The sequence below is a fragment of the Shouchella rhizosphaerae genome (genome assembly GCF_900142675.1).
GTDB classification, from domain to species: domain Bacteria; phylum Bacillota; class Bacilli; order Bacillales; family Bacillaceae_D; genus Shouchella; species Shouchella rhizosphaerae.
In genome coordinates this window covers 1,134-58,804 of the sequence record NZ_FRBS01000005.1, presented here as the reverse complement: position 1 = coordinate 58,804, position 57,671 = coordinate 1,134, and the positions used below count along the sequence as shown (strand labels likewise).

The window sequence follows — 57,671 nt, the reverse complement described above, 5'->3', positions numbered from 1 at the left end:
GTCCGTACGGAATTGCACAAAGTGCGTTCCAGACTGCAAGCTGGAATGCTGTTCCATCGTAATCAAATGAAACCGTAAAGGTTTTCCGTTTTCCTTCTAAATACTCGGTGATTTCAACCGCATAGGGCTCAAGCTTTTCAGCTGCTTCCACCAAAGGACTTCTGCTAAAGCGCTTCTTAGCCCATTCGGACAATTCCTCGAATGGTTTGTTCGGTGAGCCAACAAACGCAAGTCCCTTAGATGTGGAAGCAATATAAAAATTCAAATCCTTAAACGTTAGCAAAGACCAATAAAGGATTGGTTTGTTCTTTGATTCCATTTTACCGTTCCTCCATTTTACTCATTTGACGAAATTGTGCTGGTGTATGTCCTATTTTCTTTCTAAATAAAGTAATAAAATAGGACGTGTTAGGCATACCTACACTTATGGCGATATCCGCAATCGCTTTATTTGTGTGAATCAAATACTCTTTAGCAGCGTTTAATCGAACCTGTTGGATATATTCGACTGGTGTGATGCCTTTCATTTTTTTAAACGTTCGATGCAAATGATAGGGACTCCCGTGAGCAATATCTGCTAACGTTTCTAGAGTTAACTTTTCAATGAAGTTTTTATCGATGTATTCCGTTATAAGAGCTACCCATTCACGATCAGGCAAGTTCTCATTCGTAGGCTTGCAACGTTTACAAGGGCGGAAATTTGCTTGGAGCGCTTGTTTTGCGTTTGAAAAAATACGTACATTTTCTTTTTTAGGAACGCGGGATTTGCATGACGGTTTACAGAAGATCCTGGTGGTTTTTACGGCATAGAAAAATTGATTATTGTACGAGGCATCATTGTCTATAATTGCTTGCCACTTTTCCTTTGTCATCAGGTTCTCGTCAGTCAAAACGCCGTGACCATGACTCTGTTGTAATGGATGATTGATACGATCCGGCATTCCTCTCACCTCTCCTTACAATATCCCCCCTTAATGGCGGCTCTGTATGACTCTTCCTCACTATAAAGTTTGTTAATATTGCTGAAAGCTTTGCAAAATCCTTATAAATTGAATCCAATTTAAGCATTTTACATTTTATATCTTGGCTTGAACCATTTTTATTTCCTTCTTTTTAGCATCTTTAATACCTAACACTATAACCTTATAAATAAAAAAATATAAGGTGTTTAGAATGTAATAGCAAGATAACAAAATCAGTACTGATTATTATGTGATAAAGTGAACTTCAATCAGTGTGAGTTTTCTTGGTAATAGTCATAAAGAGAGGAGATGAAAAAGTGACATGGCATGAAATCAACGATGAGATGATTATTGCATTACCTGAAGAGTTTGACATGAATGCTAACCTAGGCTATCTAAAAAGAGAAAAAAATGAATGTATGTATGAAACTGAGAACGATCACATTACAAGAATGATAGCCATTGGGGAAATTCGGTCCTTGATACAGATAAGCGTCATTGATAATAAACAAATGGTTGTCCAGTTTTTAAATGATTCTAGACCTAGCGAAGAGTGGCAACGAGAAAAAATTGTAAAATATATTCATGAATGGTTTGATCTTAATACCGATTTAACCCCATTTTAGAAATGGCAAAAGCAGATCCATTACTTAAAAAGACGGTTGAAACATTTTATGGATTGCGAGTCGTCGGCATTCCCGATTTATTTGAGGCTTTATGTTGGGGTGTTCTAGGGCAGCAAATTAACTTAGCGTTTGCATACTCATTAAAGAAGCAATTTGTAGAAGGATTTGGCGATTCCATCGAATGGAATGGTAAAAAGTATTGGTATTCCCACCGTACGAACGAATTGCACAGTTAACACCTACCGACCTAGCAGGTATTAAAATGACGGTAAAAAAAAGTGAATATATCATTGGAATTGCCAAGCTTATGGCGAGGGGAGAATTGTCGAAGAAAAAAATAATAAAAATGGACTTTAAAGATGCTGAAAAAAACTTAATTCAAATACGAGGCATCGGTCCTTGGACAGCCAATTATGTTCTAATGCGCTGTTTGCGATTTCCTACCGCTTTTCCAATCGATGATGTCGGTTTGCATAATGTAATTAAGCTACTCACAGGATCCGAAACAAAACCAACAAAAAAAGAAATCAAACAGTATGCTGCCGCTTGGACAAATTGGGAAGCCTATGCAACGTTTTATTTATGGAGAACCCTATATTGATGTATTGTTAAAATGGAGAATACAACACAATTTACAAGGGAGTAGGCTATACAGCCCATGAACTGGTTTGAAGGTTCATACGATACGATAGAAGATCAACAAATTTCTACCAGCAAAATATTTCAGGGTACATTAGATCGTTAGCTAAACAGAGGAGTTTTATGGATTTCCTCTTTATTCAATTCACGGTAAGGACTAGGCGGGTTTAAAACCGCCACAACCCATCCAGCTGATGCTTGTCCATTTGCCTTAATCGCAACGAAATCTGAAATAGAATCTGAAATAGGTTGCTATTTTTCATTTACGAAATAGAATGAAAGCGCTATAATGTGGTGGACTGAAGGGAGAGTGGTGACATGAAAGCGTTAAAGGCAGGCATTGTCGGTTGTGGGAATATTAGTGATATTTATTTTCAAATGAATAACCGATTTGATGCAATTGAGATTATTGCTTGTACTGACTTGAATTTTGCGCAAGCAATGAAGCAGGCGGACCGCTATAGTGGCGTGGAAGCAATGGAAATGGATGATTTTTTTGCCAATCAAGACATTGACATCGTTATTAATTTAACTACGCCGTCTGCCCACTATGTCGTCCATAAACGGGCGCTTGAAGCGGGCAAACATTCATATGGCGAAAAACCATTAGCGCTAACGCTTGAGGAAGCAGATGAACTGCAAGCGCTTGCCGACGAAAAAGGGCTGCTGTTAGGGGCTGCTCCTGATACATTTCTTGGCGGCGGTTTGCAAACGTGTAAAAAACTAATTGATGACGGCTGGATTGGAAAACCGGTTTCGGCAAACGGATTTATGATGAGCCATGGCCCAGAAAACTGGCACCCAAATCCGGACTTCTTTTATAAAGTCGGGGCTGGTCCAATGTTTGACATGGGCCCGTACTATTTAACTGCGCTGATCTCTTTGCTTGGCCCAATTAAGCGTCTGACAGCTTCGGCTGGCAAGGCATATACAGAAAGAATGATCACGTCTGCGCCAAAATTTGGCGATACGATATCAGTGGAGACGCCAACCCATTTAGCCAGTGTGCTTGATTTTGAAAATGGGGCAATCGCCACGCTCGTTACAAGCTTTGATGTATGGGGCTCAAAGACGCCGAACTTAGAAGTACACGGCACAACAGGGTCGTTGCTTTTGCCTGACCCGAATACATTTGGCGGGCCCGTTTATGTGAAGAGGCAAGGAGAACAAGAGTTTCAAGAAGTTCCGCTCCTTTATGGCTTCCAAGACAACAGCCGTGGCCTCGGCGTGCTTGATATGGTTCATGCCATTCAAGAACGTCGTCCGCACCGCGCAAATGGGCGCATGGCTTACCATGTCCTTGAAGCTATGCATGGCGTCCTTGCCTCATCAGAAAATGAGCGCTCTTATTATATGAAGAGTAGTTGTGCACAGCCAGAGGCGTTGCCACTAACAATGACCACAAGAGGGTTTTAAGAACCATACTTGCCGACCTTCCCTTATGTAGGGAGAGGTCGGCAGTTTTTTTCGTTCCTTGGTTTCGCTGTCTTTCGCCGCATAAAAATGACGCCACATTGTGCTTCGCGGCAAAGTACGCTAAAATCGAATGTGAGACACAGTGCGGAGGGATGCATGTGGGTTATTCTATTGACAAAAAGAAGTTTAAGCTGTTCACCGTTCACTCCAATCCATTGCTGACAAATGAAATCGCTTCTTTGCTCGGTTGTGCAGTTGGAAAAAGTTCGGTTAAACGCTTTAGCGACGGCGAGGTGCAAATCAATATCGAGGAAAGTGTCCGCGGTTCAAAAGTGTTTGTCGTTCAATCAACATCACAACCTGGCAATGAACACGTAATGGAACTATTGATTATGATCGATGCGCTAAAGCGGGCGTCTGCAAAAGAAATCAATGTGGTTATTCCCTATTTTGGCTATGCTCGCCAAGACCGCAAAGCTCGGGCACGTGAGCCGATTGCAGCCAAACTGGTTGCCAACTTGCTAGAGACGGCAGGGGCAGACCGGATTTTAACGGTTGATCTGCATGCCCCGCAAATTCAAGGGTTCTTTAATATCCCTGTTGACCCACTTCAAGGGCTGCCACTTTTAGCGCGTTATTTTCTAAACAAAGCGCTTAAGCAACCTGTAATTGTGGCGCCAAATCATTCTGGGCTTGGCCGTGCGCGGCGATTAGCAGAATATTTGGATGCGCCAATTGCCTTTATCGATAAACGCCACCCAGAACCAGGGTTTCCACAAGCTGTGAACGTTGTCGGCGACACAGAGGGAAGGGAAGCGATTATTGTAGATGATTTAATTGATACGGCGGCCACTGTGACATTAGCGGCCAATGCGTTGCAAGAAAACAAAGTGAGTGCGATTTATGCCTGTTGTACCCATCCTGTTTTGACAGGGCCGGCAATTGAACGGTTGCAAATGGCGCCAATTAAAGAGATTGTCGTCACCAACACGATTGAATTAGACGACGATAAAAAGGTTGGGAACTTGACTGTGCTTTCAATTGCCCCGCTATTGGCGGAAGCAATTTACCGAGTTCATCGGGAGCAATCGGTGAGTACGCTGTTCCAGTAACCCCTTGCTTGGGAAAGGGAATTTCTCAAGGAGGCATATCGAAAAAGAGAGAAGCGTAGGAGTGGAAAATATGTACAAATTGATTGCGATTGATATGGATGGGACGTTGTTGAATGACCATCATGAAGTGACACCGGAAGTGAAAAAGGCGCTTTTAGAAGCACGCCAAGCGGGAGCGACAATCGTTCTTTGTACAGGGCGTCCTTTAGGTGGCGTCACCCGCTATTTGCACGAGTTGGAATTGAACCAAAAGGGCGACTATGTGATCGCCTACAATGGGGCGCTTGTACAAGATACGCATACCAATCAAGTCGTTGTTTCACATACGCTCCGCTATAATGATTTAGTCGAGTTAGACGAACTGGCAAAAACGTTAAATACGCCTATGCATTATTTTGACGATAAGCGGCTTTACACTGGAGACCGAGACATTAGCTCTTATACGGTGTATGAGTCGTTTCTGACAAAAGTTCCGTTGCGTTATTGTCCAGTAAAGGAAGCGGATCCTTCGATACTCGTGCCAAAAGTGATGTATATAGATGAACCTGAAAAACTGGATCAGGCGATTGCCGCAATTCCAGCTGCTGTAAAGGAACGTTATTCCATGGTCAAGAGCGCGCCGTTTTTTTATGAAATTCTCCATCCACTTGTCAGCAAAGGCAATGCGGTCAAACATCTTGCTGAAAAGCTTGGATTTGAGCGTGAAGAAGTGATGTGCATCGGCGACAACGGCAATGACTTGTCGATGATCGAATATGCTGGCTGCGGCATAGCGATGGAAAATAGTATACCAGAGCTAAAAGCCGCTGCAGATATCGTCACAACTTCCAATAATGAGGACGGCGTCGCCCACGCGATCCGTACGCAATTTTTGCAATATGCTCATTAACAAAAAAAGGGTTGGCGGCGTTTCGCTGCCAACCTTTTTTTGTGCCTAGCTTTGGTACCAATACAAGGAGAAGTCAGTCATTGTCGAAGCATACCCTTGTTGCCTTAACATGGTTGTGATGTTGCCTCGATGATACGTGCCATGATTGGCAACATGGAGTAAAATTTCTGCGTAAGCCGTTTCTCTAGCGCCAGACCATGGATTATTCACTTGTATTTTTTGTTCTAAGTCTTTTTGGCGATTCATCCACTCGTCATACTGTGAAGCTAGTTGTTCAAAAGACTGAATAAATTCGTCTATAGAGTATCGATTCGTTTTTTCGACAAGGGCGATCGATTCTTCCAGTGCTTCTTGCATATCGATTCCTTTTAGGACGGCGAGCCACATTGCATCTACGACATAAATGTGGCTAAACGTTTGGGCAATCGTCGGATACGAACTGCGCACCTCATCGTATAGGACATTGCTTGGCAATTCGTTCATTTTTTCCAGTAATACGTGATTCGCCCAAATATGATAGTGGTACATCTTTTTTGCATGGTTCATTTTTCAGATCGACTCCTTAACGGTTGATAGCTGTAGTATAAAAAAAGATGTATGACAACAGCCTGTCATACATCTCGATAAACATTTATTATTTTTTTTGCCTCATCTACTAAAACCGTTTGTAATTCCACAGGTTTGACAATTTTAACGCCGCTGCCAAAGCTTAAAAGAATCGATTTTAACCATCGAGCATGCAAAGGTTGATACACAGAAATGGTAAACGTCATACTTCCATCACTGTTCTTAACTTTTGAAGCATGCTGGAATTGGTCCAACACTTCTACTAAGGAATCGCGACTTACCCAAATGACAACATCCTCAAATCGTTCTAGATTTTTAGCTGAAAAAGATGTATCCCTTTTCACGTCGTGATTTTTGGCAAATGTTTTTTCTGTCAGCGTAATATTCATCATACGTGATACTCTAAATTCTCTATAGTTGCCCCGTTCTTTGCAGTAGCCATATAAATACCAGTTGCGAAACTTATATTGAATGTGAATAGGCTCTATTTCCCGTGATGTCCATTCGTTTTTACTACTTACATAATCAAAGCGAATGATCCTTTTTTCTTGTATCGCATTTCGCAGACCGATTAATGAATGTGCTTCTGTTCGATGGCTTTCTAAGTCAACTGATAAAATTCCATTGTTTCCACTTGGATCGAGTGATTTTAGCCTTTCAATCGTATGGTCAATTGTTTTATCTTCAAAAATACCCGATAAACTACGAAGCACCGTAATGAGATTCGATAGGTCATAGGAACCGATTAAACTTTTATCAAATTTATACCCTTTGATGATACCGAACCCACCGTTCGTGCCTTGGTATGAAACGACTGGTATCCCAGCCGCACAAATGGCTTCAATGTCTCTATAAATCGTTCGCGATGATACTTGAAATTCATCAGCTAAACGAGAAGCGGACAAAATCTCATTGTTTAGGAGCTTGAATATGATCGATATCAAACGTTCTAATTTCAATTGTACGTTCCTTTCCTCAATAATCGATTAAGCGACCGTTGTCATTCCATTGACCGTACATGTTATTTTCTCTTGTATGTTCAATAAACTTTTTCAATCGCTTATTGAACGTGTCCGGTTCATTTCGATAACTTTGTATCGTATCGATTCGAATCCTTCTGTATAGTTCAGGAAAATGAATAAAGTTCTGATATAATTGCTCCTCTTCTTTCAAACGAGATTCTATATCTTTATCAATTGTAAAAGATTCAGGTCGCATATCGGGGAGTGCTTTCATTCCTTCTTCTCTCATCAAACCTAATTTGTCTAATCTCCGTACTCTTTCTTTGTTTAATTCTGTCCAATGACTGTTCTTTTTTCTCGGGGAAAGCCTTTGAGCTAGTTCAGTATCTGATATTTTCTTTTTTAGGCCATCAATCCAACCAACACATAATGCTTCTTCCACAGCATCTACATACTGGATAACATTTGGTTGTTCCGCCATGCTTACAATTATCCAACAACATTTTTCTGTAGTTGAATGTTCCTCAAGCCAATCTCTTAATTCTTGCCTTGTCTTAACGCGAAGTAAATTCTCCATTTGTGAACGTACCTTTCTTTAATTAGTATTTGTACTGAGTATCACTCACACAAAGGGTTTTAAAATTATACCATTTATCCGATTACTTCCAATAGGACTAAACCTTGATTAATACCTCTCCATATTCAGGCGGATAGAAACGCTTGTCAGCCGAGACGAACAATAGAACTTAGGCGAACCTATTTTTTATACACCAAAAGATGTATGCGCGACAGAACGAAAGGTGGAACCACATTTACACCTGCCTGCTGAAGCAGGAGGAGGCCCGTTTTCTTAAGATGAGAGTATACATCTTAGGGAGGGATAGCAATGGCAACGATTGTAATGATTACGGGAGCAACAAAAGGGCTGGGCCGTGCTTTAGCTTGGCATTACGGAAGAAAGGGGTACGCTCTTGCTGTGACAGCACGGACGGAGGATGACTTAGTGCAGCTCGCCTCGGCGCTGCAGGCTGAAAACATACCGGTCGTCGCGGTAGCAGGTGATATGGCGGAGGCTGAAGATGCGGAGCGTTTTGCTGCCCTTACGCTGGCACGGTATAAAAAAGTGGATGTGTTGATTAACAATGCGTCGATTTTCGGGCCTGGACCAAGCTTGTTGCTTGATTATCCAGATGCCGCTTTTCAAGAGGTATTGTTAACAAATACACTTATTCCGTATTTCCTTACAAAGCAAATTTTGCCGACAATGCTTGCCCGTGATAGTGGCATTGTCATTACGCTCACTTCAGAAGCAGGAAAGACAGGGTTTGCTGAGTGGGGCGCCTACGGCATTTCCAAGTTTGCAGTCGAGGGCATGGTACAAACGTGGGCCGATGAAGTTGCTGACAGCAACGTTCGTTTCCATCTCGTCGATCCTGGCGAAATGGATACAGATATGCACGCCCAAGCGCTGCCTGATTGCGATTACTTCCTTGATCCACCACAAAAGCGTTTGGCTGTCTTTGACTATTTAATTGAGGAAGGAGCCGCAAACGGCAGCCGTGAAGAAGCGATCGTCCACCAACAGAAAGAGGGGGAGCGATGATGTTGATTCCGACAGAAAAGCGGCTAGATGCAGACACGCCTCCTGAGAAACGGGGGCAAATGCGGGACGGCGTTCGTTTGCTGACGTATTGGAGTGACAGTGGACGAATCGTACACGGGGGATTTTTCCAATTAGCTCATCAGCTGGAAGCGGGCGACGTGCTCGTGTTTAATAATAGTCGCACAATCCCGGCTGAACTAAAAACAGTTGATGGCATCCGTGTCCGTTTGTCCCGTGAAGTTGAAGACGGCACTTGGGATGGGCTTATTCTAGGGGAAAGCAGCAAGAAGCTTGAGTTTATGCATGGGCTAAAGGCACTTGTAACAGGCCCTGGGACAGAGCCGCCGTTAGTCAGGCTTGTTTTTTCCTGTAGTTCCAGCCGGCTCCTCCGCGAGCTTTATAGGCAAGGGGATGTGATTCGCTATGAGCATGTGGCCCGCTCTTGGCCATTGCAAGATTACCAAACGGTCTACGCTAGCATTCCTGGTTCGGTCGAAATGCCTTCTGCTGGACGGGCATTTACGTGGCGGATGCTTGCCCATTTACAAAAACACGGCATTCGCCTTGCTTTTGTAACCCTTCATGCCGGTTTAAGCTATTATGGCGACGACAAATGGCCGAATCCAGCACTCCATCCGGAAGCATTCTCCATTGAAGATGAGCAGGCGGCAATCATAAACGACGCCAAAGCGAATGGAGGACGGGTGATCGCTGTTGGAACGACAGTCGTCCGTGCTCTAGAAACAGCAAGCGATGGCAATACTATCATTCCGCAAGCTGGGGTAACGTCACTCTATCTTTCCCGTACAAGCAAGCTGACCGCTGTCGATGGGTTGTTGACAGGTTTTCACGAACAAGAAGCAAGTCATATTGATTTGTTGCAAACTTTTGCTGGTGAAGAAGGGGTAAAAGCCATTTATAAGGAAGCGGTTGCAAAGCGTTATTTGTGGCATGAGTTCGGCGACATGAATTTATTAATGAGGCAGGAGCGGTCGTGAAGATCCATCATCTAGGCCTGGCTGTCGCTGATTTACAGGCAGCCTGGCCTTATTATGTAGCAACGCTAGGCTTCAGGTGGGAATGGTGTATAAGTACGGGCGAGGAGCGCTTTGCCTTTTTCCGAAAAGGGCCGTTCACACTGGAACTCGTGGAAACAGAACTGGAAGGGCAAACGCTCCATCTCGCTTTTTCTTTAGCCGATCATGAAGCGTTTGCTGTGCTGGAAAATACCAAAAAACGCGGCTTTGCGCTTACCGAGCGGTTTCTCCTTAATCGAGACGAAGAGTCGCTTTATTTTGTCCATCCAAATGGGGAAGAAGTGGAATTTATTGTTCATCCAAAAATGAAATGGGCTTAGCAATCCCTGCTTGGATCGCAAACAACGCAGCTTGCGTCCGATCCTGAAGCTCCAATTTGCCAAGGAGATTGGAAACATGGGTCTTTACCGTTTTCTCGGAAATAAACAGCGCAGCTGCGATTTCTTTATTGCTCTTGCCAGTGCTGATTTCTTTCAGCACGTCGACTTCCCTGTCTGTCAAACGGTTCACTTTGTCAGCGACAGAATTGGCCGAGCGCGCGACATGGGTGAGCACATGCTTCATAATCCGGGGGTCAAGAGGAAGTTCCCCGCTATTAGCAGCCTGAATCGTGTGGATCAACACATCAGGTTCCACATCTTTTAGCTGATAGCCACAAGCTCCTGCTTGCAGTGCTTGGATCACAAAGTCTTTTTCTCCATAGCCTGACAACATAAACACTTTTGCCTGTGGATGATTGCGTAATATGACGTGTGTCGCCTGAATACCATCCATGACTGGCATGTCAATGTCCATTAATAGAATGTCGGGGCGGTGGCGCTCATACAATGCTACCGCTTCTTCGCCATTGCTTGCTTCAGCAACAATCTCAATGTCGGGATGGGCTTCTAAGAAATAGGCAAGCCCTTTACGGACAACATGGTGGTCGTCAGCTAGCAAAATTCTCATTCCTTTTCCCCCTTTTTATCAGGAAAGCGAATTTCCCACGTCGTGCCACTCCCTGGTGCAGATATCAATAACGCCTGCCCGCCTAGTTCTTTTGCCCGTTTGCGGATTGAATCAAGTCCTTGTCTGCGGCTAACGTGGTTTGTTTCAAAGCCTTCGCCTTGATCAGAAATGGTTAAAAGCCATTCCCCTTGTGCTTTTGTTAAAGAAATCGTTGCTTCTTTCACGCCAGCATGTTTTTTACAATTGTTTAATGCTTCTTGGATGATTCGGTAAGTAGCTAACTCTGTTTTTGCTGGCCAGTCAACCTCAGTAGGAAGGAGGAGGCGTACAGAAATGCCGATTAAGCGGCTGTACTGTTCGACTGCTTGTGCCAGTCCAGCCTCTAATTCCTCTCCTGAATGGCCTCGTATAATGGCCCGAAGCTCACCTAATGCGGCGCTAACTAATTTGGAAACGTCAGACATTTTCTCTTTCATTTCCTCGTCTTTTGTCCGAATAGCCATCCCTTGCAACGTCATGTTAACGGAAAAAAGCAATTGGTTGACTGAATCATGGAGATCCTGGGATAGGCGTTGCCGTTCATTTAATTCAGCCTGTTCCGCTTCAAAGGCAACAAGCTCCACACGTTTGATCGCTGTTCCGATTTGCAAAGCAATGAGTTCTAACAACTCCAGTTCATCTTGTGCATAATGGTGTTTTTGGGGATGGGCCACGTTTAAGATGCCAAGTGGCTCTTCACCTGCATAGATGGGAACTGTAGCGTGATGGGTAATGCCGTTTGTTTCGCCCCAGCCTCGTTCAATCGCCCGTTCCAAACGTTGGCATTCAATCATATTAACAGCCCGTTCCAATGTCCCATGTAGGAATTGGTTTTTGCACCAGCAACCGCCCTCTTTTAACGGGGTGCAATTTTTTCGTGAAAGTCCTGGCGGAATGCCGCTTGCAGCATAAAGGGTATGGTTTCCCATTTGGTCAATTAAAAAAATCCAGCCACTCGAAAAATCGAGCTCCGCAAGCAATGTGTGCAACACGTTATCAAGCATACGTTTTAAGTCATTCTCGGCATTTAATGTCTGGGAAATTTGTTTTAGCGTGTGGAGATGGCTCATTATATAAACTCCTTTGGTGAAAAGGTACAGTGTGAATTCCTCTTTCTAGTTTAGCATAGGAGTTCTTTGCCGTGCGTTTATGATGTTTAAACAAACAGCAAACGTGAAATAGCAAGGTAACACCTTTAGTTAGAAAGGAAACGAACATGAAACGACACACATTGTTGATTATTGCTGGATTTTTGCTTTTTGGGGCTCTTGTTGGCGGCGGAGCTGGCGCCGGTTTACGCTACCTTTTCCACTATTTTTGGGCCGATGGTCAGCTGCGAGGAGGCGATTTATGGGGAGCGGCAGCGATTGCTGCTGTACCGGGAATGGTGGCTAGCGTCTATTGGGGTTATTTTTACCGCAAAAAAGAACGGAACGAAACCAAGCATTTGCATTAAGTGGGACTCAACAACAAAACGTAAACGATTTGTAAAGACTCTGTGTGAAAGCATGGATTCTATTGCAGCCAACACAAGGATATCGTATAGTTAAACAAAATCTATAGGAAATTCCCAAAGGGGAGTAGCATAAAAGCAGCTGTCGTCATTACAGGAGCAATCCTCGGCACTGCTGGCAGCTCAAGCTTCATGCGCTGCTTGCGAGACCTTTGTCCATGCTGTGGGCAAAGGTCTTTTTTGCGTGCTTTTGCCTGCGGCGTCCACTAGAAAACTAAGGGAGAGATCGGTTATGTCGAAATTAACAAAGCTACTAAAATCGAAAGCGGTACGGGAAGGGGTCAAACAAGCACAAAAACATCTTTTGCCGGGTATCAAAAAAGAGTTGGCAAAGCGAATGTCAAAAAAGCGATGAATGCGGAGACGTCTACAATCTATAGAGATGAATTGGCCAACCTTGTATTTGTCAAACAAGGCGGGAAGATAGCGCTAAAAAACACTCCTGCCAATTGGGAACTCATCGGCAAGGGCAGGAGTGCTTACGTTTTCAAAATAATAGGGGAACAGCGGGCGATCAAAGTGTTCTATCCGCCGTTTGAGCATTTGGCGATGGAAGAGGCACGCAACTATGAGAAAGCAGCGGGTATTTCTTTTTTTCCTCGCCTTTACGAAGCCGGTGAAGGATACTTAGTGATGGATTTCATTCGTGGAAAAACGTTTTTTGACTGCTTAGCAGAAGGTGTGGCGATTACAAGGGACCACGTTGCCCAAGTCGACAAGGCCCTTGAATTGGCAAGAAGGGCCGGCTTAAATCCGTCTGACATCCACTTGCATAACCTGCTGCTGACAGAAACAGGCGCTGTCCGCTTAATTGATATTGCTCGTTTTTCTCAAAAAAAGCAATGCACACAATGGCAAGACTTAAAGAGAGGGTATGAGCGCCATTATGGCCAATATTATTTTCCGAAACGAGTGCCCAAGTGGTTGATGCGGATTGTCGCCTATTTCTATCAGTTACGAAAACGTTTGAACGGCAAACAGTAAGCTGGCCCGAAAAATAGCAACGCTCCTGTCCGTCTAGTGATTTCGCTGTTCTTTTAATTGGGCAATATCAGGAGAACCGAGGGCGCGGTTCCAGTCAACGAGCTCGATCTTTTCTCGGTTTAACGTCTGATGAATCGCTTCTGCCAATGTGGTCTTGGCCAAGCTAGCCATGTATTGTTCTTGCGCTTCCAGAAAAATGGCTTCAAGCCGTTTTGAACCGGCTTCTGCCGCTGGAATCTCAGGGAAAACATATTGAATTAAGCCTTCCGTCTGGAAGAACGGGCTTGTTCCTTCAATGGCTTCAAGAATATCAAGCATGGTGATCGCTTCAGGCGATTTGGCAAGGGCAAAGCCACCGCTATTGCCAGGGACGCTCGTAATGAGCTTGCTGATGACAAGTTTGCGCATAATTTTCTTTAAATAAGAAGGAGACACGCGGAGACGGGCGGAAATGGTATCGCTTTTGACATGTTGCTGCCCCGTTTGCGTTGCTAAAATGACAAGGATGCAAACAGCTTGTTCAACCCCGCTTTTAATTTTCATTCGCTTGCACACCTTTCTATATAAAAGGTTGTTCGTTTTCCACTATACGGCTAGTTGGTGAGAAAATGCAATCCTGTTTTTAGATGGGCAAGTTATGGTATTTTATTAGAAAGAAAGGAAGGTGCATTCGTGTTTACTTTTATTGGTTGTGGCAGCGCGTTTCATACAAAACTAGGCAATAACGGCATCATGGCAAAAGAGAGTGGCCAGCTTTTTTTGATTGATTGCGGCAGCTCTACGTTTCATCGTTTGCAATCATTTCATGTATTAGACGGGGTTAAGACGATCCACGTCGCCATGACCCACACTCACCCTGACCATATAGGCTCCCTGGGCGATTTGATTTTTTATTCCTATTTTAAAATGGAACCAGCATTTCAAGCAAAAGTAACAGTGCTAGCGCCTCAAGCATTGCTGCCGGCGATAAAGGCAGTGTTGAAAGGAAATGGAGTAGACGATACCCATGTCTTTTGGCAAGAAATAAAAGATGCCTATATGTACGAAGGCTGCGGCGGGATCGAGCTTGTACCTGTACAAGTGCAGCATGCTGAAAATCTGCTTTGCTTTGGCTACGAAATCAACACGAAAGGCAACCATATTTACTATAGCGGCGATGCCAATGCAATCAGCGCCGACGTGTTGCAAAAATTAAAAGCAGGACAATATGACGTCTTTTACCAAGACACATGCACGGCCGATTATCCAGGAAATGTCCACTTGTCATTACGTAAGCTGATCGAACTTGTCCCCGAAGAGAACCGGTCTGTTGTGTGCTGCATGCATGTAGATGAGGAATTCGATTTAGCCTACGCAAAAAAACAAGGATTTCAAACGGCAACCGATTATTTGATTTCGTGATCGCATTTTTGTTGATTGACAACGTTTGCATTAAGCTCCTATACTAATGAAGATCCAAGTACAAAGACAACTGTGGAGGGTTTCCATATGAGTTTAGACAAGCTTTTGTCTTCTGGGGTAGTGGCTGTTATGAGAAAGCTGCCTGTCGAAGACATTGAAAACATTGCCAGTGCTCTTATTGAGGGTGGCATTAGTGGTTTAGAGATTACGCTCGATTCAGACGATGCTTTAGGTGTGATCGAGCGCTTAAGCAAGCTCGTTGGCGATCGTGCTGTCGTCGGTGCCGGTACAGTGCTAAGTTCAGAACAAGCTGAAGCGGCCATTGACGCTGGGGCTAAGTTTGTATTTGCCCCTATTCTCGACAAAGGTACGATTGAAGTGGCGAAACGGAGGGAGACGATTGTCATTCCTGGCGTATTTACGCCTACAGAAGCGTACCAGGCTATAAAATGGGGCGCCGATGTCGTGAAAGTGTTTCCTGCTGATTGCGTTGGGCCTTCTTTTATCAAATCAGTGAAAGGGCCGCTGCCGATGGTGCGGATGATGCCGACAGGGGGCGTTGATTTAACCAACTTAGCCTCGTTTATAAAAGCTGGTGCAGTCGCAGTCGGTGCAGGAGGCTCTTTGCTCGATAAAAACATCATTGCTGCCCGCGATTGGCCACGTTTGACGGCACTCGCTAAACAATACGTCGATTGTGCGCAAACGGCAAGGGGCAACTAAAACAGCGACTGTCCCTATTAAGCAACGAAGCGTAAAATTGAAAACAAGAACAATGATTCATAGATAAAAGAATTTGTCCAAGAGTGGCGGGAATTAATGAGTAAGAGCGTCTAAAAAGATGCTCTTTTTTTGTTTTTTACTAGTTCTCTCAAAGCTTGCCTGTGTGGGGAAAGCGATTTCATAACGCCACATACAAAGCTTCTTGCCATCCCAGGTGCCGTTGTATTGGTAAAAAGTGGGAAAAATAGGGGGTGCCTTGGTCAGAGAGGAAAAGGTAGACAGTTGAGAAATCGAAATTTCCCAACTGCCTAACCATTTGTCGTTTTATAGCGGCCTTTCGTAGTACACGTCCAGCCAATTAAATGAGATGAAGGAATCGCTTGTATTGACGAATTGCCCTTCGTAGACGACTTCGTTGGAGCTTAAGTGAATGGCTTTAACATAGGCAAGGGTGTCTTGGTGGCTTTGATCCACAGTAAACACATACAACACGCCGTCTTTACAGGCAACGGTAGCAATTTCCCCGTCGATTTCAAAAGTGGTTGCTTCAGGAAGCGGACCATCATGTTTTTCTAAATCGATAAGATGATAGGATAAATAGCTTCCATCCTGCTGTAAAAGAATAAGCTCATTCCCGACTTGAAAATGTTCATACTTGCCCATGTTTTCCATCGCCAATGCTTGCTGTACTTCCTCGCTGTTATTATTGTCTTCAGACAAGACATCAAGCTCTTCGCTATCATAGCTATACGAATAAACTTGTTCAATTTCTGTGTCGCCTTCTGGAGATACGTGTTCAACTGCCCAAGTTAAATAGCTGTTCGGCGAGAAAAAGCTAAAAGGGTATGAATCTAGATAAATATCGGCTTTGCTTATCGTACTTACATATTCTTCAGACCCACTGAAATGGGCAAGTTCCTGGCGTTCTTCGATTTCTTTGCTTCCCGGATCAATTTTATAAAGAGAAACCACTTCGCTGTTGCCAACGGACTCGAGCAATGCAATATGCAAGAGCGAATCGCGGATCTGAATATCAACCAAGTCAACTTGCTTCGAAGGCGTGGTTTCTATGCGAAAGTCCAACGACTGCCCTTCCGAGCGATCAAGCCAGCTAATTTGAAGTGACTGTGGTTTTTCGATCGGATGAAACTGAGAGGGAACGTCAATATGGACAATAAAATCTTGATCTACGTATAGGGAGTTCCATGTATCTTTTCCTCTAAAAAAGGAGCGGAACTGTTTTTGCAATTCATTAATAGCCGGATTTGGGTGAGCATCAAGCGATTCAAGAAAGGAAGGCTTATTTAGCTTTCCATACAAAGGGACAGCATAATACCTTTCGTTTTGCCCTCTTATGCCAAAACCATCAATGACGTCTTCAGAGCCAGATATCGTTTTAAGCTCGATGCCATCGGCGATTTCCTTTATATCTTGCTGCTTTAGCGTGGAGCTAATAGCCAACCAACTAAAGACGACCATACTAAACACAACTAATGTCATGCTATACCAATATCGTTTCATCATAAGCCTCCTACACCGTCACATATTTGGCGATGAGCCGTCTGGACAGCAGAAGATTAATGGCAATTAACAGAGTGACTAGCGCAATCCCCACAAAGAAACGCTCTGAATCATAAATTTGCCCTGACAGCATTCCGAGAGGGACGGTCGCCGCACATAGGACGGCTCCACCATAAGAAAGCGCAAAGGCAATCCCTATTAAACGAAAAGACCGCTCAATTAAAACCATAGTAAAAATCGTTGTTAATGCGAATAGCCCGCAGCCAAACATGATAAACAGATCCACCAAGTAGTTTTCAGTGTCAAACACATGGATAAAGACAAAATCAAGTGTTGCATTCAAATTGCCTGTTTCTAAAATTTCATTTGGTAGGCGCAGTGATAAAAACAAGTCTTGGAGTGGATACAAACACAATTGGAATGCATAAACGACGACCGCCATGAAAGCAATGGCTGATAGTTTAGCAAAATAAACGTGCATCCGGCTGTTTGGCAACATGAGCAGCCTGTGTATGAAAGGGTGGCTGCCATACCACTCCTTATACCAAATCAACAACGCGTAACAAAATAGTGCGCCAAATAGGAAGAGCAGCGGACCTACATAAAGGGGGCTGAACAAAAACAAACTAATCGAAATAGGGCCGTTTTCCATTAAGAACTCGGCAGCAGTTCGGCCAGATGCCAAATGAGCGTTATATTCGTTTAATGTAGTTTGCGTGTAGATGAAGACGACGGCAAACTGCATGAGTGCAAACAAGCCGAGTGCTCCGAGAAACAAAGGCATGACGCGCCTCAGTTCAAAATCAAACAATTTTAAAAAGCTTTTCATGACTGGTATACCTCACGCATTACATCTTCAATCGACTTCCCTTCAGCTAGGCGCATTTCTTCTGTATCGAACTGCTTAAGGACACGCCCTTCATCAAGAAAAACGACTTTGTCTATTAAATGTTCAATATCATTGATTTCATGAGTCGTAATAATGACGCCGCGATCTTCGAGAAAGCCACTGGAAAACAAATCGGTAATTTGTTCGCGACTGAAAATATCAATGCCCGAAAACGGCTCATCCATTAGCACGTAGTGTGTATCTAACGATAGGCCAAGGAGAAGGTTTACTTTGGCTGTATTCCCCTTTGATAAATCAGCAATTTTTGCCGCACGATCAAGCTTAAAGAATTTAACGAGTTCATTGGCGCGCTCATCGTTCCAGCTTTTATAAAAGTCGCGCATAAAAACAATTGCTTTGTCAATCGTCATTGAGGGCGGCATCGGGATGACGTCAGGAATGAATGTCAATGTTTCATATCCCTTTGGCGAAAGTGTGCTGCCGTCGATCTTAATTTCTCCGCCACTTAATGGAGTTAAATTCGCAATCATTTTCAGGACAGTCGTCTTGCCGACGCCATTAATGCCGATTAGCGCAGTAATTTCCCCGCGTTTGGCTATGAACGAGACGTTATGCAGCACAGCTTTGCGGCCATATTTCTTCGAGACGTTTTTTACTTCAATCATGTTCCGTTTCCCCTTCCTTATAGCTAGCTTGGATCATGGCAATGACTTCGTCGAGCGGAACTTGGATGGTGCGGATTGCTTGCAAAAATGTATCAATTGACTCCTGGATTAATTCATCACGGACGGAGTCAAGTACGTCTTGGTCATACGTAATCCGGCTAGGTTTGTTCCGTTCAGTATGAATCAACAATTGATCCTCCATTTCTTTATAGGCACGTTGCGCTGTGTTTGGATTGATTTTTAATGTCGCGCCTAGTTCGCGGCGCGAAGGGATTTCCTGCCCGGCAACAAGCTTTCCGGTAGCAATTTGCTCCTTAAAGTAGCGGATAACTTGTGCGTAAACGGGCTCGCGGGTGTTAAATTGAATGTTCATCAAGCGCTCCCTTCTTTTTATGCACGTTCCAATTTATGGAAATGAAGATATCCATTTTCGGTTCTATACTCGGTTTTCCCATGATAGAGGATTTGTCCGTCTTCTAGTTTAACTGTGTAAATACTATAGCTGGAAACAATCGGATGTTCTTCTGGCATCGTTTCGTCTATAAGCAAGTGAAGAAAGCCGTTTTCCTCGGTGAAACCAGCTATATAGTGGTCTTCATTTTCGGTTAGTACCTTTGGCAGTTCACCGATCTGAGTGATCTTATCTGGAGAATCCGTTTCAAAACGGTAGACGATTTGTTCGTCCGTTCCCCCTAACAGTATGACACTGCCGTCTTCTGTTTCTGAAGCATTGATCATGTTTTGTCCATTGCTTGTGTCGATTTCTGACAAGTGGTTCGTTTTGAAATCGTAAAAAGCGAGCGATCCATCGATGTCCAAAATGACCGCTGGCCGCTGTTTAAAATCAAAAAATACATAGGCACTGCTGCTGGCAACCGAATCGGTAGCCAAATCGGCAAGGCTGGCTTTTTGTATAATCGCTTGTTTCTCTAAGTCAATTACATAAAACCAAAAGCGCTCGCCCGTTGGCGTTTCCGCCATTGTTTCCAAAATGACGGAAACAGTATTGCCTTCTACATAAGCGTAAGAAATATAACCTGTTTCTTCGTCTTGAAGTCCGTCAACAGAAATGGTCGCTTGCATGGAATCGCCTGTGTTGTTCTCAAGGACTGTAATCAACATTTCCTGTTGATCCTGTGTGAGGCTAATAGCAGCAACCTGGTTATTTTCGTCATTCACGTCAATGTAGGTATACAAATCATGAACAAGTGGTCGAAATAAAGACCGATGTTCAAACGCGATGCGGTCATAGTAAGGGTCATATCCTGCGTCATAGCGTTCAAGCCATGACAATGGTTCGCCAAAGGCGACAGTGTGCCCGTCTGTTTCAAATAAAAGCGAATTGCTTGTGGAATCTTGACTTTTCTGCAAGTAACCGCTTAGCTGCACTCTTTCTAAATACGATTCGTCGCCGGAAATGGTTTCCCACTCAAAGGGAATCGGTTCAATGTTTAAACGATCGGAAATGGCTACATAGAAGTAGGTGATGGTCACTGACAAAAACGCAATAAATACGAACAACACCATGTAGCGTTTCGTACTAAAATGGTTCATTAGGCACTCACCTTCTTCCGGATTAAGTAAATGCTTAGCCAGGAAGACAACACGACCGTCGTCAATCCCGTTGCTACAGCTATCAATAGTGCTTCTGACGGGAATACACGTCCATATAAGTCACTCATAAAAAAGAAACTGTTCAACCAAAAGACAAAAGCCAAATAAAGCGCTCCTAACAATGCTCCTTTGATACGGAAACTGCGTTCAAGGAGAATGGCGGAAAACAAGGCCGTTAAAAAGGCAAAACCTAGGCCATAAGCAAGGACGAATACAAATGGGTCGAGGGGAATGAGCAAGCCAAATAACCTGTTCGTTTGCATCACTTGCGCCATTGTTAACGGAGCAAGAAAGAGTTCACTCGGCACAACTGCTTCAATGATTTTGTTGCCAATTGCGGCTAGTACAATTTGCAGCGCGACTAAACCAAGAACGAGTAGAAACAGTAAAAACAGCTTAGCTGCAAATAATTGAGCACGGTTGATTGGCAACATTAACAGCCGAGTGATGACGTTGTTTTTACCGAGCCAGTCACGGTACCAAATAAGCAACGAATAAACGAGCATGATTGCAATCGCCATCATTATCGAACCAATAATAGGAAGTTCGCTGTACAAGTACTCCCAACGAATCGAATAGGACTCGGCAATTTGCTCAAGTGATACGTTTGTAATTAAAGCTTCGTTTGTGAAGTGGGCAGCCTGCGTTGAGGCCAAGACATAAATCGCAATTAGCTGGATCGCGGAGACAAGGCCGAAAAGGAAAAAATACACCTTGGACACACGCTTCCATTCAAAATGCAGCAACGATAGAAATCGCATAAGTCACCTCTTTTTGTGTGTATGTATTAAGTGATTCATACATGAGCGTCTATGTGTACTATATGCTTGATACAGATAAACTGTCAAGCTTTTTTTAACAACGTATGAAGCATGTTGTTTTTGCATAGATTGGAACAGGATTGTTTTGTTTTGACTGCTGGCTATGAAGACAAACGATTTGCCCAAGTGAACAAGCCAGAATTTCATAGGCTTTTTCTGGATTTTATCGTACACTAGAGCTACAGACCATTCGTGGCAGCAGAACAAAACATCGTCCTCATGGAATGAATAGGAGGGAGGCTGTCTTGGGAGGACAGCGAGAAATCGCGCAAGGCAGCTAGCGGAATGAGCAAAGTACACACAGATGAAAGAGAAGATATGTTTAAAACAAAAGACCATAACAATGTAGCGATTTTTATTGATTATGACAATGTGTATTGGACGCTAATGAACCGGTACAACCACAACCCTAACCACGAAGAGCAAGAAAAGAATTTATTTAATTGTTTATGGGATCGGTACGGGCAAAACCAAGTCCGCACGTTTCGCGCTTATGCGGACTTCCAGAGAATCCGTTCAAGCTTGACTGATCTCCAAAAGCAGCGCGTCCAAATACGCCACGTCTATTCAAACGATAAGGAAGGCGATTCCCGCAAAAATTCGTCGGATATTGAACTTTGCATAGACGCAATTGAGAGCACTTATAAAGACGAGAACATTTCTTGTTATGTATTTGTCACAGCGGATAGCGATATGGTTCCGATTATGAGCAGGCTGATGTATAAAGGGAAACGTGTGGAACTTTATTATTTATCAGAGGCAGCGCCAAAACATACGGATATTACAAATTACTCCCATTATAGCGAGGACTTGCGTGACTTTTTGCAACTAGAAATCAAGGAGTACCATTTGGAATCCTATAAACTGGATGCCCTTCGTTTTGTCGAGGAATGGGAACAACGCTTTGGCTCGGAAAATGAATTGTATTTAGGGGCGCCGTGGTTGAGAAACCAATTCTCGATCAAGTTTGGCATTCCTGCCAATTCAGCGAGTGAACTGATTGATTTATTGAAAGTAGAAAAGCTGCTTGGCACTGAAAACAAAGAATTGAAGAATGGGGATATTAAACCAAGTCTAGCGTTAACAGAACAAGGGCGCAGTTGGCTTGCACCCTTGTCGAAAGCGTAGTGATGTTTTAGGTGGAGATTTGTCGAATCTTAAGGGTTGACTTGTAGATAAGTCTCAAATATTATAGGGATAGACAACAGATTCGTTATAATTCGCTAAAACATTAATGCGTTAGACAAATTCGTTATGAGAGGCAAGGACATACCTTGTCTCTTTTTGTATGTTTTTGACCACTCCTTTTTAATAGGGATTCGTGCTATATGCTTTGTTCCCCAAATTGTAAAATGGTAAACCTCTAAATGCACTTATTTTCATTGGAGGTCACTGCATCGTCTGTTTTTTCGAATCTTTCTAAATAACTTCAACTGCTCCTCTAAAAATTCCTGCTCTTCCTTATCCAAATCTTTAAAATAATAGCGCTGCGTTTGTTCATTGATACGATCTGTTTCTCCGGCAAGATAAGAAATGGAAACGTGATAGATTTCGGCAAGCTGTTTTAGCTTGCGAAGGGAAGGTTCGTTCCGGCCTTGCTCATAGAAGCCGTATGCACTTTCGGTAATGCCGAGAAAGGAAGCAACATCTTGTTGGGTTAACTGGTGGGCCTTTCGCAACTCGCGCAATCGTTTATTCAGCTCGACCATAAGCATACCCTTCCTGCATGTTCGCAATAATTTACTCAACTGTTTATTTAAATTTGCACTCTTTTTTATTGTGCCATTCTATTGACTGCCAATTATTTGTTGGGTAAACTGAAACTACAACATGTTGGGGAGTGATCACATTGTGCAAAAGGGATCAATTAATTTCCTTACGAAAAAGCAGAAACTGGTCTCAACAAAAGGTCGTTAGTCTGTTGAAGAGAAGATACGACATCATCATCACGGAAAGTTATTATGGAATGATTGAACAAGGGTCTAGGCTTCCGAGTTTGTATGTGGCCCTCGCCATTTCCGATTTGTTTAAGGCTGAGCCGTCTGCGCTGTTTGGTGCCCCTAAGCGCAAACGTGAAATCCATTCTTAGGGACAATTGGTTCGATAAAAGGATGCGATAATCCTCTAGGTAAGCGGAAAATAATATAAGAAAAGCGGCCATGTTCGGGTGGGGCGCATCGTTTGATTGGGAGGCATAAAAGCCTATTTTCATTGATAGGATGATAGAAAGGGAACGAAAGCTGCCTCTGGAAAAAGAGTAACGCTCCCTCTTGGGACGATGTGACATTCCTCCTGTCGATGGCGCGGTGCTTGCTCGCTCCGCAAAACAGCTAGCAAAAGGACAAGAAATCCGTTTTACAGGCCATTTTTAACGGCTTAAGGGAGAGGGAAGGCCATGGATGAAGAACAAAAAAGAATGTTGGGACAGTTACTAGTCTTTGGATTTCATGGAACAACAGCGACGCCGGAAATAAAGGCGATGATCCGTAACCATTATGTCGGCAACATCATTTTGTTTAGTCGTAACATTGAAACGCCTGAACAATTGTTGACCTTAACGAGCGATTTACAAAAAGCAGCAAAGGAAGCTGGTCACGAGCGCCCGTTGGCGATTTGCGTCGACCAAGAAAACGGAACGGTACGCCGCCTAAGTGGTGTAACAGCGCTGCCAGGAGCGATGCTTCTGGGGGCAACGCACAAACGCCGTTATGCCTCCATTGTCGGGCAGTTGACGGCGAAAGAGCTTCGCGCTGTAGGTGTTAACTGGAACTTAGCCCCGGTGGCTGATGTGAACAATAATCCGAACAACCCAGTGATCGGCGTCCGTTCATTTGGTGAGGACCCAAGCAAAGTCGGAGATTTTGCGAAGGAAATGATGACGGGGATGCAGGCAGAGGGCGTCATTGCTACACTGAAGCATTTTCCAGGCCACGGCGATACGGTTGTTGACTCGCACCATGCCATGCCGACCATTCCCCATGGCTTAAAACGCCTTCAACAAGTGGAACTTGTGCCTTTTAAAGCGTGTATAGAAGCAGGCGCGGAGGCGATCATGAGCGCTCATATCCATTTCCCAGCACTGGAGACGGAGCCAGTTCCTGCGACGATCTCTTATAAAGTAATGACCGAACTTTTACGGCACGAACTAGGCTATTCAGGCGTATTGATGACAGACTGCTTAGAAATGGAGGCGATTGCCGGGTCGATCGGCACCGCCCAGGGTGCTGTGGCCGCATTGCTTGCAGGTGCAGATATGCTTGTAGTCTCACACTGCGAAAGCAGGCAACGCCCTACAGTCGCTGCGTTAGAGGCGGCTTTTGCCGAAGGGAGATTTGACCAAAAACGGCTGGACATGTCGTTTCAGCGCATTGATGCTTTAAAAGCAAAGTATTTGTCTTGGGATCGGCTGCCCCGGCGAGAGGATTTGAAGAACGTCGGATCAACGTTTCGGCAAAGCGAGGCAAATACCATTTATGCTGACGGGGTGACGGCAATTGGCGAGCGAAAGCTATCCCCTCATCAACCAGTGCTGCTATTTTATGGGAACGTTCAGCATAGAACACCTGCAGAAGAAAGGCAGGATGAAGATCATCCACTTGTAGAGGCGCTCTATAAACAAGCGGCAGTGGCAAAAGCAATCGCATTTGACGATGAAAGCCAAAAATGGGAGCGCTGTTTAGCTGAGGCAGATCTTTATGAGCAAATCATTGTGGCCACATCGAATATTGCCCAAGCGCCCTACCAGCAACGATTCATTCACGCATTAATGGCGAAAGGGCATAAGCCAATTATTGTGGCGACGCAAAATCCTTATGACTATCGCTTCGTGTCCAACTCGTTAACGTTTGTGGCCACCTATGAGCCTACGGAGCCAGCAGTTGTGGCAGCTTTAGCATACTTATTTGGCCGTGGCGAGGCAAATGGCCGCTTACCTGTATCGGTAAGCGATGACGGGAGGTGATGGCTTCGTCATCAATCAATGTAAATATCGGTTTTAAGGGGGAAAGCATATGAAAAAATGGCTGCTCTATACTACAGCAGCAAGTGTTTTACTTGTATCGCTAGCCGCTTGCAATAGCGCAGAAACAGGAAATGACGGAAACGCAAGCAATTCAACGGACACAGTCACAGTCTGGACATACCCAGTACATGAAGAGTATGAAAGCGAATTGAAAGAGTCAATAGCCGAATTTGAAGATGCCAATCCTGATATAAAAATCGAGTATGAGATCCTTTCCTGGGCAGAAGGAGAGCAAAAGTTTGATATTGCTTTAAACACAGGCAGTCCGCCTGACTTGTATTTCGGCAAAGCACTCGGAAAATACAAAGCAACACAGCTTTTAGTAGAGCTGGACGATAGACTTAATATTGATTTAGCTGACTATGATGCTGTTGCGCTCGATCATATGCGGATTGAAGGTTCTTTGTACGGCCTTCCTCTCTATCAGTACCTTCATGTATGGGGCGGGAATAAAGCGCTGTTAGAGGAATACGGAATAGATTATGAGAAAATTCAAAATGAAGGCTGGACATGGGATGAATTTTATGAGCTTGCTGACATCGGCGAGCAAACGAACGACAATGGCGACCGCCAATATGGATTTGTATTCCAAGGCGTTGACGAGGAACTGCTTGATCATCTTGCCCGCAACAATGGCCTTCCTTACCGGATGACGGAGGACGGAATCGCTTGGACAGACGAGCGGATTTTAGAAGCGTTGGAGTTTATTGTCAAACTTCGTGAGGAAGGCATCATGCCAAATGAAACGGCAGCAATTGACGCGGCGAAACGGAATGAAATGTTTTACAATTACCAAGCGCTTTTTTATGGCAGGGCTATCCCTTATTTTGAACCAAGTGCAGAGAAACGCAACGAAGATATCCGAAACGGCGACATTGACGGCGAGGAAATCGAAGTTGTCTTATTGCCTACGCCGCATAATGAAGGGCAAGAAGAAGTAGCTCGAGGCGGGGCAGAAGGCTATTTGTTGTTTACGCAAAAAGGGGCAACGGAAGAGCATATTGCAAACAGCGTCAAAGTGCTGGAACATTTAGCTGGAGCGGATGCGATCGGGCAAGCGTCTTCTGCGCTCGCTTTGCCGATTGTCCATAAACAAGCAGCCGCTGATTACGATTTGCCTCTTTCTGAACTGAATGAACGGGCTGCCCAACGTTTAGCAGGCAAAGTCTTGCCGCCTAACAACATCAACAGTGAGCTAGCGGCCAAAGACGATATGTTTAATACGCAAGTCGTTGTGCCGACATTCCAAGCATTAATGAATGGTGAAACAACGCCTGAACAAGCGTTGGAAAAATTTAAAGCAGAGGCCGAATCAGCGCAATTCAAACCTTAAAGCAACAGGCTGAGAGAGGGGGACTCCCCCTCTCTTAAGGAAAGGAGGAACATCCATGGCTATGACGATTCAGCCGCCTTCGAAATGGCGTTTGTTTTTTCGTGATTACGGCTGGTGCTATTTGTTTATTGCTGTGCCGATTCTCGTATTTTTGCTGTTTACGCTCATTCCCGTCATTTACGCATTTATTATGAGCTTTCAACAATACCATGTAATGGGTTCTACCTTTATCGGGTTGGACAATTATAAAACGATGATTCATGATGATGTATTTTGGAAGTCGATGCGCAATACATTTATTTTTACAATTGCGACTGTGCCTGTCAGCGTCGCGATCACATTAGTGCTAGCCGTTTTGATTTTCCCACGCGGCAAAAAAATGCAAACTTTTTTTAAAGCGTCTCTTTACTTGCCAACAGTCGCTTCAGGCGTGACGATGGCGCTCGTATGGTTTTGGATTTACGACCCGACGAATATGGGCCTCGTGAATATGATACTCGGCCTCTTTGGGATTGATCCGCAGATGTGGCTAGGCAGTTCAAACACTGCTTTATTTTCCCTCATTTTAATGAGCTGGCTGACTGGGCATGGGGCAGGTGTCATTTTATATTTGGCTGCCCTCGGAGGTATTCCTAAATCGCTGTATGAGGCGGCAGACATTGACCATGCCAGTCCTTTATCGCAATTTTTTAATATTACATTGCCATTGCTTAAGCCGACAACGCTTTATTTGCTCGTAATGGGCATCATTACTTCATTCCAAGTGTTCATGAGCATTTATTTAATGACACAAGGCGGGCCGAACTTTGCAACCACAACAATTGCTTATTTAATTTATGTACATGCATTTGAATATTACCAATTTGGCCTTGCAGCAGCAGAATCGTTCGCTTTAGGGATCGTCATTATTGTTGCCTCTGTATTTCAATTCAAGTTAATGGCAAGCGACGTAGAATTTTAACTGGAGGTGGTTGCCATGAACCAACCAGCGGCAAACAGAAAGGCGCCTCTTAACCGCCCGCCTGAACGAAAGGCAATCGCCGCAAAAATGGTCAGTTACGCACTTTTGTTGTGTTGGATTGTTATTACGCTGATTCCCCTTTATTGGATGCTGGTCATGTCTTTTAAGGATACGGCAGTGGCGTCTTCCTTTACTCCTGAATGGTTCCCGAAGAATCCATCGATTGCCACATACGTGCGTTTTTTCACGGAAACTGATGCCGTCCGTTGGCTGTTGAATAGCTTGTTTGTCTCATCTGTGTTAACAGTAACCAATGTGTTGTTTTGCTCGTTGGCAGGCTATGCGTTTGCGAAGTTGCGGTTTCCGGGACGGAACACGATCTTTTGGCTGCTACTCGGAACGATGATGATCCCGGCGCAAGTAACATTGATCCCTGTTTATATTATTGTTGTCAACACGTTGCAGCTAGGCAATACATATACCGCGATCATGCTGCCGATGTTTGCTACAGTTGGGAACATCTTTTTGATGAAACAATACATGTCGACTTTGCCGTCATCGCTCATTCAAGCGGCACGGATTGATGGTTGCAGCGAGTGGCGTATTTTTTACAAAATCATTTTGCCGATTTCAAAACCAGGCTTAGCCGTGTTGGCTATTTTTACGTTCGTGGCGACATGGAATGAATTTTTTTGGCCATTTCTAGTTACACAAACAAGTTCGATGCGGACGATTCAAATTGGCTTGGCTAGTTTTAAATTTGCCGATGCCACTGACTTTGGGGCAATGATGGCCGGTTCTGTGGTCGCAGCGCTGCCGATGTTTCTGTTGTTTTTCTCGCTGCAAAAGTATTTTTTGCAAGGCATTACCATTGGTGCCGTGAAAGGATAGGTGGAAAATGGCGACGATTGTGTTTGACCACATTACCAAAACATTTGTGGACGAAAAGCGCGGCGGCACCTTTACAGCCGTGAAAGACGCCACATTTACGATCAACGATAAAGAATTTCTTGTTTTTGTCGGCCCTTCAGGTTGTGGCAAGACGACATCACTGCGAATGATTGCCGGTCTTGAAAAGCAGACAGAAGGAAACATCTATATAGACGACCAACTTGTTAACCACGTCCATCCGAAAGACCGGGACATTGCGATGGTGTTCCAAGATTATGCGCTTTATCCTCATATGACGATCAAAGAAAATTTAAGTTTCGGCTTAAAGAATATGAAAATCGACAAAAGCATCATTGACGAAAAGGTTCGTTATGCATCAACGATTTTAGGGCTCGATGACTTGCTGGAACGGAAGCCAAAGGAATTGTCTGGAGGGCAGCGGCAACGTGTCGCCCTTGGCCGTGCGATTGTCCGTGATCCAAAAGTGTTTTTATTTGATGAGCCCCTTTCCAACCTTGACGCGAAACTGCGTGTGCAAATGCGGATTGAATTAGCGGAGCTTCATCAGCGCCTTGGAGCGACAATTGTCTATGTTACCCATGACCAAGTAGAGGCGATGACATTAGGTGAACGGATTGTCGTTATGAATAAAGGCGAAATCCAACAAATTGCTTCGCCACAAGAACTGTACGCCAAACCGGCGAATATGTTTGTTGGCGGCTTTATTGGTTCGCCGGCGATGAATTTTTTGGATGGAAAAATCGTTTCCGGTGAGTATCTCCAAGTGGGAAACAGCAAATGGCCTCTGGCTCCAGCATTGAAACAAAAGATCGCTAGCTATATAGGCAAAGAAGTTGTCTGCGGCATTCGTCCAGAACATATCCGCCTTACTGAAGGCGATGGCCATGCCACTGTCACAGTGCGCGTATGTGAGCATTTGGGCTCGGAAAACTTAGTTTACTTTTCTTTAAATGGCACAAATACGATTGCAAAAGTATCAGGGGAATCATTTGTCCAGGCCGGAGAAGAAGTGACCGTTTCTCTGCAAATCGATAAAATTCATTTGTTCGATAAAACAAGCCAACAACGAATAGGGTGAGTCTATGTTTTCAGTGACAGCGCTTTTGCGAATAACGGCAAAGGATTTGTACCAATCCATTGTTTCGGTCGTTGCTATTAGTTTGTTCGTTTCGCTGATCATGTTGCCAGGTATCTTGTTTTTGCCTTGGCAGTTGGCGATTATTTTTGCCTTGTTTGCCGGAGGGCCAGTTTGGTTTGGCGCAAGCAGAGCAGTTGAGACGATGCTGCAAGAGGAAAAAGGATCAATGCTTTTAACGTTTTTAAAAGCAACGAAAACCCATTGTATCCAGGGAATTGCCTTTGCTTGCTTTTTCGGCATATTTGTGTTGATTGTCGCTTCTTCTTGGTGGTTATGGGTCGTCGAAGACACCTGGTTTGCCTTTGCGATTGCCTGTTTTCAAACGTACTTTGCTGGCATGGTTGCTTTAAGCCAGCTTTATACGGTGCCGCTCGTCATAAAATACGGATTAAAATTGCCAAAAGCGATGCTCGTGAGCATGAAACTGTTGTTAGCAAACCCCCTTTATACGATTGCCGCTTTTCTCCAACTCATTTTGTTTACCGTGCTGCTGTCTATGACGATCGTTGGCCATGCGTTCTTACTTCCCGGTGTAGCGGCAGTGTTTGTAAGTAGAATGACGAGTGGAGCAATTAGTCGATCTGAGTTAGTGGAAAATGGGGTTTTTGTTCAGCGGCAACCTAATTCACACTGATGGGTATCATGCAACTTCTCTAAACTGCAAAAAAGTCTTCGCTATCTAAGGCGCCGTACAACTTTCATTGAATCGAAAAGCGAAAATGCAACCCATGTATTGGTTGTTTGATATATCAGTAAGAAAACGCTTTAAAAAAATGGTATAAACCAGCCCTTTTTTGTTTAAGATGCTAAAAAGGGGTGCTTGCAGATGAAGGATCGCCATATGCAAGACGGACGGTTTGTTTTAGGACTTATTTGGGGTACGTTGATTAGCTTGCCGATTTGGGTTATTCTCTTATTCATTGGTTACTTGCTTTTTTTATAGCTTGCCTATGGCCATATGGCTTTAGGCTTTTTTTATTGTGTGAAAGCGCTGGCTTCATTAATATAGAAGGCAGAAGAATAGGGGGTGTTTAAAATAAAGCCGAAAATTAGCGATGTGGCCAAAGCGGCAGGGGTTTCGCCAACCACTGTTTCACGAGTAATGAACAAACGTGGCTACATAAGTGAAGAAACACGCCAAAAAGTTTATGACGCAATGAAAAAGTTAAACTATATCCCAAATGATTTAGCACGCTCGCTTTACAATAAACGCTCCAATTTAATTGGCTTGATTGTACCAACAACCGCTAACCCGTTTTACGGGGAACTAACAGCGCGAATTGAACATTTTTGCGCGCTAGCTGGATTAAAAGTGCTTCTTTGCAATAGTTTACACAATGCAGAAAAAGAAGCACATTACTGGGAAATGCTGCGGCGCAATCAAGTGGATGGCGTGATCGTCTGTACATACAACCGTGGATTAATCGACGTGTCCGAGCAAATGCCTACAGTCGCATTTGACCACTATTTATCAAGTGGGATCCCAGTCATTAGTTCCGATAATTATGCAGGGGGAGAACTCGCAGCCGCCACGCTTATCGAAGCCGGTTGTAAAAACATTGTCCATATTAATGGGCCTGCTGAACTAGAGACACCTGCCAACCTTCGGCGCAACGGTTATGAAGCAGTCATGCAACGATACGGTTTGCCCGCTATGACCTATGAAATTCGCAGCGTTTTATCGCAAGCGGAAGCGGAAGCAGCGATTTGTGCTTTGTTTGATCAGCAACCACAGATGGATGGTGTCTTTGCAAGTGACGATAGCATCGCGTTAAAGGTCATCCAAGAAGTACGTCGCCGAAACAAGCGTGTTCCTGAAGACGTGAAAGTGATCGGATATGATGGCACGGAGTTTGTTCGTCAGCATGTGCCTGAACTAACAACAATCAAGCAGCCGATGATCACGATGGCAGAGACAGCAGTGCAAATTCTCATTCAGCAAATAGAACAACCAGAGAAGGCGCTTGAAAAAGAATATGTGCATAGCATTGAATTAGTAAGAGGGAATAGTGTATGAACAAAGCAAAGGCGAAAAACATCATTGCCGAACGTTCGGAGATGTTTTTTGCCTTCTTTTATGTCAACCGGTTGACATATGAAACCGGTTGACATAAAATCGTCTTGAAAGCGCTTTTCATAATAAAGGAGGTGGGAAACAGATGTCTGTCGTACAGCCATCACGCATTAAGGGCAATCGTGCCAGATTGGGGCACATTCAACCACAAAAACAGAAGAAGTTCGTCCGTGTGCTTCGCAGTTGGCAATTGTATGTGTTGTTGGCGCCAACGATTATTTACTTTCTTATATTTAAGTATTACCCCATGTATGGGTTGCAAATTGCGTTTAAAAATTATTTGCCAAGCTTAGGAGTATGGGGCAGTGAATGGGTCGGGTTAGACCACTTTATGCGTTTCTTTCAGTCTTATCAATTTTGGACTATTTTGGAAAACACCCTTGTTTTAAGCATTTATGAACTTGCCGTTGGGTTTCCGCTGCCAATCTTATTGGCATTAATGCTGAACATGCTTATTAGCCACAAATATAAACGATTTCTTCAGACAGTCGTGTATGCACCTCATTTCATCTCTGTCGTTGTATTAGTGGGAATTTTATTTGTTTTTTTATCGCCATCAAGTGGTTTAATCAACCATTTGATTAGACTGTTTGGCGGCGAACCAATCAATTTTATGGCGAGTCCAGAATGGTTCAAAACGTTATATGTGTTCTCCGGCGTTTGGCAAGGAACAGGCTTTGCAGCGATTATTTATTTGGCTGCATTGAGCGGGGTTGATCCATCTTTGCATGAAGCGGCGGTAATGGACGGCGCCAGTAAGTTTAAACGAATGCTGCATATTGATATACCAGCGATTATGCCGATTTCCGTTATCATGTTAATTTTAGCGCTAGGAAACTTGATGAACATTGGGTTTGAAAAGGCGCTATTGATGCAAACACCGCTAAATAAAGAATCATCTAATATTATTGCAACGTATGTGTACGAGGTCGGCATCCAGCAAGCGCAATATAGTTTTGGCACAGCAGTCGGGTTATTTAATGCCATCATTAACTTGATTTTGCTTGTCACAGTCAACCAAATTGCGCGAAAAATGTCCGACAGTAGTTTATGGTAGGGGGGAAGATCGAATGGACAAATGGAAACGGACAAGAGGCGATAAGGCGTTTGATATAGTCAATGTCACGTTGCTGACAATTGGCTGCCTGCTTGTGTTATATCCACTTTACTTTATTGTGATTGCCTCAATAAGCGATCCAAACCGTGTCTTTGCCGGGGATGTACTCCTTTTGCCAAAGGATATTACGTTTGATGGTTTTAAGCGTATTTTTCAAGATGACAATATTGTCAATGGTTTTAAAAATACACTTCTATACGCAACACTTGGTACGGCGATAAGCGTGTCGTTGACGGTCACCTCTGGATACGCCCTTTCCCGTAAAGATTTGCCAGGGCGCCATATCATTATGATGTTTTTGGTGGTTACGTTGTTTTTCCATGGAGGAATGATTCCAACGTATCTTGTCGTTCGCGATTTAGGAATGGTGAATACGATTTGGGCAATGGTGATTCCGAATGCAGTTGGGTTATGGAATGTCATTATTTGCCGTACTTTTTTTCAGACATCGATTCCGAAAGACATGCTAGAAGCAGCACAAATTGATGGCTGCAATGATTTTCGTTTCTTTGCAAAAATTGTTCTGCCGTTGTCAAAGCCGATTATTGCAGTCATGGTGCTTTTTCATGTCGTCACTCATTGGAACTCTTTTTTTGATGCGTTGATTTACTTGAATAATGATTCGCTTTATCCGTTGCAATTAATTTTACGAAATTTGCTCATCCAAAGTGAGGCATCGACGCAAATGATTGGCGACATTGAATCGAATCAAGTACAGCTTGCTGTAGCAGAACAAATTAAATACGGAGTCATTATCGTTTCGTCTTTACCGTTGCTTGTTTTATACCCATTTTTGCAAAAATATTTTGTAAAAGGCGTGATGATTGGATCGATTAAAGGCTAACAAAAGGGGGAAAACGTGTATGAAAAAACGGGCCACATGTTTGCTTGTTTCTGTCATTGCTTTGTCTGCCTGCAATAATGAATCAAGCAACCAGGAAAATAACAATGCTGAGAAAGTAGAATTTAATGAAACGGGGCTGCCTCTTGTCGACGAAGGAGTTGATGTGTCTTTACAGTTTGTATCGCCAAAGTCTGCCTTGGCGCCAAATTTTGGAGAAATGACAATTTTTAAAGAAATAGAAAATATGACCAATGTTAACATTAACTGGAACAACATTCCTGGAGATGGCTATGCTGAGAGGAAGAATTTAATGCTCGCCAGCAATGATTTGCCTGATGCTTTTTACAATGCTGGTTTTAGTGATTATGACCTTGTCCGCTATGGCCGTGATGGCGCCATTATCCCTCTTGAAGGCTTAATTGAAGAATATGCGCCGAACTTACAAAAGATTTTAGATGAACGCCCTGAGCTGTTGGCTGTTTTAACAGCTCCAGATGGACATATTTATTCATTGCCACGAGTAGAAGAAATGGGGCTTGTTCCCTTTGCCAATTTTACAGCGATTAACCAAGCGTGGCTTGATGAAGTAGGGCTTGAAAAACCAGAAACGTTGGATGAACTGCGTGAGGCATTAAGGGCTTTCCGTGAGCATGATGTGAATGGAAGCGGCAAAGCCGATGAAGGATTGAGCTTTACGCCAAATGACGGATTCCAAGGCTATTTAGGCGACTTTTTTGCAGCCTTTGGCCTACCTGATAACCCAAACAAACTAGTTGTAAAGGACGGGGAAGTCATTTTTACAGCCGTTCAAAATGAGTATAAAGAAGCGATCGCGTATTTCCATGAATGGTTTGCAGAAGGGCTGATCGACCAAGAAGTGTTTACCCATGACACAGGACAGTTTTTGGCTAAAGGGAAACAAGATCCTAACCCTTTAGGCGCCTTTATTTTTTGGGAAATTGAATCTGTTGTCGGCTTAGAGCGAGCTGAGGATTATGTCTTGCTTGGTCCCCTTGAGGGGCCGAATGGGGATCGGATGTATGGGCGTTCTAACCATCATGAACATCATCGCGGTGCCTTTGTCATTACATCGGCGAATGAAAATCCAGAATTGACAATGAGATGGGTCGACCAACTATATGACCCACACTTGTCGGCCCAGATTAATTGGGGACCGATTGGTGACATTTATGAGGAAGACGAAAATGGCATGCTTGTGAATAAAGAGCTGCCAGAAGGGATCACCATGGGCGAATTTCGTGAAAAAGTGGCGCCGATGGGCCCATCTGTTGTATTAGAAGAACATTTCGGCACTGTAGTAGATATGGAGCCGCGGGCCAAACAGCGACTTCAAGATATTGAAACGTATTACGCCGATTTTATTTGGGAAGAGAGTTACCCAAATGTCTTTATGAACGAAGAAGAGCTAGACCGGTTGCATTTCCTAGAAGCGGATTTAATGGATGTCATTGAGCGAAATTATGCCCGTTGGCTTATGGAAGGCGGCGTCGAAGAGGAATGGGAAGCCTATGTAAACCAGCTGTATGAAATGGGCTTAGAAGAATGGCTGCAAATCCGCCAAGATGCGTATGACCGCTACTATGAACAAATGGAGAGCCAATGAGATTGTTTACAAAAACGCTTTTTTTGCTGGCGTTTCTGATGATAGGCACAAGTTGCACGATGCTTGAAACAGGAGGGGAAAGAATGGCGTCATTAAGAGAGGACGCTTCTTATTACACAGAACGGTATAGGCCACAGTACCACTTCTCTACCCCTGTGGGCAATTTAGCTGATCCAAATGGGCTCGTATTTTATAAAGGGGAATACCATTTATTCCATCAAAAAAATGGAACGTGGGCCCATGCTGTTAGCAAGGATTTGCTTCATTGGGAGCACTTGCCGATTGCGTTAGAACGTGATCATTTAGGTCAAGCGTTATCCGGTAGTGTAGTTGTTGATGAGAAGGATACAAGCGGTTTGTTTGGCGGGAAACCAGGGTTGGTTGCGATTTATACAAACACAGAGGGGGGCGAAGCCCAATCGATTGCTTACAGCAAAGACGATGGACGGACGTGGGAACGGTATGTTGGTAACCCTGTTATTCCGAACACTGGCATGAAAGATTTCCGCGACCCGAAAGTGTTTTGGCATGAGGAAACGGCAAAGTGGGTCATGGTAGTCTCAACGAATCAGACCGTCAGCTTTTACCATTCTGACAACTTGATTGATTGGGCATTTGCGAGCCAGTTTGGTGCCGGGGAAGGATTGCATGCTGCAGTGTGGGAATGTCCTGATTTGTTCCGCCTTCCAGTTGACGGCGATGAGGACAATCAAAAGTGGGTTCTCCACGTTAGTGTAGGCGATAATGATGAAACCAATGGCTCTACTGCGCAATATTTTGTCGGTGAATTTGATGGGACTGCCTTTACAAACGACAATGATGCCGCAGAAGTGCTGATTACTGATATAGGCCAGGACTTTTATGCAGCGCAAACATTTGCGAATTTGGATGGCCGGACGGTCTGGCTCGGCTGGATGGCGAACTGGCGGTATCCGTACCAATCGCCAACCGATCCATGGATGGGAGCGATGTCGATTCCAAGAGAGTTAGGGTTGTATACAAATTCCAACGGGCAAGTGCGACTACGGCAAAAGCCGATATCCGAACTTGACACGATTTATGCCAAACAACAGGATTTTGCTCCTTTTGACGTTGCCAACGAGGCAACTCCGCTCGATTTTAAAGGGACGACTTACCGTTTTACGGCCGAAGTTTCGTGGGAAGATTTGCGAGAATTTGGCTTGCGGCTCAGGCATGGTAATGGTGTCGAGTCACTTCTTGGCTTTGATGGAGAATATCAGAAAGTGTTTTTAGATCGTACCAATGCAGGGCTGGAAACCATAATCGATCGCAATGGCCAACCATTTCCGTTCGGACAGCGCTATGAGGCAGATTATGATGCAAAACGGGGGTTCATGAAGCTGGATGTGCTTGTCGATGAATCATCGATCGAATGGTTTATCAATGATGGTGAGCTTACGTTTACATCCCTTATTTATACGGATCCAACGAATGCAGGGATTGAATGGTATGCTGACGGCGGCTCCATCCATGTCCAGCATGCACAAGCAATCCACTTGCATAATGTGTGGCGTGCCCGTGTGACCGAGGGGCAGCTGGAGCGGATTGTGACCAATGAAGAAACAGTTCGGTTGGAGATTGGGGAAACAAGAGAGCTTATAGCCGATTTGAAACCAGATTACAACGTGGGCGAAGAAGTGATTGAGTGGGGAAGCAGTGATGAGGACATCGTCACCATTATCGATGAAACAGAACGAGGAGTGATGATTGCAGCAGTTGGCCAAGGGAGTGCCGAAGTGGTTGCCAGAGAGCAAAAAAACCGCCTCGAAAAAAGAATACGGGTTTATTCAACAGGAGAAGGAGAACAATAGGGATGAATCAAGTACACGGAAATAAAAGCCATAGAGAACGAGTGACGCAAGCTACAAAAACCGTTCAAGCAAACCAAAATGAACGTGCTGCCTATCGGCTTCGCTATCATTTAATGGCGCCTTCGGGGTGGATGAATGACCCAAATGGGCTCATTTATTTCAACGGCCAATACCATGCCTTTTACCAACACTACCCATATGGGGAAACATGGGGCCCGATGCATTGGGGCCATGGAATAAGCGATGATCTTATTCATTGGCACCATTTGCCCGTTGCTTTAGCTCCTGGTGAGGCGTATGACCGCGATGGCTGTTTTTCAGGAAGTGCGGTAGACGACCAGGGTACGCTAACACTCATATATACAGGCCACAATGTCATTGATCCTGAAAAAGATGTCATTGTGCAAAACCAAAACATTGCCCGTAGCCGTGACGGCATCCACTTTTATAAAGCAAACGCTAATCCGGTGATTCACCAACAACCAGCAGGGATGGGGCAGGATTTCCGCGATCCAAAAGTGTGGCGTGAAAACGGTGTTTGGTTCATGGTTGTTGGGGCGACTAAACATGACCAAGGGCAAGTGTTGCTATATGAATCGGCTAACCTTGAAGAATGGACATACCGAGGTGTGCTTGCCCAAAATGACGGTGGCAATGAAGGCTATATGTGGGAATGCCCGGACTTTTTCAAGCTCGGCGATAAATATGTGCTGCTTGCTTCACCACAAGGCGTTGAGCCAGAAGGAGACCGGTATTTAAATCATCATCAAACGGTTTATATGGTGGGTGATTATGTGAATGGCCAATTTATACGAAGCAGCTTTACAGAGCTTGATTACGGGCATGATTTTTATGCCGTGCAAACGTTGTTGGACGGCAAAGGCAGGCGGATTGCCATCGGTTGGATGGATATGTGGGAATCGCCAAAGCCAAGCCAGAAGCATGGTTGGGCAGGGGCGATGACTTTGCCAAGGGAATTGGTGCTTACTGAAGAAGGAAAAATAGCAATGAAACCAATTGAAGAGTTGACGTTATTGCGCCAACAATCGACCCCTATTGGCCCGCTTCACGTCAAGCACGTGCACCCCATCCTTTCATCAGGCAACCTAGTCGAGCTTGAAGCCCAGTTCGCTCTTGTTGATTCGGATGCTTCTGCTTTTGGCATCAGATTTTGCTGTGCGGCAGATGGGAGCGAGGAAACGGTGCTTCGATTTGACTTGTTGAAGCACACGGTTACGTTGGATCGATCTCGCTCAGGGGAAGGGCCAGGCGGAGCACGGACGGTTTCAATCAAGTCTGCGGCCACAATCGATGTTCGCTTGTTTATCGATCGTTCTTCGGTTGAAGTGTTCATTAATGATGGAGAAACGGTAATAACGAGCCGAATTTATCCGCAAGAAACAAGCACTGGCATGACCGTATTTGCAGAAGGAGGGAGCATCGTTATGCCAACATGCACCGTTCACAAGCTCAAGTCTATTTGGAGTGAATAAAACCGGAGCAGCCTCCAGTAGGATGGCTGCTCCGGCTGTCGTTGCCTCGCATTATTCATGATTCGGCGTTTTCCTCGCCTACACATCTCGTAGGCCAGATGTTTTCTATCAGTCTGATTGCTGTTTAAAGCAATGTCTGCGCCCCGTCAATCACGATTTCTGCGCCGCTTATATGTTTAGCGCCGTCTGATGCTAAATAAAGGACAGTGTCAGCAACTTGCTCTGGCGTGCCAGGAGGTGTCGGAAATGGCTCGCTATTTTTATGGATTGTAATCGGTTTGAGTGCTTCTTCATGGCGGTATGTCCGTTCATCGATGTGTGTGCGAATGGCGCCTGGGCAAATGACATTGACGCGTATGCCATAGTTGGCAAGTTCTAGTGCGGCCATCTTGGCAAAAGCGGCAATTCCTGCTTTTGAGGCGCTGTAAGCAGACATACCGAAGTTGGAAAAGACACGAGTGCCGTTAACCGAACTGGTCATCATGATGCTTCCGCCCTGTTTTTTCATAAGTGGAATCGCATATTTGACGCTTAAAAAAGTGCCTGTTAAATTGACTTGCACCGTTTGTTCCCAATCCTTCGGCTCAAACGCTTCAATCGAAGTGACCGTGCCGTTTATGCCAGCATTGGCAAAGACAATATCAATGGTTTTCACCGTTTCGCCGATTTCATTAAATACAGTCTCCATCCGTTTGGCGTCTGAAATGTCAGCCTGAAAACAATAAACGTGCTCTTTATCAAGCTCCGCTTTCAACGTTTTTAACCTTTGTTCGTCTTGATCGATTAAAACAAGCGTGGTTCCTTCTTTGGCAAATGCCATTGCTGTTGCTCTGCCGATCCCTGATGCTGCTCCAGTTATGACCGCTGTTTTTTGGGACATAATGCACCTTCTTTACTCCAACTTTTCAGGCTTTAGGACGACGATGCCACATCGATTCCTACTGCCTTGTTTTGCCTTGGACAGGCACTTATAGAATTGCCGTTTTTGCATCTGCCTAAACGTGTATTAGCGGCGTTTGCGGATCGTAAATTGGTCATTGAGCAACAGCCAGTTTTGCGGGAATGACAAGCCGAGCTTCCAGTAGCTAATGCCTCGAAGTTCGTTCTGTTTAATTAGGTTGAACTTCGCCTGGATGGAACGGCCATCTTCAAACCACACTTCATGTTCCCTACCGTTCGCGTCAATGTAGTGGAAGAAAGGGGCCTGTGCATCTGTGTCAAACTCAATCGCAACATTATGTTCACGCGCTAATGCAATCGCTTGCTGGGGGCTAATTGCCCGGGCGTATTCTCCGCCAGGTTCGAACGGCAATGTCCAATCGTAGCCATATAAATTTTGGCCAAGCATGATTTTATCTGGCGCCATTTCAGTTAAAGCGTATTCGACTACTTCGGTAACAGGCCCTATTGGCGAAACGGCCTGAGGGGGTCCGCCTGAGTAGCCCCACTCATAGGTCATGAGCACAACAAAATCGACAATGTCACCATGGGCCCGATAATCATGAGCTTCATACCATTGCCCTGTTTGGGCAGCGCTTGTTTTTGGGGCAAGAGCAGTGGAGACTAACAGCCCTTCTTGATGGAGCCTGTCGACTGCTTTTCTTAGAAAGGCATTATAAGGTTCTCTCATGGCTGGAGGTAAAAATTCAAAATCGAAGTGGACATCAGAAAAGCGGCCAACACGATTGGCTTCTGTGATAATCGCATCAAGGAGTGTATTTTGGATGTCAGGTGATTCTAGTACAGTCTGGCCAAGTTCGCCACTAAATGCCCCTTCCTGCAAGTTTGTAATCACCATCATTAAAGCAGTATTGTTTTCGTCGGCAATATCAGGAAGACTGCCTAAGGGAACAGGCAACAGTGCGCCTTCAGCAGTGATACGGTAACTGAACGGTGCTAAGTACGTTAAGTATGGAGCTGCTTCGCGGGCAGAAGTGAGCAACGCCTCGCTAATCGTATCCTGTGTTGGTTCAATATAGGCATTCGTTTCAATTTCCTGCTTGGCGGCAGGAGGCAAGTAAAGACGAAAACCGACAGGGAGAACTTGAGTTGGCATAAGGTTGTTTATTTCGGCCAACTGTTGGACAGAAAAGCCATAGCGCGCAGCAATGACGCTTAATGTATCACCAGGCTGGACAAAATAGTATCTTCCGTAGATGGGAATGACAAGCGTCTGGCCGACAACAAGTTCATTAGGGGCATCCAGTTGGTTGGCAGTGGCAATCGACTGGGGCGACGTACTGTAAGCTTGGGCAATGCCATAGAGCGATTCCCCTGCCTGAACGACGTGCAATTGCATGAAAAAAACCCTCTTTCCTCTTGTTAATACTCTATACCTATGTGGAAAGAAGGGCGGACATGAAAAAAGCAAAGAGGCGCTACGCGTCCTCTTTGTCCCTATTCTTAATGGCCTCGTTAAGTTGTTTCCTCACACTTGCAATTTCCTCTTCTAAAGCAGTTAGCTGTTTTACTGCTTGTGCGACATTGCCGCCAGTTGTCTCAATTTTTTCGACGTCGCCTTGGATGCGGACAAAATCGCTTTTTAATTCAGCTAGCGTGGCTTGAAGTTCATCAACAGTTTTCACAGAAACGCCTCCTTTTAACGATAACGTATCAAAAAAGCATCGTGTTGTACATGGATTCACATTTTATAGGCGTGGTTCGCTTTTTGCGTTATGATAGGAAGAAAAGAGGAAGGTGAAGCGATGAAAGCTTTGCTTGTGATTGATTATACGTATGATTTTATTGCCGATGAAGGAGCATTAACGGTAGGAGCGCCAGGGCAAGCGATTGAAGCTACGATTGTAGACAAAGTCGAGGCGTTCCACCGGGCCGGTGATTTAGTCGTCTATGCCGTTGATGTGCACGAACAAAACGATCAATGCCACCCGGAAACAGCGCTTTTTCCGCCCCATAACATCCGTGGCACGAAAGGGCGCGAACTGTATGGAAAGGTCGGCACTCAATATGAGCGGATAAAGGGAGAGGGTCATGTCCTATGGCTTGATAAAACACGCTACTCTGCTTTTGTCGGAACCAATCTTGATTTGCTATTGCGGGAAAGAGGCATTACGGATGTCCATCTTGTTGGCGACGTTACTGATATTTGCGTGCTTCATACAGCCGTTTATGCATATTCCCTTGGCTACAAATTAACTATTTATAAAGACGGCGTTGCTAGTTTCGATGAATCTGGCCATGAGTGGGCCTTGCGCCACTTTCAGCAAGCATTGGGAGCAACGGTTGTGTAGAAGTCCGAATAATAGCCCGCTATTTACATATAGCGGGCTTAACGTATTAAGAAGTATGGTTTAAAATATCAACAACGAATTTGGACCAGCTTTCTAGCCGGTCATACATCGGCTGAGCGCTTAGCTCTTCAAGGGTAACCCAACGCCCGGCAAGTTGATTTGTTTCCCGGATGGCAACGTCTGTATCCTCTTCGAGATCAAGGACGGAGAGAATACCTAGGTGGACGCGGCCGACTTCGTTGGCATCGTCGTTAATTAAGCCAATCGTCTTCATTGCTTTTTGCTTGCTTGCATCAAAAATAAGTTCTTCGTGTAATTCTCGATGTGTATTGGCTTCAAGCATTTCAATAAAGCTTGATGACATAATGGCATTCATATGGCCGCCAAAGCCAATGGAAAGTTGATTATGCAAGCGGGCCTCGCCGCCGCCGCTTAGGCGTTCGTAGGAGTAGATTTCTTTCCCACGACGAATGACGACATAAGGAATTGGCTGTTTGTAAGTGGTGTCTTCTTCTGCATTGCCACGGCGCATCTCGCTGAAGTGGCGGTTAAGGCGGTTCATAATCGTTGCGACTTGTTCCCGTTCGCTCACAACGCCTTGAAAAGCAAGCGTTTCGTTATGGAAAACGTGTTTGCGCGGTGCGACAACAATCATTTCATCCATTTTTCCCAACGTAGTTTCCCCCTGTCGAAAAAGCAGCAAGTGAAAAGGCATCGCTGCTGATCGTTGAACATGTACATTATCGTACAGCTAGGCATGCAAAGCAAGAGGATTTTTTTAACTTTGCGAAAAGCAAAAAGGAAGAGCAGGCGATTCATCCTGCTCTTGGAAGGTTATCGACAAGGTCGATAACCCACGATTAACGCTGCTCTTGCTTTGCTTTTTCCTCTGCTTCTGGAAAGAAGAAATCCTCATCACGGAGGGGTTCAACCGTTGCTTTTTTGTAGCCGTTTCCTTTCATCGAGAAAAAGTCATGTGACTTCGTTTTTGTATTCAGTCCATTGAGGACGATCGGGTTGATGTCCTCGTCTTCAAAATAAGGATCAAAGCCAAGGTTCATTAACGCTTTATTGGCATTGTAGCGAATGAATTTTTTTACATCATGGGAAAGCCCCACTTGATCATACAGATCTTCCGTATAGAGGAGCTCATTTTTATACAGTTCATCTAAAAGCTCAATCGCAAATTGGTGCAGTTCCTTTTGTGTATCAGGAGATTGCTTGTTGTAAATCTCTTGTGCCAGCAGCCCAATGTATACGCCATGGATTGCTTCATCGCGAAGAATGAGGTTAATAATTTCACCGCTTTGCATCAACTTTCCTTGGCCATAGAAATAAAGCGGGTAGTAGAAACCGCTGTAGAACAAAAAGCTTTCTAAGTAGACAGAAGCGACTAGTGCTTTAAAAAGAGAAATGTCGTCGCCGCGTTTAATGTCTTTGTAAATCGAGACGATTGTATTGGCCTTTTTTTGGAGGCGGGGGTTGACTTTGACCCATTCAAACAAATCATTGATTTCTTCTGATGTAGCAAGCGTCATGAAAATGTTTGAATAAGACTTGGCATGGACGGCGTTTTCCATCATTGCCATAAAGTTCAAAACCGCTTTGCGTTGGTGGCCTTGGACGTGTTCTGCCACAAGAGGCATGCCAGTGTTTCCTTGTTCGGTGTCGAGCAACGTCAAGCCGGCAAGCACTTTCATATACGTGTCTTTTTCGGCAGGCGTCAAATACTTCCACGTGAGAAGGTCGCCATTTAAGGCGACTTCCTCGGGAAGCCAAAACTGTTTGACGTTTTGGTTATAAAACATTTGCGTAAAATCATCTTCATGCTTGGACCAGTTGGCCGCATCGTAGACGTGCGTCATTAGGCACTCTCCTTTTTAGGTTGCATTTAAACTTTGTTAAACGACACAAGAAAGGCAGTTGTCTTGCCCTGTATCTTTTGTGCGCGCGTAGTAAAGGGTTTTGATGCCTTTATGGTGCGCATAAAGGTCGATTCGGTTCAAATCACGGGTCGTCATCGTATCCTTTAGGAAAAGCGTAAAGCTGATCCCTTGATCGACGTGTTGTTGGATCGTTGCAATCATATCAACGACTTTAAACATATCCATGTCATAGGCTTCTTTGTAGAAGAACCAATTGTTCGCATTAAGCCCAGGCATTGGATAGTATGTTTTGGAGTTGCCGTATGTCCGTTCTTCAATCCGTTCCATGATCGGCATGACGCTTGCCGTGGCCGACTGTACATAAGAAATCGAACCAGTTGGCGCGATCGCCAATCGGTAACTATGGTAAAGGCCGTGTTCTGCAACAAAGGCTTGCAAAGCTTGCCAATCTTCTTTTGTTGGCACAAACATGCCGTCAAACAGCGCTTTGACTTTGTCAAATTTAGGCGTGAAGTCATTTTCGATATACTTTTTAAAGTAGGAGCCGTCAGCGTACGTGCTGCCTTCATAACCGTGATACGTTTCACCTTGGTCCCTGGCAATCTCAGCAGACCGTTTAATAGAGAAATAGTTCATCGCCATAAAAAAGGTATTGGCAAAATCACGAGCTTCTTCGCTTTCGTAAGCAATATGCTGCTTCGCTAGGTAACCGTGCAAATTCATTGCGCCTAGGCCGATTGATTTCATCAGTTTGTTACCGCGGCGCACAGCTGGCGCATTTGTAATATTGGTTGACTCTGATACGCGCGTTAAAGCGTCTGTCGCCAGGCTAACCGTGTTTTCAAGCGATTTGTTTTCCATCACATTCATAATGTTAATCGACCCAAGGTTGCAGGAAATGTCAAGGCCGATTTCATCTTCCTCGCCGTAGTCGGTGTAAGTCGATACTTCTGAGGCTTGTAAGATTTCCGAACATAAGTTTGAAAACTTGACATTACTAATATGGCCATTTGCATGGGCCTTGTTCACGTTATCGGCAAACATAATGTATGGGTAGCCGGATTCGGACCGCAAGATCGCCAGCTTTTGGAACAGACGACGAGGGTTGATTTTTTCTTTCCGTACCCGCGGGTCGTCAACAAGCGTTTCGTACATTTCTTCCATGTCCATTTCATCAAAATGTTGGCCGTAAGCTTTATAAACAGTATGTGGATAAAACAAGTATGCATCTTTATCTTCGCGCATCAACTCAATAAACTTGTCAGGGATAACGACGCCAATCGACAATGTTTTAACGCGTACGTCTTCATCAGCAGAAATTTTCCGCGTGTCAAGAAAGTCGTTAATGTCAGCGTGGAAAATATTTAAGTACGCTGCACCAGACCCTTGGCGCTGCCCCATTTGGTCGGCATAGCGAAACGCATTGTCGAGAAGTTTCATGACGCCGACAACGCCTTTTGTTGCGTTAGCCACGTCTTTGATTGCCTCGCCTTTCGCGCGTAGCTTTGATAAGTTAAGGGCCACACCGCCGCCAAGCTTTGAGAGCTGCATTGAAATGTCGACAGCTCGGCTAATGTCATTTAATGAATCGTTAATTTCAAGCAAGAAGCAGGAAACGAGTTCGCCGCGCCGTTTACGTCCTGCATTGAGGAACGTGGGCGTCGCTGGCTGGAACTCTTGCGAAATCATGGCATTTACTAACGCTTTGGCTTTTTCAACATCCCCGTTTCCGAAGAAAAGGGAAACAATGGCGACACGGTCTTCATATCGCTCTAAAATTTTGCTTTTGTCATTCGTTTTTAGCGCGTAATCATTGTAAAATTTAAAAGCGCTCATGAACGACGGGAAACGGAATTTTTTGTTATAGGCAATGTCCATCACTGCTTTAATTTCGTCGATCGTATACAAGCGCAGAAGCTCTTCTTCGTAATAATCATTTTCAATTAAGTAGTCGATCTTTTCTTCAAGATCATGGAAAAAGACGGTGTTTTGGTTAATGTAGTCTACGAAATAGCTATGTACAGCTTCTTTGTCCTTTTCAAACTGGTAGCCGCCGTCCTTTGTAATCATTAGCTCGTTGTTAAGCTGAACCCACTTTGGAACTTGTGCCAATTGAATTTACCCCCTGTAAAAAAGCGTCGACGTCTCTAGACGTTCCGCTTAGCTCGAATTTATGAAGAACAGGAACATTGTACATGTTTGCGATGGTGTCTGCGCTTCTTGCAAAGCGGTCTCCCCAAATGCGGTTTCCACTTGCAGCTACTCCTTGCAGCTGCTCATGGTTCTTTTCAAGAAAGACGCGTGTCCTAGGCGAGAGGTCGCCAAAACCAGTCGTATACGTAATCAATACGAAAGGCTTGTCCACCGTGGTCATGTCGTCAATTTGTTCAATGTCGTCAAATGGCAACTTCGCCACAAATCGTTTGACGTTTCCCGTTTTTGAATCAAAAACAATTTTCACCTTCATCACAACCCTGTACAAAGAATCTTTTTGTGTTTGATTATTGTTTTGTATACCACATATGGTAGATGATAAACGAGAATTAATCAATATATTGATTTATCCCCAACCTGTGCACAATTAGAACAGAGGCTTGTCCACGAAGGGAAACGCTTGTGTATAACTTTTAAAAAACATTTTTTTGGCCAAAAACGAAAGGACGTTCTGTTCATGTGAACAGAACGTCCATTATAGCGCATTTTGAAAAAATGAAAAGCAAACTGCTTACTCGCCAATGAAAAATTGACTAAAAGCCGACGCCCAAAGTTCATGGCCTTCACTTGTCGGTCGCCCGCTTTCCACGTATGCGGCCATTTCTTCCTCGGCAGGCCAAGCATCCCAATGGTCCACATACGTTACAGGGAGAGAAGGGGCTTGTTCGTTTAACACATCAATTTGTCCAGGGTAGACGGTTGCTGGGCCGATTGGGTTTGTCGGCACAAGGATGATTTCAATCCCTGGAATTTGTTCGGAAACAGCGTCAATAAAAGCAGAAAGGTGGGCAATTGAGTCAGATGCTACAAGATTGCCATTGTCGTTAAGCGTCAGTGATTCGAGCACAAGCACGTCAGGCTCGGATGCTGCAATCTTTTCGGCAAACCCTTCTTCCAGAAGCTGGTCGCTTGTTGTGTCGCTTCCGACTGAAATCACTTCGTAATCGATAGCAGGCGAAGCAGCTTCATTTTTAATTTGTTCCATCACAAGCTCTGGCCAGCTTTTTCCGTTTTCGTTCTCAATGGAGCTAGAACCGAAAAAGACAATATGCGCCGAGTCATCGTCTTGGCTGTCAAGAAAATCGCCAAGCCATCCGCCGATTTCAATTGCCTCGCTATCAGGCTCCGCTTTGGTTGTTTTCTCTTGGCTGTGTGTGTCGACAGATGCTTGGGAAATAGCCTCTTTTGCAATCGTATTAACGCGATTTTGGTAATGAAAGTGGGCGATCACCATGCCAACAACACTAACCACTATCAGTGCTGTAAAGACTGTGTTCTTCAATCAATGTCGTCCTTTCTGTATGCTTAAGTCTCTATCTAGTATAAAATGGCTTTGCCGGTAATAGAAGAAAAAACAACAAAATTCCCTAAAATTCTATGCCAGTCATGTAAATGGGGGGAAGAATGTTTACTTCTAAGGCACTTTCCGGTAGTATTATCACCATTGTCAATACATGAATCAGGGGGAGAGGAAATGGGCGAGCAGACAGAACAGCGCACGCCATTTTTTTCCGTATTGCTCGTCTTACGCAACGAAGAAGCTTATATTGGTCGTCTGCTTGAGCAAGTGCTTAACCAGCAACGCAACGGTTTCGAGATGGAGCTGATTGTGGTAGACGGCCATTCGACGGACAATACACGAGAAATTGTGAGCTCATACCAACAGAAGCATCCGATCATTAAATTGGTCGATAACCCGAAACAAACGCTTCCAGTCGGCTGGAACTTAGCGATTAAGGAAGCCTCAGGGGAGTACGTTCTTCGGATTGATGGCCATACATCGATTCCTGATGACTTTCTGCTCCGCTATGCGAAGGTGATTCGTAAACGGCCTGATGCTGATGTCGTAGGCGGTATCATTGAATCTAAAGGCGAGGGCGTCCAAGGTGGCATCAATGAATATGTCTATTCCCATCCTTTTGGCGTCGGCAACTCTAAATTCCGTACATTGGCTAGTGACCAAGTTTGGGAAGGCTTTGTCGACACAGTGCCATATGGCGCTTATAAACGAAGTGTATTTCAAGAAGTCGGCTATTTTAACGAGCAATTAAAACGAAACGAAGACTTGGAATTCCACAAACGGATGCGCGCCGCCGGAAAAACGTTTTTTCTTTCGACAACCATTTGTTCTACTTACTATGTCAGAAGCACAATAGGCGGCCTTATAGACAAGTCGCTAGGCGACGGCATGTGGACGATTGTTGCCAACCGCGTGACGCCTGGCTCCCTTGGAAACCGCCACAAAGCGCCGTTATTTGCGTTTATAGCCGGCCTTGCACTGCTGGCGGCCTCCTTTTTTCATCCCGGCTTTGCGTTGTTTTTTGCTCTATGTGTAATTGCCTATATCGGCGCCAGTGCCTATGCGTCAACCGGTTTTGCGAGGAAGAAAGGTTGGAAATGGTTGCTTCCATGCATGTGGACGTTTTTTTGCCTTCATTTTTTCCGAGGCTATGGATCCTTTAAAGCTTTCTTTACAAAAGCCTACTGGACGGCGGGCCGTTAAAAGAGCGACTGCCGCCCTTCATTGCCAATATGAGAAAATATCGAGTAGCTGTGGATTTTCATTGAATGTTAAGGATCTGTAAAGACTTTCTTATATTCGTATGCTAAAATGTCGTTAGACGAAAACTACGAAACTAGGAGTCATGCAGATGCCTACTATGATCCCAAATCGAATGACCCGCGGCTTAACGATGCTTGTCGATTTGCTGCTTATTATCTCCTCATATGGCTTAGCCTTTTCGATTTTAAGGGGCCAGATGACGCCAAAGAACTACGAGGCATTTGGCTCAGTGGCTCCTTGGATTTTGCTTATTAGTGTGCTGTTTCTTGGCATTTATGAATTGGACCGTCTTGTGCAGCATGATATGTGGGATCTCGTCCGTAAATTGGCGATATCTTTGACATTTATTATGCTATTGACAATGACTGTGTCATTCTTTTTCCGGGAATTTGCGCTGCCCCGTTCCGTTTTGCTTCTAGCCCATGTGCTCGCTTTTATCTTGTTGCTTATTTGGAAAGGGGCCTATACGAAATACAGCCAGCTTTCGCGAAAAGGGAAAGTCATGTTTATCGGCTCGGAGGAAGAGTTTGCCGAAATGGAACATAGCTTGTCGACATTCTTATCGAAAAGCAGCTACGTTAGATGGTACGATAAACGCGAGTCGCTTGCTCAACTGCGGACGAAGCTAATGGAATACGATGTCGTCTTTCTCGGTTCAGGGCTAGACGAAGGCAAGAAGGACCGTCTCATGTTCCATGCGATGAAAAAGAAAAAGCTTGTTTACGTCGTACCGAAAGTGAACGACATGCTTTTGATGAATACATCGGTCACAACCATGGACGATACGATGGTCATGCAAGTAAAGCCTTTTACGTTAACGTTAACGCAACTGCTTATTAAACGGGCTGTTGACATTGCTGCATCAAGTGTGATGCTAATTGCTACGCTGCCGGTCATGCTCTTAACAGCGATCGCGATTAAGTTGGAAGATGGCGGGCCGATTTTCTTTAAACAAGAGCGGCTAGGGAAAAACCATCAACCTTTTAACATTTTAAAGTTCCGCTCAATGGTGATGGACGCAGAGGCCAAAACAGGACCTACGTTGGCTAAATCAGATGACGATCGGATTACGAAAACAGGCAAGTTCATCCGTAAAACTCGGATTGATGAGCTGCCGCAACTGATCAATGTTTTGATCGGCGACATGTCTTTAGTCGGTCCTCGCCCAGAACGGGATTTCTTTGCAGAAAAATTCCAGCGGGAGAACAAATGGTTCAACTACCGCCACGCGGTTAAACCAGGAATTACCGGTTATGCCCAAGTGATGGGGAAATATACGACGAACGTTGATAAAAAGCTCAAATTTGACTTACACTATATTCGCAACTATTCGTTTTGGCTGGACTGCATTATTTTAATGCAAACGATCTTGGTTGTCATAAATAAAGCAAAGTCAGAAGGGGAAGCGGCACCGCAGAAAGCGGGTCGTGTATACCGCAAAAGCGAAAAAGTGTCCGTGAAGTAAGCCCCATTTCGGCCATGTGAAAAACTGACTATGATGAACGTGATGCGAATAAGACCATATCCCCGCGATGATTTGTGGGGATATCTGTTTGTTTGGGGGAAACAATGCGAAAAAAAATCAAACAGCTTCCTATAATAAGGATGCTTTCCAGATTTATGTTTGCCTGTTTTGCGTGCTTGCCGGCCAAAAAAAAGCTTGTTGTGTTTGAAAGTTTTTCAGGAAAGCAATATTCATGCAATCCACGGGCGATTTATGAATACATGCGCTCCCATGACATGCCCTATGAACTTGTCTGGAGCGTCAATAAAGATCATATTGGCAAGTTTGAAGCACAGCAAATTCCATATGTACGGCGGCTTAGTGTAAAATGGTTTTATTATATGGCCCGTGCTGGTTTTTGGGTGACTAACAGCCGAATGCCCAATTGGGTGCCAAAACCGGCCCATACTACGTATGTACAGACTTGGCACGGCACGCCGCTGAAAAAGCTAGTCGGCGATATGGAACAGGTTCGTATGCCTGGCATATCAAAATCAACGTATATAAAAAATTTCCAAACTGAAGCAAGCCATTGGGATTATTTGCTTTCGCCTAACCCGTATTCTACTGCGATCTTTAGAAGAGCGTTTGCGTTCAACAAACAAATTTTAGAGACAGGTTACCCACGAAATGATATTCTGTATCAAGGAGATCTAGGCGAAGCATCACGCCGCTTGCGGAAAAAGTACGGCATTGCGAACGGCAAGAATGTGATTTTGTATGCGCCAACATGGAGAGATCACCAACATTATGGGCTTGGGTCATATAAATTCGATTTGCAATTGGACTTAGATGAGCTTTTTGCGCGATTTGGCAATGATACGATCATTTTGTTGCGCCTCCATTCTTTCATAAAGGAACAATTTGATTTAGACGCATACGGTGAATTTGTAAAAGACGTATCTGAGTTCCATGATATTAACGAACTTTACTTATTGTCCGATCTGTTAATCACAGATTACTCATCTGTGTTTTTTGATTACGCCAATACACGGAAGCCAATGATCTTTTTTGTCTATGATCTAGAAGAGTACCGGGATGAAGTTCGCGGCTTTTATTTTGACTTAGAGGCGGAAGCGCCGGGGCCGGTTGTGCGGACAACAGCAGAAGTAGCAGCAGCGATTGAGCAACTTAGCGCCGAAGGCATGAAACCATATAAGGAAAAATACGAAGCCTTTCTCGAGCGGTTTTGTCACTTGGAAGACGGTAATGCGGCTAGCAGAGTTGTAACGGAAGTTTTCAAGGAGGAAGGTTTTTAATGGAGAATAACAAACTCCCCACAACGTGGCTTGATACAAAAGCGATCTACGCCTACCGTCAACAAGCGCAATCCTACAGTACAAAAGAAGATCTTTGGTCTTGGTATGTATTGCGGCGTCTCTCCATCTATGTCACAATTGTGTTTTTAAAGTGGAAATGGACGCCAAATGCAGTAAGCTGGATGAGCGCTTTCTTTGTGGCTTTCTCGGGTTTTTGGCTATTGCAGGCTACTCCAGCTGCATTTATTGTTGCTTTTTTCTGTTATAACATAGGCTATTTGTTTGATTGCGTTGATGGTGAAATGGCGAGGATTTCCAATAACACATCAAAGAAAGGCTACTTTATTGACTTGCTCATCCAAGGAGCAACGCTCCCTGTGTATTTGGCTATGCCTTTGTCACTTATGGTGGCCTTAGACTATGTGCAATTGGATTCAGTCGGGCGAGGTATCCTGTATCTGCTCATCGTTTTAATCATTATGGCGTTATTCGTACCTATCGCCTACCAGCTTACACATTCGCAAGCGCCAAATGCACGTGACCCAGTCAATAAAATTCGTACAAAAGGGCTTCTATTTGAGGCCGCTGGCGTGTTGTTAGGTTTGCCAGGTTTCTTTTTCGTCTTGGCGCTAATTACGTTGGTGACAGGGATTCAGCCTACAACTGCGCAAAGTTGGTATATCGGCGGCTTTTTGCTCGTGTTTGCCTTAAAAGTATGTGCCCGTTTTTTCTTAACGGTGCGAAGCTTTTAATTCTACCGGATTTCCCCAAGAAATTACAAAATGCTTGCCTGTAAAATATGCTATACTGATACTATTGCAAACTAAGTGTAGAATCGACTCGAACGATAGAAGAACCGCTACAGTGACCATAGGAGGAGAGCATCTTGAAAAAAGTAATTACGTACGGAACGTTTGACTTGCTCCATTGGGGCCATATTAATTTACTAAAACGGGCGAAAGATTTAGGTGACTATTTGATTGTCGCCATTTCATCTGACGAGTTTAATGCCCTTAAACAAAAAGAAGCGTACCACAGTTTTGAAAACCGCAAAATGATCCTTGAAGCGATCCGTTATGTAGATGAAGTCATTCCTGAAAATACGTGGGAGCAAAAAGTGGAAGACGTACAAAAATATGATATCGATGTCTTTGTCATGGGAGACGATTGGAGAGGCAAATTCGATTTCTTAAAAGAGTATTGCGAAGTAGTTTATTTGCCGCGTACTGCTGGTATTTCGACGACAAAAATTAAGACGGAATTGCTAGAGGCGAAGCAAGGATAAATTCCCATTTAGAATTTCATACTAGAAAGGGAGCTCCATGCTTTAATTTAGATTGAGTGTGGAGCTCATTTTTTTTCGAGGAAGGTGGCTTTATATATATGTACGAAATTAGCATTGTCACACCTGTAAGCCAACAAGACGAGAAATACATAAAACGTTGCTATGAAACAGTAAAAGGGCAATTACAAGCAAACGTTGAATGGATTGTCATTTTAGAAGGGGATTCCCCCTTGGCTGAACAAGTTCAATTGGAGAACAAGGAAAATCCAAATGTTGATATAAAAGTTGTAGTGGACACTGAATTAAAAAATGTTAATGAAAAGCGAAATAAAGGCATTGAGGTAGCAACAGGGGAGTACCTCTATTTTTTAGATGTCGATGATTTTCTGCATGAACACACTCTATATGTACTATTGGAGTCAGCAAAGTCCAATAGTGACTCTTACGATGTTATCCTTGGAGCAATTAAAGAAACAAATGTGTCCGTTCATCTACCTTCTTCCTATAGCAGGATGTTGAAGCGCCTTTTAGACAATAGGATAGCAAAGCCGAAAACATTAGCAGTAAAAAAATACCGTGCTTCTGCTCTCAACACTCTTTTTAAGCGCGAATTTATTGTGGAGCATGGCATTTATTTTGATGAAAATGTCCTTGGCTTTAGTGATATTTTGTTTACTTCACAAGCGTATACCAAAACGACGAAGGCCGTCGTGTACGACAAGGATGCCATTTATTTAAAATTGATCCGCAATGATCCAATTAATGACCCGTCTATTGCGCAAGCGTTAAATGGCATTGAATGGTATCCGCAATCAATGGCACAGGCAATAGCTTCATTAGAGGACGGCCATCCGTTCAAAAACGTTTTGCTTAAACGTTTTTTAAAGGCTTACCACTATAAGTATTTAAACGGGATTTATAATGAGGATCCAGATGACGTATATAAGGGCATTTGGTCTGACGCATTTAAACAAATCGGGCTAGACCAATTTTCTTTTAGCCGCTCAATCCATCAAAAAGAAATCCAACTTTTGTGTGAAGGCCATTATAAGAAGGCCGCTCGAATGGCAAATAGGCGGTTGAATTTCCGTATGTTGAAAAAGATTAAAAAGAAACCAGGATCATATCGGCGGGTTCTTTATCAAAAATGGTTTACAAAGAAAATGGCCATCAAGAAAGACTATATTTTGTATGAGAGCTTTTTAGGTAGAAACTATTCAGATAGCCCAAAATACATTTATGAGTATTTAAATCGCACCTATCCGGGTAAATACAAGCATATATGGGTTTTTAATAATCCAGACAGAGAAGAACCTAAAGGGGTCGTGAAAGTAAAACGCTTTGGTTTAAAACATTTGTACTTTATGGCGAGAGCGAAATTCCACGTTAATAATATGCGTCAGCCTAAATGGTTTGTTAAACGGCCTGGACAAGTATTTCTTGCAACTTGGCATGGAACCCCTTTAAAAAAGTTAGTATTTGATATGAATGAAGTACATTCAGCTAACCCGAATTATAAAAAAGATTTCTATCTCCAATCGAGGGCGTGGGACTATCTTGTCTCTGCTAACCATTATTCGACTGAGATATTCAAACGGGCGTTCATGTTTGATAACGAGATATTGGAACATGGTTATCCAAGGAATGATTTGCTTTACGCAGAAAATAAAGAACAAATCGCAGATCAGCTGAAAGCAAAACTGCAGTTGCCAAAAGACAAAAAAATTGTCCTTTATGCGCCTACTTGGCGTGATGATGAATTTTACAAACCAGGGCAATACAAATTTAAGTTACAACTTGATCTGGAAAAATTAAAAGCAACGCTTGGTGATGAGTATTTCTTTTTGATCCGCACTCATTACTTTATAGCGGATAAATTGGATTTCTCCGGAGTAGAGGATTTTGTCTATAATGCTTCACAGTATGATGATGTGACCGAGCTTTATTTGTTGGCGGATGTTCTAATTACTGACTATTCGTCTGTCTTCTTTGATTATGCAAACTTAAAACGACCGATTTTGTTCTTTACTTACGACCTTGAGAAGTACCGAGACACGTTGAGAGGTTTCTACATTGACCTGGAAACAGACGTGCCTGGCCCATTATTGAAGACAACCGATGAAATTATTGCTGCATTAGCAAACTTGAACGAAACCAAGGAGCTTTATAAGGAAAGAATAGAAAAATTCTATGATCAATATTGCCACTTGGATGATGGCCGTGCCTCTGAAAAAATTGCTGAAAAAGTCATCGTTTCCGCAAAATAAAGGCCATCTATGAAGAGGGGCAGATAGGAGTGGGGAAAAATGGGTATCTTCAATTTTTTCGCTAAAAAGGAAGATGAAAAAGCGTACTACAACAAGGTGGATTACTCGATATTAAATGAAGCAGCGCTTAGAAATGGTACGAAGGTGTCTGTAGTAGTGCCTGTATATAATGCGATCGCTTACTTAGAGAAGACAGTTGATTCGATTGTTAAGCAAACGATTGGGTTTGAAAACATAACGTGCATTCTTGTCGACGATGGTTCAAATGACGGATCAAGGGAAGTGTTGAAGAGTTACTCAGAAACCTACAAGAACGTCGTTAGTATTTTCCTGGAAACGAACACTGGTACCCCGGCGTTTCCGAGGAACTTGGGAACGCATTTGGCAAATTCGAAGTACATTATGTATGTAGACGCAGACGATTGGCTTGCGTTAGATGGCATTCAAGTTTTATATGATTTGTTAGAAAAGACAAATGGAAAGTATGCCGTTGGAAAGTCGATTCAAGTTGATTCAAAAGGACAAAATGTTATTGGAAGATACGAATCGAGTAAAGTCAGGCACAATGTCTCCCCTTTTTCGATCAAGCATTTGTTTTACCATTTAGGGCCAAGAGCGCGGATGATGAGTTTAGATTTAATCAAACATCATAAAATCCGTTATCCAGAAATGAAGTTTGCTGAGGACAAGCAATTTTTTATAGATGTGATTTTGGCTGCAGGAGAAATCTCAACAACAACCGAGACGATTTATTATTTAAATCGAATCGATGACAACAATTCACTAACAAAACAAACGAATATTGGCGAGAAAATGGATTCGAACATTAAAGTTCTAAAATACGTATTAAACAAGAATCTGGAGCCAGAAAAAGAAAAAAACATCGTCAACCGCTTAATTGAATTTGACTGCATTACTAGGCTTTTTGACCGGAAACACTTTGTAAAAAGCAAAGATAAACAACTGTATTATGACAAATTCCATGAGGCAATAGGCATTTTCAAAAAGGCAAAACGCCCTTATGAAATTAGAGAGACGATTATTAAGCCCATAAACACTATTTATTTTGACTTGGCAATGGCAAAAGATTATGGCACGCTAGAAGCATTGGCAAAATGGTCAAAAAAAGGTGGAGAAACAAAACAGATTTTAGAGAACGGACTTCCTTACAACGTTGCTGTACTGGAAAACGGGAAAGAAGTGAAAATTCCCGTTCGGTTAAAAGCGGAATTGGAAACAGAAATGCAAGACTTAGAAAAAATTCAACTGAAAATTAAATTGACTGGCCATTCCCTGTCTCCGATTGAAGGAGTTGCCTTAATAAACAGGGCGAATGTGGAGAACGTCTACCAGCTACCGAATGCAGTAAAACAGCAAGAGGATGCTGTGGTGGTTTCACTGAAAATGGAAGAATTAAACGTTCTTCCAAAAGGCTCGTACGAGTTTACCCTGATGTATGAGGATTATGAAAAGAAACGAGTTAAAAAACGAACGGAATCCACATTGACCGCTAAACTTGATAACGGCAAAAAGTTTAATCTGTATAAAACAGTCAACAACAATATAGGCGTTAAAGTAAAATAACCGAGACCAATCAAAATGGTATAATGGCCTGCCGGTAAAGGAGTTTTTCGAAATGAAACCAATCAAAAAAGCAATTATTCCAGCAGCTGGCCTAGGAACGCGTTTCCTGCCGGCCACAAAAGCAATGCCAAAAGAAATGTTGCCAATTGTCGACAAGCCGACGATTCAATACATTGTTGAAGAAGCGATTGAGTCAGGAATTGAAGACATTATTATTGTTACTGGAAAAGGCAAACGCGCAATCGAAGACCACTTTGACCATGCGTTTGAACTCGAAGAAAACCTTGCGAAAAAAGAAAAGTTTGAGCTCCTTGAAGCGGTACAACAAGCGGGCAAAGTCGATATTCATTACATTCGCCAAAAAGAACCAAAAGGACTTGGTCACGCGGTTTGGTGCGCTCGCAAATTCATTGGCAACGAGCCATTTGCCGTTTTGCTTGGCGATGACATTGTCCAACACGAAAAGCCTTGCTTAAAACAGCTCATTGAACAATATGAGGAAAAGCAAGCCAGTATTATTGGCGTCCAGCAAGTTCCTAGAGAAGAAACAAATCGGTATGGAATCATTGACCCTGCAAACCAAGAAGGGCGCTTGTATGGCGTTAGTCGCTTTGTTGAAAAGCCAAAAGTGGAAGAGGCGCCTTCGAACTTAGCGATTTTAGGACGCTATTTGCTAACGCCAGAAATCTTTGCCCATTTAGAAAAACAAGAGACTGGCGCAGGCGGAGAAATTCAGCTTACCGACGCGATTCAAAAGTTAAACGAGGAACAACAAGTCTATGCCTACGATTTTGAAGGCAAGCGCTACGACGTGGGTGAAAAACTAGGGTTTGTGTTAACAACATTAGAATTCGCTATACAGCGTGAAGAGCTTAAACCAGCGCTGATTAAAAAAATGAAAGAGTATCTAGAACTCGAAAACATGCTCAAACAGTGAACGTGTGTGTAATAGGAATTGCCATTTGAAAGCATGGAAGCCTGTCAACGTACTTGTTGGCAGGCTTTTTCAGTATGACCAAAGACAGTGATTGGAAAAGGCTCTAAATTAAAGAGCGAGGCAACTATTTCTAGTTGCCTCGCTCTCTCTTTTTAAGGAAGCACTGCAGCGAGCGCTTCAACCGCAATCCAGCCTTCAACGCCGTTCGCTTTTACTTTTACAAAATCAGTGCCTTCCTCAAGAATCTCGATCGTATCATCTTCGAAAAGTTCAAGGAGTTGTTCGGAATCGCTAGAGGCTTCACTAAATAAGAGCGTGTTTTCCGTCAGTTGAATTTTTTGGCCAACTGTTGTTTGTTGCTCTTCCGTTGCTTCTGAAGGTTCCTCGTCTTGTTCTGAAGGGCCTTCAGCCTCTTCTGGTAATGCCTCGGCTTCATCGTCTGCTACATCTGTTTCTTCTTCTTGAACAGGTTCACTGTTTTCGTCAGCTTCATTGTTTTCAGCTGTATCGCTAACTGGACTTTCTTGGTCTTCGGAGGTACCATCAGCATCGCCATGTTCTTCCTCCGCTACCTGTTCTGCTAGATCTTGTTCGTCTGCGCTAGCATCAGTTTCAGGCTCTTGTTCGTCTGTGTTAGCGTCAGTTTCAGGCTCTTGTTCGTCTGCGCTAGCGTCAGTTTC

The 57,671-nt window shown here is 43.9% G+C and carries 58 protein-coding genes and 1 pseudogene (1 of these 59 only partly in view); 35 read left to right on the top strand and 24 right to left on the bottom strand.

Features of this window, described 5'->3' with window-relative positions:
- Window positions 1–319: the 5' portion of a methylated-DNA--[protein]-cysteine S-methyltransferase gene (gene adaB, locus BUC05_RS14440; protein ID WP_073305185.1), read on the bottom strand. The gene continues 215 nt to the left of window position 1, outside the view; 319 of the gene's 534 nt are visible here — the first part of the coding sequence; its start codon is at window positions 317–319; the stop codon falls past the left edge of the window.
- A 1-nt stretch (window position 320) separates the two neighbouring features.
- The gene (locus BUC05_RS14435; RefSeq protein ID WP_073305183.1) at window positions 321–941 is read right to left on the bottom strand and encodes a bifunctional transcriptional activator/DNA repair enzyme AdaA; all 621 of its coding nucleotides are present in this window, start codon (window positions 939–941) and stop codon (window positions 321–323) included.
- Window positions 942–1,279: 338 nt separating this feature from the next.
- Here BUC05_RS14435 and BUC05_RS14430 point away from each other — a divergent pair.
- From BUC05_RS14430 to yidA, 4 genes and pseudogenes are all read left to right on the top strand, one after another.
- A pseudogene (locus tag BUC05_RS14430) lies at window positions 1,280–2,189 on the top strand (DNA glycosylase).
- Window positions 2,190–2,545: 356 nt separating this feature from the next.
- A complete protein-coding gene (locus BUC05_RS14425) occupies window positions 2,546–3,643 on the top strand; it encodes a Gfo/Idh/MocA family protein (RefSeq protein WP_073305181.1) in 1,098 nt (365 codons plus the stop codon).
- A 158-nt stretch (window positions 3,644–3,801) separates the two neighbouring features.
- Window positions 3,802–4,755, top strand: a complete 954-nt coding sequence (locus BUC05_RS14420; RefSeq protein ID WP_011247992.1) for a ribose-phosphate diphosphokinase — start codon at window positions 3,802–3,804, stop codon at window positions 4,753–4,755.
- A 70-nt stretch (window positions 4,756–4,825) separates the two neighbouring features.
- Window positions 4,826–5,644 (top strand): sugar-phosphatase, encoded by an 819-nt coding sequence (yidA, locus tag BUC05_RS14415; protein WP_011247991.1) that lies wholly within the window; start codon window positions 4,826–4,828, stop codon window positions 5,642–5,644.
- A gap of 45 nt (window positions 5,645–5,689) precedes the next feature.
- On the opposite strand, the gene BUC05_RS14410 is transcribed toward yidA, so the two are convergent.
- The 3 genes from BUC05_RS14410 to BUC05_RS14400 form a co-directional block, all read right to left on the bottom strand.
- Window positions 5,690–6,190, bottom strand: a complete 501-nt coding sequence (locus tag BUC05_RS14410; RefSeq protein ID WP_011247990.1) for a DinB family protein — start codon at window positions 6,188–6,190, stop codon at window positions 5,690–5,692.
- Between the two features lie 65 nt (window positions 6,191–6,255).
- On the bottom strand, window positions 6,256–7,170 hold the full coding sequence (locus BUC05_RS14405) for a helix-turn-helix transcriptional regulator (RefSeq protein WP_011247989.1): 915 nt from the start codon (window positions 7,168–7,170) through the stop codon (window positions 6,256–6,258).
- Between the two features lie 16 nt (window positions 7,171–7,186).
- Entirely contained in the window at window positions 7,187–7,750 is a 564-nt protein-coding gene (locus tag BUC05_RS14400) for a YdeI/OmpD-associated family protein (RefSeq protein ID WP_063608549.1), read from the bottom strand.
- Between the two features lie 309 nt (window positions 7,751–8,059).
- Here BUC05_RS14400 and BUC05_RS14395 point away from each other — a divergent pair, with 309 nt between their 5' ends.
- Genes BUC05_RS14395 through BUC05_RS14385 form a run of 3 tightly spaced genes read left to right on the top strand, consistent with a single transcriptional unit; the run spans window position 8,060 to window position 10,133 of the window.
- Entirely contained in the window at window positions 8,060–8,776 is a 717-nt protein-coding gene (locus BUC05_RS14395; protein ID WP_035202817.1) for an SDR family NAD(P)-dependent oxidoreductase, read from the top strand.
- Window positions 8,776–9,774: an S-adenosylmethionine:tRNA ribosyltransferase-isomerase gene (locus tag BUC05_RS14390; protein WP_035202815.1), complete on the top strand. Its 999-nt coding sequence runs from the start codon at window positions 8,776–8,778 to the stop codon at window positions 9,772–9,774. Before BUC05_RS14395 ends, BUC05_RS14390 begins: the two co-directional genes overlap by 1 nt.
- Window positions 9,771–10,133 (top strand): VOC family protein, encoded by a 363-nt coding sequence (locus tag BUC05_RS14385; protein WP_011247985.1) that lies wholly within the window; start codon window positions 9,771–9,773, stop codon window positions 10,131–10,133. Before BUC05_RS14390 ends, BUC05_RS14385 begins: the two co-directional genes overlap by 4 nt.
- On the opposite strand, the gene BUC05_RS14380 is transcribed toward BUC05_RS14385, so the two are convergent.
- On the bottom strand, window positions 10,102–10,761 hold the full coding sequence (locus BUC05_RS14380) for a response regulator (RefSeq protein WP_035202813.1): 660 nt from the start codon (window positions 10,759–10,761) through the stop codon (window positions 10,102–10,104). The genes BUC05_RS14385 and BUC05_RS14380 overlap by 32 nt on opposite strands.
- Window positions 10,758–11,870: a GAF domain-containing sensor histidine kinase gene (locus BUC05_RS14375; protein WP_011247983.1), complete on the bottom strand. Its 1,113-nt coding sequence runs from the start codon at window positions 11,868–11,870 to the stop codon at window positions 10,758–10,760. Before BUC05_RS14375 ends, BUC05_RS14380 begins: the two co-directional genes overlap by 4 nt.
- A 146-nt stretch (window positions 11,871–12,016) precedes the next feature.
- On the opposite strand from BUC05_RS14375, the gene BUC05_RS14370 reads away from it, so the two are divergent.
- From BUC05_RS14370 to BUC05_RS14365, 3 genes are all read left to right on the top strand, one after another.
- Window positions 12,017–12,256 carry a hypothetical protein gene (locus BUC05_RS14370; protein ID WP_011247982.1) on the top strand — a complete coding sequence of 80 codons (240 nt, stop codon included), beginning with the start codon at window positions 12,017–12,019 and terminating at the stop codon, window positions 12,254–12,256.
- A 289-nt stretch (window positions 12,257–12,545) separates the two neighbouring features.
- On the top strand, window positions 12,546–12,668 hold the full coding sequence (locus BUC05_RS21940; protein WP_257006216.1) for a hypothetical protein: 123 nt from the start codon (window positions 12,546–12,548) through the stop codon (window positions 12,666–12,668).
- Complete coding sequence (locus BUC05_RS14365) at window positions 12,665–13,297, top strand: serine/threonine protein kinase (protein WP_035202811.1); 633 nt, start codon at window positions 12,665–12,667, stop codon at window positions 13,295–13,297. The genes BUC05_RS21940 and BUC05_RS14365 overlap by 4 nt, the downstream gene beginning before the upstream one ends.
- Before the next feature lie 33 nt (window positions 13,298–13,330).
- Here the strand turns inward: BUC05_RS14365 and BUC05_RS14360 are convergent, their stop codons facing one another.
- Window positions 13,331–13,840 (bottom strand): RrF2 family transcriptional regulator, encoded by a 510-nt coding sequence (locus BUC05_RS14360; RefSeq protein WP_011247980.1) that lies wholly within the window; start codon window positions 13,838–13,840, stop codon window positions 13,331–13,333.
- Between the two features lie 129 nt (window positions 13,841–13,969).
- Between BUC05_RS14360 and BUC05_RS14355 the strand changes: the two genes are divergently transcribed.
- On the top strand, window positions 13,970–14,698 hold the full coding sequence (locus BUC05_RS14355) for an MBL fold metallo-hydrolase (protein WP_011247979.1): 729 nt from the start codon (window positions 13,970–13,972) through the stop codon (window positions 14,696–14,698).
- An 87-nt stretch (window positions 14,699–14,785) separates the two neighbouring features.
- A complete protein-coding gene (locus BUC05_RS14350; protein ID WP_011247978.1) occupies window positions 14,786–15,421 on the top strand; it encodes a bifunctional 4-hydroxy-2-oxoglutarate aldolase/2-dehydro-3-deoxy-phosphogluconate aldolase in 636 nt (211 codons plus the stop codon).
- Between the two features lie 324 nt (window positions 15,422–15,745).
- Here the strand turns inward: BUC05_RS14350 and BUC05_RS14345 are convergent, their stop codons facing one another.
- The 6 genes from BUC05_RS14345 to BUC05_RS14320 are packed head-to-tail and all read right to left on the bottom strand — an operon-like array spanning window position 15,746 to window position 20,832.
- On the bottom strand, window positions 15,746–16,942 hold the full coding sequence (locus BUC05_RS14345) for a hypothetical protein (protein ID WP_011247977.1): 1,197 nt from the start codon (window positions 16,940–16,942) through the stop codon (window positions 15,746–15,748).
- A 10-nt stretch (window positions 16,943–16,952) separates the two neighbouring features.
- A complete protein-coding gene (locus BUC05_RS14340) occupies window positions 16,953–17,771 on the bottom strand; it encodes a hypothetical protein (protein ID WP_073305179.1) in 819 nt (272 codons plus the stop codon).
- Window positions 17,768–18,457 (bottom strand): ABC transporter ATP-binding protein, encoded by a 690-nt coding sequence (locus BUC05_RS14335; RefSeq protein ID WP_011247975.1) that lies wholly within the window; start codon window positions 18,455–18,457, stop codon window positions 17,768–17,770. The genes BUC05_RS14340 and BUC05_RS14335 overlap by 4 nt, the downstream gene beginning before the upstream one ends.
- Window positions 18,450–18,830, bottom strand: a complete 381-nt coding sequence (locus tag BUC05_RS14330) for a GntR family transcriptional regulator (RefSeq protein WP_011247974.1) — start codon at window positions 18,828–18,830, stop codon at window positions 18,450–18,452. Before BUC05_RS14330 ends, BUC05_RS14335 begins: the two co-directional genes overlap by 8 nt.
- A gap of 17 nt (window positions 18,831–18,847) precedes the next feature.
- Window positions 18,848–20,011, bottom strand: a complete 1,164-nt coding sequence (locus BUC05_RS14325; RefSeq protein WP_011247973.1) for a hypothetical protein — start codon at window positions 20,009–20,011, stop codon at window positions 18,848–18,850.
- Complete coding sequence (locus tag BUC05_RS14320; protein ID WP_011247972.1) at window positions 20,011–20,832, bottom strand: hypothetical protein; 822 nt, start codon at window positions 20,830–20,832, stop codon at window positions 20,011–20,013. Before BUC05_RS14320 ends, BUC05_RS14325 begins: the two co-directional genes overlap by 1 nt.
- A gap of 345 nt (window positions 20,833–21,177) precedes the next feature.
- Between BUC05_RS14320 and BUC05_RS14315 the strand changes: the two genes are divergently transcribed.
- Window positions 21,178–22,020, top strand: coding sequence for an NYN domain-containing protein (locus tag BUC05_RS14315; protein WP_011247970.1), 843 nt, complete (start codon window positions 21,178–21,180; stop codon window positions 22,018–22,020).
- Window positions 22,021–22,271: 251 nt separating this feature from the next.
- On the opposite strand, the gene BUC05_RS14310 is transcribed toward BUC05_RS14315, so the two are convergent.
- Window positions 22,272–22,601 carry a helix-turn-helix domain-containing protein gene (locus tag BUC05_RS14310; protein WP_011247969.1) on the bottom strand — a complete coding sequence of 110 codons (330 nt, stop codon included), beginning with the start codon at window positions 22,599–22,601 and terminating at the stop codon, window positions 22,272–22,274.
- 131 nt (window positions 22,602–22,732) lie between these two features.
- Between BUC05_RS14310 and BUC05_RS21275 the strand changes: the two genes are divergently transcribed.
- The 13 genes from BUC05_RS21275 to BUC05_RS14245 all read left to right on the top strand — a co-directional run bounded on the left by BUC05_RS21275 (window position 22,733) and on the right by BUC05_RS14245 (window position 38,241).
- Entirely contained in the window at window positions 22,733–22,981 is a 249-nt protein-coding gene (locus tag BUC05_RS21275; RefSeq protein WP_107588934.1) for a helix-turn-helix transcriptional regulator, read from the top strand.
- Between the two features lie 306 nt (window positions 22,982–23,287).
- Window positions 23,288–24,853: a beta-N-acetylhexosaminidase gene (gene nagZ / locus BUC05_RS14300; RefSeq protein ID WP_011247968.1), complete on the top strand. Its 1,566-nt coding sequence runs from the start codon at window positions 23,288–23,290 to the stop codon at window positions 24,851–24,853.
- A gap of 49 nt (window positions 24,854–24,902) precedes the next feature.
- Window positions 24,903–26,246 (top strand): ABC transporter substrate-binding protein, encoded by a 1,344-nt coding sequence (locus BUC05_RS14295; RefSeq protein WP_073305177.1) that lies wholly within the window; start codon window positions 24,903–24,905, stop codon window positions 26,244–26,246.
- 55 nt (window positions 26,247–26,301) lie between these two features.
- Window positions 26,302–27,207 carry a carbohydrate ABC transporter permease gene (locus BUC05_RS14290; RefSeq protein ID WP_084140067.1) on the top strand — a complete coding sequence of 302 codons (906 nt, stop codon included), beginning with the start codon at window positions 26,302–26,304 and terminating at the stop codon, window positions 27,205–27,207.
- Window positions 27,208–27,294: 87 nt separating this feature from the next.
- Complete coding sequence (locus BUC05_RS14285) at window positions 27,295–28,098, top strand: carbohydrate ABC transporter permease (protein ID WP_035203614.1); 804 nt, start codon at window positions 27,295–27,297, stop codon at window positions 28,096–28,098.
- 7 nt (window positions 28,099–28,105) lie between these two features.
- Window positions 28,106–29,197 carry an ABC transporter ATP-binding protein gene (locus BUC05_RS14280; RefSeq protein WP_011247964.1) on the top strand — a complete coding sequence of 364 codons (1,092 nt, stop codon included), beginning with the start codon at window positions 28,106–28,108 and terminating at the stop codon, window positions 29,195–29,197.
- A gap of 4 nt (window positions 29,198–29,201) precedes the next feature.
- Window positions 29,202–29,891: a hypothetical protein gene (locus tag BUC05_RS14275; RefSeq protein WP_051881158.1), complete on the top strand. Its 690-nt coding sequence runs from the start codon at window positions 29,202–29,204 to the stop codon at window positions 29,889–29,891.
- Between the two features lie 402 nt (window positions 29,892–30,293).
- Window positions 30,294–31,274 carry a LacI family DNA-binding transcriptional regulator gene (locus tag BUC05_RS14270; RefSeq protein ID WP_035203608.1) on the top strand — a complete coding sequence of 327 codons (981 nt, stop codon included), beginning with the start codon at window positions 30,294–30,296 and terminating at the stop codon, window positions 31,272–31,274.
- Between the two features lie 142 nt (window positions 31,275–31,416).
- A complete protein-coding gene (locus BUC05_RS14265; RefSeq protein ID WP_035202799.1) occupies window positions 31,417–32,388 on the top strand; it encodes an ABC transporter permease in 972 nt (323 codons plus the stop codon).
- 13 nt (window positions 32,389–32,401) lie between these two features.
- The gene (locus BUC05_RS14260; protein WP_035202798.1) at window positions 32,402–33,292 is read left to right on the top strand and encodes a carbohydrate ABC transporter permease; all 891 of its coding nucleotides are present in this window, start codon (window positions 32,402–32,404) and stop codon (window positions 33,290–33,292) included.
- Between the two features lie 19 nt (window positions 33,293–33,311).
- The gene (locus BUC05_RS14255; RefSeq protein WP_035202797.1) at window positions 33,312–34,916 is read left to right on the top strand and encodes an ABC transporter substrate-binding protein; all 1,605 of its coding nucleotides are present in this window, start codon (window positions 33,312–33,314) and stop codon (window positions 34,914–34,916) included.
- Between the two features lie 83 nt (window positions 34,917–34,999).
- Window positions 35,000–36,748, top strand: a complete 1,749-nt coding sequence (locus BUC05_RS14250) for a GH32 C-terminal domain-containing protein (protein ID WP_035203605.1) — start codon at window positions 35,000–35,002, stop codon at window positions 36,746–36,748.
- A 2-nt stretch (window positions 36,749–36,750) separates the two neighbouring features.
- A complete protein-coding gene (locus BUC05_RS14245) occupies window positions 36,751–38,241 on the top strand; it encodes a glycoside hydrolase family 32 protein (protein WP_011247957.1) in 1,491 nt (496 codons plus the stop codon).
- 124 nt (window positions 38,242–38,365) lie between these two features.
- On the opposite strand, the gene BUC05_RS14240 is transcribed toward BUC05_RS14245, so the two are convergent.
- The 3 genes from BUC05_RS14240 to BUC05_RS14230 all read right to left on the bottom strand — a co-directional run bounded on the left by BUC05_RS14240 (window position 38,366) and on the right by BUC05_RS14230 (window position 40,826).
- Window positions 38,366–39,121 (bottom strand): SDR family oxidoreductase, encoded by a 756-nt coding sequence (locus BUC05_RS14240; protein WP_011247956.1) that lies wholly within the window; start codon window positions 39,119–39,121, stop codon window positions 38,366–38,368.
- Between the two features lie 126 nt (window positions 39,122–39,247).
- Window positions 39,248–40,540, bottom strand: coding sequence for a glycoside hydrolase family 18 protein (locus tag BUC05_RS14235; RefSeq protein ID WP_011247955.1), 1,293 nt, complete (start codon window positions 40,538–40,540; stop codon window positions 39,248–39,250).
- A gap of 79 nt (window positions 40,541–40,619) precedes the next feature.
- Window positions 40,620–40,826 (bottom strand): SE1832 family protein, encoded by a 207-nt coding sequence (locus BUC05_RS14230; protein WP_011247954.1) that lies wholly within the window; start codon window positions 40,824–40,826, stop codon window positions 40,620–40,622.
- Between the two features lie 120 nt (window positions 40,827–40,946).
- Here BUC05_RS14230 and BUC05_RS14225 point away from each other — a divergent pair, with 120 nt between their 5' ends.
- Window positions 40,947–41,492, top strand: coding sequence for a cysteine hydrolase family protein (locus BUC05_RS14225; protein ID WP_011247953.1), 546 nt, complete (start codon window positions 40,947–40,949; stop codon window positions 41,490–41,492).
- A 46-nt stretch (window positions 41,493–41,538) separates the two neighbouring features.
- Here the strand turns inward: BUC05_RS14225 and BUC05_RS14220 are convergent, their stop codons facing one another.
- The 5 genes from BUC05_RS14220 to BUC05_RS14200 form a co-directional block, all read right to left on the bottom strand.
- Window positions 41,539–42,165 (bottom strand): hypothetical protein, encoded by a 627-nt coding sequence (locus tag BUC05_RS14220; RefSeq protein WP_011247952.1) that lies wholly within the window; start codon window positions 42,163–42,165, stop codon window positions 41,539–41,541.
- Window positions 42,166–42,352: 187 nt separating this feature from the next.
- Window positions 42,353–43,357, bottom strand: a complete 1,005-nt coding sequence (gene nrdF / locus BUC05_RS14215; RefSeq protein WP_011247951.1) for a class 1b ribonucleoside-diphosphate reductase subunit beta — start codon at window positions 43,355–43,357, stop codon at window positions 42,353–42,355.
- 36 nt (window positions 43,358–43,393) lie between these two features.
- Complete coding sequence (gene nrdE / locus BUC05_RS14210; RefSeq protein ID WP_035202795.1) at window positions 43,394–45,496, bottom strand: class 1b ribonucleoside-diphosphate reductase subunit alpha; 2,103 nt, start codon at window positions 45,494–45,496, stop codon at window positions 43,394–43,396.
- On the bottom strand, window positions 45,459–45,845 hold the full coding sequence (nrdI, locus tag BUC05_RS14205) for a class Ib ribonucleoside-diphosphate reductase assembly flavoprotein NrdI (RefSeq protein WP_035202793.1): 387 nt from the start codon (window positions 45,843–45,845) through the stop codon (window positions 45,459–45,461). Before nrdI ends, nrdE begins: the two co-directional genes overlap by 38 nt.
- A gap of 258 nt (window positions 45,846–46,103) precedes the next feature.
- The gene (locus BUC05_RS14200) at window positions 46,104–46,874 is read right to left on the bottom strand and encodes an SGNH/GDSL hydrolase family protein (protein WP_011247948.1); all 771 of its coding nucleotides are present in this window, start codon (window positions 46,872–46,874) and stop codon (window positions 46,104–46,106) included.
- Window positions 46,875–47,066: 192 nt separating this feature from the next.
- Between BUC05_RS14200 and BUC05_RS14195 the strand changes: the two genes are divergently transcribed.
- From BUC05_RS14195 to galU, 8 genes are all read left to right on the top strand, one after another.
- Window positions 47,067–48,095, top strand: a complete 1,029-nt coding sequence (locus BUC05_RS14195; protein WP_011247947.1) for a glycosyltransferase family 2 protein — start codon at window positions 47,067–47,069, stop codon at window positions 48,093–48,095.
- A gap of 148 nt (window positions 48,096–48,243) precedes the next feature.
- On the top strand, window positions 48,244–49,620 hold the full coding sequence (locus tag BUC05_RS14190) for a sugar transferase (RefSeq protein WP_035202792.1): 1,377 nt from the start codon (window positions 48,244–48,246) through the stop codon (window positions 49,618–49,620).
- A gap of 155 nt (window positions 49,621–49,775) precedes the next feature.
- On the top strand, window positions 49,776–50,918 hold the full coding sequence (locus tag BUC05_RS14185) for a CDP-glycerol glycerophosphotransferase family protein (protein WP_244153316.1): 1,143 nt from the start codon (window positions 49,776–49,778) through the stop codon (window positions 50,916–50,918).
- Window positions 50,918–51,670 (top strand): CDP-alcohol phosphatidyltransferase family protein, encoded by a 753-nt coding sequence (locus BUC05_RS14180; protein ID WP_011247944.1) that lies wholly within the window; start codon window positions 50,918–50,920, stop codon window positions 51,668–51,670. The genes BUC05_RS14185 and BUC05_RS14180 overlap by 1 nt, the downstream gene beginning before the upstream one ends.
- Window positions 51,671–51,804: 134 nt before the next feature.
- Window positions 51,805–52,203: a glycerol-3-phosphate cytidylyltransferase gene (gene tagD, locus BUC05_RS14175; RefSeq protein ID WP_011247943.1), complete on the top strand. Its 399-nt coding sequence runs from the start codon at window positions 51,805–51,807 to the stop codon at window positions 52,201–52,203.
- A 98-nt stretch (window positions 52,204–52,301) separates the two neighbouring features.
- Window positions 52,302–54,470, top strand: coding sequence for a bifunctional glycosyltransferase/CDP-glycerol:glycerophosphate glycerophosphotransferase (locus BUC05_RS14170; protein WP_035202789.1), 2,169 nt, complete (start codon window positions 52,302–52,304; stop codon window positions 54,468–54,470).
- 39 nt (window positions 54,471–54,509) lie between these two features.
- Entirely contained in the window at window positions 54,510–56,054 is a 1,545-nt protein-coding gene (locus BUC05_RS14165) for a glycosyltransferase family 2 protein (protein ID WP_011247941.1), read from the top strand.
- Between the two features lie 52 nt (window positions 56,055–56,106).
- Window positions 56,107–56,991, top strand: a complete 885-nt coding sequence (galU, locus tag BUC05_RS14160) for a UTP--glucose-1-phosphate uridylyltransferase GalU (RefSeq protein ID WP_011247940.1) — start codon at window positions 56,107–56,109, stop codon at window positions 56,989–56,991.
- A 152-nt stretch (window positions 56,992–57,143) separates the two neighbouring features.
- Here the strand turns inward: galU and BUC05_RS21525 are convergent.
- Window positions 57,144–57,671: SH3 domain-containing protein (locus BUC05_RS21525; protein ID WP_368037982.1), on the bottom strand; the 528-nt coding region annotated here is incomplete at its 5' end.

Bases quoted from the DNA above. Each gene is read 5' to 3' on its own strand.
- BUC05_RS14435 (WP_073305183.1), bottom strand. From the start codon at position 941: ATGCCGGATCGTATCAATCATCCATTACAACAGAGTCATGGTCACGGC.
- BUC05_RS14425 (WP_073305181.1), top strand. From the start codon at position 2,546: ATGAAAGCGTTAAAGGCAGGCATTGTCGGTTGTGGGAATATTAGTGAT.
- yidA (WP_011247991.1), top strand. From the start codon at position 4,826: ATGTACAAATTGATTGCGATTGATATGGATGGGACGTTGTTGAATGAC.
- BUC05_RS14410 (WP_011247990.1), bottom strand. From the start codon at position 6,190: ATGAACCATGCAAAAAAGATGTACCACTATCATATTTGGGCGAATCAC.
- BUC05_RS14400 (WP_063608549.1), bottom strand. From the start codon at position 7,750: ATGGAGAATTTACTTCGCGTTAAGACAAGGCAAGAATTAAGAGATTGG.
- BUC05_RS14395 (WP_035202817.1), top strand. From the start codon at position 8,060: ATGGCAACGATTGTAATGATTACGGGAGCAACAAAAGGGCTGGGCCGT.
- BUC05_RS14390 (WP_035202815.1), top strand. From the start codon at position 8,776: ATGTTGATTCCGACAGAAAAGCGGCTAGATGCAGACACGCCTCCTGAG.
- BUC05_RS14380 (WP_035202813.1), bottom strand. From the start codon at position 10,761: ATGAGAATTTTGCTAGCTGACGACCACCATGTTGTCCGTAAAGGGCTT.
- BUC05_RS14375 (WP_011247983.1), bottom strand. From the start codon at position 11,870: ATGAGCCATCTCCACACGCTAAAACAAATTTCCCAGACATTAAATGCC.
- BUC05_RS14370 (WP_011247982.1), top strand. From the start codon at position 12,017: ATGAAACGACACACATTGTTGATTATTGCTGGATTTTTGCTTTTTGGG.
- BUC05_RS21940 (WP_257006216.1), top strand. From the start codon at position 12,546: ATGTCGAAATTAACAAAGCTACTAAAATCGAAAGCGGTACGGGAAGGG.
- BUC05_RS14365 (WP_035202811.1), top strand. From the start codon at position 12,665: ATGAATGCGGAGACGTCTACAATCTATAGAGATGAATTGGCCAACCTT.
- BUC05_RS14360 (WP_011247980.1), bottom strand. From the start codon at position 13,840: ATGAAAATTAAAAGCGGGGTTGAACAAGCTGTTTGCATCCTTGTCATT.
- BUC05_RS14350 (WP_011247978.1), top strand. From the start codon at position 14,786: ATGAGTTTAGACAAGCTTTTGTCTTCTGGGGTAGTGGCTGTTATGAGA.
- BUC05_RS14345 (WP_011247977.1), bottom strand. From the start codon at position 16,942: ATGAAACGATATTGGTATAGCATGACATTAGTTGTGTTTAGTATGGTC.
- BUC05_RS14340 (WP_073305179.1), bottom strand. From the start codon at position 17,771: ATGAAAAGCTTTTTAAAATTGTTTGATTTTGAACTGAGGCGCGTCATG.
- BUC05_RS14335 (WP_011247975.1), bottom strand. From the start codon at position 18,457: ATGATTGAAGTAAAAAACGTCTCGAAGAAATATGGCCGCAAAGCTGTG.
- BUC05_RS14330 (WP_011247974.1), bottom strand. From the start codon at position 18,830: ATGAACATTCAATTTAACACCCGCGAGCCCGTTTACGCACAAGTTATC.
- BUC05_RS14325 (WP_011247973.1), bottom strand. From the start codon at position 20,011: ATGAACCATTTTAGTACGAAACGCTACATGGTGTTGTTCGTATTTATT.
- BUC05_RS14320 (WP_011247972.1), bottom strand. From the start codon at position 20,832: ATGCGATTTCTATCGTTGCTGCATTTTGAATGGAAGCGTGTGTCCAAG.
- BUC05_RS14315 (WP_011247970.1), top strand. From the start codon at position 21,178: ATGAGCAAAGTACACACAGATGAAAGAGAAGATATGTTTAAAACAAAA.
- BUC05_RS14310 (WP_011247969.1), bottom strand. From the start codon at position 22,601: ATGGTCGAGCTGAATAAACGATTGCGCGAGTTGCGAAAGGCCCACCAG.
- nagZ (WP_011247968.1), top strand. From the start codon at position 23,288: ATGGATGAAGAACAAAAAAGAATGTTGGGACAGTTACTAGTCTTTGGA.
- BUC05_RS14295 (WP_073305177.1), top strand. From the start codon at position 24,903: ATGAAAAAATGGCTGCTCTATACTACAGCAGCAAGTGTTTTACTTGTA.
- BUC05_RS14290 (WP_084140067.1), top strand. From the start codon at position 26,302: ATGGCTATGACGATTCAGCCGCCTTCGAAATGGCGTTTGTTTTTTCGT.
- BUC05_RS14285 (WP_035203614.1), top strand. From the start codon at position 27,295: ATGGTCAGTTACGCACTTTTGTTGTGTTGGATTGTTATTACGCTGATT.
- BUC05_RS14280 (WP_011247964.1), top strand. From the start codon at position 28,106: ATGGCGACGATTGTGTTTGACCACATTACCAAAACATTTGTGGACGAA.
- BUC05_RS14275 (WP_051881158.1), top strand. From the start codon at position 29,202: ATGTTTTCAGTGACAGCGCTTTTGCGAATAACGGCAAAGGATTTGTAC.
- BUC05_RS14265 (WP_035202799.1), top strand. From the start codon at position 31,417: ATGTCTGTCGTACAGCCATCACGCATTAAGGGCAATCGTGCCAGATTG.
- BUC05_RS14260 (WP_035202798.1), top strand. From the start codon at position 32,402: ATGGACAAATGGAAACGGACAAGAGGCGATAAGGCGTTTGATATAGTC.
- BUC05_RS14255 (WP_035202797.1), top strand. From the start codon at position 33,312: ATGAAAAAACGGGCCACATGTTTGCTTGTTTCTGTCATTGCTTTGTCT.
- BUC05_RS14250 (WP_035203605.1), top strand. From the start codon at position 35,000: ATGGCGTCATTAAGAGAGGACGCTTCTTATTACACAGAACGGTATAGG.
- BUC05_RS14245 (WP_011247957.1), top strand. From the start codon at position 36,751: ATGAATCAAGTACACGGAAATAAAAGCCATAGAGAACGAGTGACGCAA.
- BUC05_RS14240 (WP_011247956.1), bottom strand. From the start codon at position 39,121: ATGTCCCAAAAAACAGCGGTCATAACTGGAGCAGCATCAGGGATCGGC.
- BUC05_RS14235 (WP_011247955.1), bottom strand. From the start codon at position 40,540: ATGCAATTGCACGTCGTTCAGGCAGGGGAATCGCTCTATGGCATTGCC.
- BUC05_RS14225 (WP_011247953.1), top strand. From the start codon at position 40,947: ATGAAAGCTTTGCTTGTGATTGATTATACGTATGATTTTATTGCCGAT.
- nrdF (WP_011247951.1), bottom strand. From the start codon at position 43,357: ATGACGCACGTCTACGATGCGGCCAACTGGTCCAAGCATGAAGATGAT.
- nrdI (WP_035202793.1), bottom strand. From the start codon at position 45,845: ATGAAGGTGAAAATTGTTTTTGATTCAAAAACGGGAAACGTCAAACGA.
- BUC05_RS14195 (WP_011247947.1), top strand. From the start codon at position 47,067: ATGGGCGAGCAGACAGAACAGCGCACGCCATTTTTTTCCGTATTGCTC.
- BUC05_RS14190 (WP_035202792.1), top strand. From the start codon at position 48,244: ATGCCTACTATGATCCCAAATCGAATGACCCGCGGCTTAACGATGCTT.
- BUC05_RS14185 (WP_244153316.1), top strand. From the start codon at position 49,776: ATGTTTGCCTGTTTTGCGTGCTTGCCGGCCAAAAAAAAGCTTGTTGTG.
- BUC05_RS14180 (WP_011247944.1), top strand. From the start codon at position 50,918: ATGGAGAATAACAAACTCCCCACAACGTGGCTTGATACAAAAGCGATC.
- BUC05_RS14170 (WP_035202789.1), top strand. From the start codon at position 52,302: ATGTACGAAATTAGCATTGTCACACCTGTAAGCCAACAAGACGAGAAA.
- BUC05_RS14165 (WP_011247941.1), top strand. From the start codon at position 54,510: ATGGGTATCTTCAATTTTTTCGCTAAAAAGGAAGATGAAAAAGCGTAC.
- galU (WP_011247940.1), top strand. From the start codon at position 56,107: ATGAAACCAATCAAAAAAGCAATTATTCCAGCAGCTGGCCTAGGAACG.